At 60.2% G+C, this 57,671-nt stretch carries 46 protein-coding genes, 3 tRNA genes, 1 pseudogene and 1 riboswitch (1 of these 51 running past the window's edge); of the genes and pseudogenes, 25 read left to right on the top strand and 25 right to left on the bottom strand.

All coding sequences use genetic code 11. The features are described 5' to 3' along the window. The 4 genes from JKA62_RS15010 to JKA62_RS14995 all read left to right on the top strand — a co-directional run. Window positions 1–93, top strand: the 3' portion of a protein-coding gene (locus JKA62_RS15010; protein WP_201818448.1) for an ABC-F family ATP-binding cassette domain-containing protein. Its footprint begins 1,533 nt before the window's first position; the window shows 93 of its 1,626 coding nt (coding positions 1,534–1,626); its start codon lies off the left edge, out of view; the stop codon is at window positions 91–93. A 71-nt stretch (window positions 94–164) separates the two neighbouring features. Then, window positions 165–395, top strand: a complete 231-nt coding sequence (locus JKA62_RS15005; protein WP_011334349.1) for a hypothetical protein — start codon at window positions 165–167, stop codon at window positions 393–395. 120 nt (window positions 396–515) lie between these two features. Continuing rightward, window positions 516–746, top strand: a complete 231-nt coding sequence (locus JKA62_RS15000; RefSeq protein WP_007958902.1) for a hypothetical protein — start codon at window positions 516–518, stop codon at window positions 744–746. An 83-nt stretch (window positions 747–829) separates the two neighbouring features. Beyond that, the gene (locus JKA62_RS14995; protein WP_201818446.1) at window positions 830–1,114 is read left to right on the top strand and encodes a hypothetical protein; all 285 of its coding nucleotides are present in this window, start codon (window positions 830–832) and stop codon (window positions 1,112–1,114) included. Window positions 1,115–1,316: 202 nt separating this feature from the next. Here the strand turns inward: JKA62_RS14995 and JKA62_RS14990 are convergent, their stop codons facing one another. Next, complete coding sequence (locus JKA62_RS14990; RefSeq protein ID WP_201818444.1) at window positions 1,317–1,565, bottom strand: hypothetical protein; 249 nt, start codon at window positions 1,563–1,565, stop codon at window positions 1,317–1,319. Between the two features lie 123 nt (window positions 1,566–1,688). Between JKA62_RS14990 and JKA62_RS29030 the strand changes: the two genes are divergently transcribed. Then, window positions 1,689–1,817, top strand: coding sequence for a hypothetical protein (locus tag JKA62_RS29030; RefSeq protein WP_269117473.1), 129 nt, complete (start codon window positions 1,689–1,691; stop codon window positions 1,815–1,817). Further along, a pseudogene (locus JKA62_RS29240) lies at window positions 1,807–2,090 on the top strand (integrase); the annotation flags it as partial. The gene JKA62_RS29030 and the pseudogene JKA62_RS29240, both read left to right, overlap by 11 nt. Before the next feature lie 127 nt (window positions 2,091–2,217). On the opposite strand, the gene JKA62_RS14980 reads toward JKA62_RS29240, so the two are convergent. The 7 genes from JKA62_RS14980 to JKA62_RS14950 all read right to left on the bottom strand — a co-directional run bounded on the left by JKA62_RS14980 (window position 2,218) and on the right by JKA62_RS14950 (window position 6,387). Then, window positions 2,218–2,304, bottom strand: a tRNA-Leu gene (locus JKA62_RS14980). Between the two features lie 195 nt (window positions 2,305–2,499). Continuing rightward, a tRNA-Cys gene (locus JKA62_RS14975) sits at window positions 2,500–2,573 on the bottom strand. 46 nt (window positions 2,574–2,619) lie between these two features. Next, a tRNA-Gly gene (locus JKA62_RS14970) sits at window positions 2,620–2,695 on the bottom strand. 60 nt (window positions 2,696–2,755) lie between these two features. Beyond that, the gene (pgsA, locus tag JKA62_RS14965) at window positions 2,756–3,316 is read right to left on the bottom strand and encodes a CDP-diacylglycerol--glycerol-3-phosphate 3-phosphatidyltransferase (RefSeq protein ID WP_007958898.1); all 561 of its coding nucleotides are present in this window, start codon (window positions 3,314–3,316) and stop codon (window positions 2,756–2,758) included. A 32-nt stretch (window positions 3,317–3,348) separates the two neighbouring features. Further along, the gene (gene uvrC / locus JKA62_RS14960) at window positions 3,349–5,172 is read right to left on the bottom strand and encodes an excinuclease ABC subunit UvrC (protein ID WP_201818442.1); all 1,824 of its coding nucleotides are present in this window, start codon (window positions 5,170–5,172) and stop codon (window positions 3,349–3,351) included. A 2-nt stretch (window positions 5,173–5,174) separates the two neighbouring features. Continuing rightward, on the bottom strand, window positions 5,175–5,816 hold the full coding sequence (gacA, locus tag JKA62_RS14955; RefSeq protein WP_032829778.1) for a response regulator transcription factor GacA: 642 nt from the start codon (window positions 5,814–5,816) through the stop codon (window positions 5,175–5,177). A 127-nt stretch (window positions 5,817–5,943) separates the two neighbouring features. After that, window positions 5,944–6,387, bottom strand: coding sequence for a GNAT family N-acetyltransferase (locus JKA62_RS14950; protein WP_201818441.1), 444 nt, complete (start codon window positions 6,385–6,387; stop codon window positions 5,944–5,946). Between the two features lie 615 nt (window positions 6,388–7,002). On the opposite strand from JKA62_RS14950, the gene JKA62_RS14945 reads away from it, so the two are divergent. Continuing rightward, on the top strand, window positions 7,003–8,079 hold the full coding sequence (locus JKA62_RS14945) for a 3-deoxy-7-phosphoheptulonate synthase (RefSeq protein WP_201818439.1): 1,077 nt from the start codon (window positions 7,003–7,005) through the stop codon (window positions 8,077–8,079). Between the two features lie 63 nt (window positions 8,080–8,142). Here JKA62_RS14945 and JKA62_RS14940 read toward each other — a convergent pair whose 3' ends face one another. Next, the gene (locus tag JKA62_RS14940; RefSeq protein ID WP_236676554.1) at window positions 8,143–9,255 is read right to left on the bottom strand and encodes a hypothetical protein; all 1,113 of its coding nucleotides are present in this window, start codon (window positions 9,253–9,255) and stop codon (window positions 8,143–8,145) included. Window positions 9,256–9,595: 340 nt separating this feature from the next. Between JKA62_RS14940 and JKA62_RS14935 the strand changes: the two genes are divergently transcribed. From JKA62_RS14935 to JKA62_RS14890, 10 genes are all read left to right on the top strand, one after another. Continuing rightward, window positions 9,596–10,465 carry an esterase/lipase family protein gene (locus JKA62_RS14935; protein WP_201818438.1) on the top strand — a complete coding sequence of 290 codons (870 nt, stop codon included), beginning with the start codon at window positions 9,596–9,598 and terminating at the stop codon, window positions 10,463–10,465. A 97-nt stretch (window positions 10,466–10,562) separates the two neighbouring features. Then, a complete protein-coding gene (locus tag JKA62_RS14930; protein ID WP_007952068.1) occupies window positions 10,563–10,844 on the top strand; it encodes a peptidylprolyl isomerase in 282 nt (93 codons plus the stop codon). Between the two features lie 135 nt (window positions 10,845–10,979). Next, window positions 10,980–12,848: an extracellular solute-binding protein gene (locus tag JKA62_RS14925; RefSeq protein ID WP_201818437.1), complete on the top strand. Its 1,869-nt coding sequence runs from the start codon at window positions 10,980–10,982 to the stop codon at window positions 12,846–12,848. Further along, window positions 12,848–13,909 carry a microcin C ABC transporter permease YejB gene (locus JKA62_RS14920; protein WP_007952064.1) on the top strand — a complete coding sequence of 354 codons (1,062 nt, stop codon included), beginning with the start codon at window positions 12,848–12,850 and terminating at the stop codon, window positions 13,907–13,909. Before JKA62_RS14925 ends, JKA62_RS14920 begins: the two co-directional genes overlap by 1 nt. Then, complete coding sequence (locus JKA62_RS14915) at window positions 13,909–14,931, top strand: ABC transporter permease (protein WP_201818436.1); 1,023 nt, start codon at window positions 13,909–13,911, stop codon at window positions 14,929–14,931. Before JKA62_RS14920 ends, JKA62_RS14915 begins: the two co-directional genes overlap by 1 nt. Window positions 14,932–14,944: 13 nt before the next feature. Next, a complete protein-coding gene (locus JKA62_RS14910; RefSeq protein ID WP_201818435.1) occupies window positions 14,945–16,519 on the top strand; it encodes an ABC transporter ATP-binding protein in 1,575 nt (524 codons plus the stop codon). A gap of 40 nt (window positions 16,520–16,559) precedes the next feature. Continuing rightward, the gene (locus JKA62_RS14905) at window positions 16,560–17,975 is read left to right on the top strand and encodes a sigma-54 interaction domain-containing protein (RefSeq protein ID WP_201818434.1); all 1,416 of its coding nucleotides are present in this window, start codon (window positions 16,560–16,562) and stop codon (window positions 17,973–17,975) included. Between the two features lie 273 nt (window positions 17,976–18,248). Beyond that, window positions 18,249–19,640, top strand: coding sequence for a GntP family permease (locus JKA62_RS14900; protein WP_007952055.1), 1,392 nt, complete (start codon window positions 18,249–18,251; stop codon window positions 19,638–19,640). A gap of 7 nt (window positions 19,641–19,647) precedes the next feature. Beyond that, window positions 19,648–20,421 (top strand): 3-hydroxybutyrate dehydrogenase, encoded by a 774-nt coding sequence (hbdH, locus tag JKA62_RS14895; RefSeq protein WP_007952053.1) that lies wholly within the window; start codon window positions 19,648–19,650, stop codon window positions 20,419–20,421. 63 nt (window positions 20,422–20,484) lie between these two features. After that, a complete protein-coding gene (locus tag JKA62_RS14890) occupies window positions 20,485–22,440 on the top strand; it encodes an acetoacetate--CoA ligase (protein WP_201818433.1) in 1,956 nt (651 codons plus the stop codon). 46 nt (window positions 22,441–22,486) lie between these two features. Here JKA62_RS14890 and JKA62_RS14885 read toward each other — a convergent pair whose 3' ends face one another. Then, the gene (locus JKA62_RS14885) at window positions 22,487–26,290 is read right to left on the bottom strand and encodes a hypothetical protein (RefSeq protein ID WP_201818431.1); all 3,804 of its coding nucleotides are present in this window, start codon (window positions 26,288–26,290) and stop codon (window positions 22,487–22,489) included. Between the two features lie 128 nt (window positions 26,291–26,418). Next, window positions 26,419–27,531 carry a PilT/PilU family type 4a pilus ATPase gene (locus JKA62_RS14880; RefSeq protein ID WP_011334475.1) on the bottom strand — a complete coding sequence of 371 codons (1,113 nt, stop codon included), beginning with the start codon at window positions 27,529–27,531 and terminating at the stop codon, window positions 26,419–26,421. A 127-nt stretch (window positions 27,532–27,658) separates the two neighbouring features. Here JKA62_RS14880 and JKA62_RS14875 point away from each other — a divergent pair, with 127 nt between their 5' ends. Next, window positions 27,659–30,196: a PAS domain-containing hybrid sensor histidine kinase/response regulator gene (locus JKA62_RS14875; protein ID WP_201818429.1), complete on the top strand. Its 2,538-nt coding sequence runs from the start codon at window positions 27,659–27,661 to the stop codon at window positions 30,194–30,196. A 50-nt stretch (window positions 30,197–30,246) separates the two neighbouring features. Beyond that, the gene (locus tag JKA62_RS14870; RefSeq protein ID WP_007952044.1) at window positions 30,247–30,522 is read left to right on the top strand and encodes a peptidylprolyl isomerase; all 276 of its coding nucleotides are present in this window, start codon (window positions 30,247–30,249) and stop codon (window positions 30,520–30,522) included. Window positions 30,523–30,571: 49 nt separating this feature from the next. Here JKA62_RS14870 and JKA62_RS14865 read toward each other — a convergent pair whose 3' ends face one another. From JKA62_RS14865 to JKA62_RS14830, 8 genes are all read right to left on the bottom strand, one after another. Beyond that, the gene (locus tag JKA62_RS14865) at window positions 30,572–31,507 is read right to left on the bottom strand and encodes a sugar kinase (protein WP_201818427.1); all 936 of its coding nucleotides are present in this window, start codon (window positions 31,505–31,507) and stop codon (window positions 30,572–30,574) included. Beyond that, window positions 31,507–32,727, bottom strand: a complete 1,221-nt coding sequence (locus tag JKA62_RS14860) for an amino acid deaminase (RefSeq protein WP_201818425.1) — start codon at window positions 32,725–32,727, stop codon at window positions 31,507–31,509. Before JKA62_RS14860 ends, JKA62_RS14865 begins: the two co-directional genes overlap by 1 nt. Window positions 32,728–32,766: 39 nt before the next feature. Next, window positions 32,767–33,531, bottom strand: a complete 765-nt coding sequence (locus JKA62_RS14855; protein ID WP_011334479.1) for an IclR family transcriptional regulator — start codon at window positions 33,529–33,531, stop codon at window positions 32,767–32,769. 242 nt (window positions 33,532–33,773) lie between these two features. Continuing rightward, window positions 33,774–34,163 carry a RidA family protein gene (locus JKA62_RS14850; RefSeq protein WP_039768794.1) on the bottom strand — a complete coding sequence of 130 codons (390 nt, stop codon included), beginning with the start codon at window positions 34,161–34,163 and terminating at the stop codon, window positions 33,774–33,776. Between the two features lie 31 nt (window positions 34,164–34,194). Then, window positions 34,195–34,992 (bottom strand): amino acid ABC transporter ATP-binding protein, encoded by a 798-nt coding sequence (locus JKA62_RS14845; RefSeq protein ID WP_201818422.1) that lies wholly within the window; start codon window positions 34,990–34,992, stop codon window positions 34,195–34,197. Next, a complete protein-coding gene (locus JKA62_RS14840) occupies window positions 34,989–35,651 on the bottom strand; it encodes an amino acid ABC transporter permease (protein ID WP_201818420.1) in 663 nt (220 codons plus the stop codon). Before JKA62_RS14840 ends, JKA62_RS14845 begins: the two co-directional genes overlap by 4 nt. A 9-nt stretch (window positions 35,652–35,660) precedes the next feature. Then, a complete protein-coding gene (locus tag JKA62_RS14835; protein ID WP_059405928.1) occupies window positions 35,661–36,323 on the bottom strand; it encodes an amino acid ABC transporter permease in 663 nt (220 codons plus the stop codon). Between the two features lie 51 nt (window positions 36,324–36,374). Then, window positions 36,375–37,223, bottom strand: a complete 849-nt coding sequence (locus JKA62_RS14830; RefSeq protein WP_201818418.1) for a transporter substrate-binding domain-containing protein — start codon at window positions 37,221–37,223, stop codon at window positions 36,375–36,377. Between the two features lie 338 nt (window positions 37,224–37,561). Here JKA62_RS14830 and JKA62_RS14825 point away from each other — a divergent pair, with 338 nt between their 5' ends. The 6 genes from JKA62_RS14825 (at window position 37,562) to JKA62_RS14800 (ending at window position 46,587) form a co-directional block, all read left to right on the top strand. Then, the gene (locus JKA62_RS14825) at window positions 37,562–37,993 is read left to right on the top strand and encodes a thioredoxin family protein (RefSeq protein ID WP_201818416.1); all 432 of its coding nucleotides are present in this window, start codon (window positions 37,562–37,564) and stop codon (window positions 37,991–37,993) included. A 175-nt stretch (window positions 37,994–38,168) separates the two neighbouring features. Next, window positions 38,169–39,323, top strand: a complete 1,155-nt coding sequence (gene wecB / locus JKA62_RS14820) for a non-hydrolyzing UDP-N-acetylglucosamine 2-epimerase (protein ID WP_201818414.1) — start codon at window positions 38,169–38,171, stop codon at window positions 39,321–39,323. Beyond that, on the top strand, window positions 39,320–41,494 hold the full coding sequence (gene nfrB, locus JKA62_RS14815) for a cyclic di-3',5'-guanylate-activated glycosyltransferase NfrB (protein WP_201818412.1): 2,175 nt from the start codon (window positions 39,320–39,322) through the stop codon (window positions 41,492–41,494). Before wecB ends, nfrB begins: the two co-directional genes overlap by 4 nt. Then, window positions 41,491–44,649, top strand: coding sequence for an NfrA family protein (locus tag JKA62_RS14810; RefSeq protein ID WP_201818410.1), 3,159 nt, complete (start codon window positions 41,491–41,493; stop codon window positions 44,647–44,649). Before nfrB ends, JKA62_RS14810 begins: the two co-directional genes overlap by 4 nt. After that, window positions 44,649–45,527, top strand: coding sequence for a DUF4434 family protein (locus tag JKA62_RS14805; protein WP_201818408.1), 879 nt, complete (start codon window positions 44,649–44,651; stop codon window positions 45,525–45,527). The genes JKA62_RS14810 and JKA62_RS14805 overlap by 1 nt, the downstream gene beginning before the upstream one ends. Beyond that, window positions 45,511–46,587, top strand: a complete 1,077-nt coding sequence (locus JKA62_RS14800) for a GGDEF domain-containing protein (RefSeq protein ID WP_201818406.1) — start codon at window positions 45,511–45,513, stop codon at window positions 46,585–46,587. The genes JKA62_RS14805 and JKA62_RS14800 overlap by 17 nt, the downstream gene beginning before the upstream one ends. A gap of 5 nt (window positions 46,588–46,592) precedes the next feature. Here JKA62_RS14800 and JKA62_RS14795 read toward each other — a convergent pair whose 3' ends face one another. The 6 genes from JKA62_RS14795 to cobW form a co-directional block, all read right to left on the bottom strand. Next, window positions 46,593–48,149, bottom strand: coding sequence for a TerC family protein (locus JKA62_RS14795; protein ID WP_201818402.1), 1,557 nt, complete (start codon window positions 48,147–48,149; stop codon window positions 46,593–46,595). Between the two features lie 334 nt (window positions 48,150–48,483). After that, window positions 48,484–50,130: a phospholipase D-like domain-containing protein gene (locus JKA62_RS14790; RefSeq protein WP_201818401.1), complete on the bottom strand. Its 1,647-nt coding sequence runs from the start codon at window positions 50,128–50,130 to the stop codon at window positions 48,484–48,486. A 40-nt stretch (window positions 50,131–50,170) separates the two neighbouring features. Further along, a complete protein-coding gene (locus JKA62_RS14785) occupies window positions 50,171–50,833 on the bottom strand; it encodes a vWA domain-containing protein (protein WP_330932836.1) in 663 nt (220 codons plus the stop codon). Between the two features lie 2 nt (window positions 50,834–50,835). Then, a complete protein-coding gene (locus JKA62_RS14780; protein WP_201818400.1) occupies window positions 50,836–51,837 on the bottom strand; it encodes an ATP-binding protein in 1,002 nt (333 codons plus the stop codon). A gap of 8 nt (window positions 51,838–51,845) precedes the next feature. Continuing rightward, a complete protein-coding gene (gene cobN, locus JKA62_RS14775) occupies window positions 51,846–55,619 on the bottom strand; it encodes a cobaltochelatase subunit CobN (protein WP_201818399.1) in 3,774 nt (1,257 codons plus the stop codon). 3 nt (window positions 55,620–55,622) lie between these two features. Continuing rightward, the gene (cobW, locus tag JKA62_RS14770) at window positions 55,623–56,696 is read right to left on the bottom strand and encodes a cobalamin biosynthesis protein CobW (RefSeq protein WP_201818398.1); all 1,074 of its coding nucleotides are present in this window, start codon (window positions 56,694–56,696) and stop codon (window positions 55,623–55,625) included. Window positions 56,697–56,795: 99 nt separating this feature from the next. Then, window positions 56,796–57,005: riboswitch (cobalamin riboswitch) on the bottom strand. Window positions 57,006–57,671: the final 666 nt, after the last annotated feature.

Below are 57,671 nucleotides of genomic sequence, written 5' to 3'. Positions count from 1 at the left end.
GTTTCCCACGATCAGGACTTCCTTGAGGCATTGAATCCGACCCACCACCTGCGCCGGCCCCCATCAGGCTGGCAACTGCACCCGACGAACTGACTTGGCTATTTTTTGCACGATTGCTCAGGGCTTCTATAGTTGATCTGGTACGAATCAGCCGCGGTGACGCCATGGAAGACATATTCGTCGTGAAGCGCTGCAACAAGATCGTCATCCACGGCCGGCGCGCCGGAGAAACTCTCCATGAGCCCGCCGAAGCCCTGGGCTGGTATCGCATCTGCGACACACGAACCGGCGGTTTCATCGGCGACGGCTACGACCGGGAAGAAGACGCCCGCAAGGAATGTCATCGGCTCAACGTCGCCAGCTCGCGAGTGACCGCCCCTGAGTCATCGGGCTGATAGCTGTCATTTACGGGTCTATACTCAAACCAGCTGAAGGAGCAGCGCCCCAACGGCAGAAAGCTCGCCCATCGCGGGCTTTTTGCTGCCACCGAGCGGATTAATGAACGGAGGTGTTCCATGTCCGAAAGAGAGTCCATCACCACTCTCCTCACCTTGCTCGATGCCCGCGAAGCACGCCTCGCCGCGGCCTGCAAAGAGATCGCCGACTGGGTCGACCATCAAGGCGGGCACCCCACCGCCCTGCGCATCCGCGACCGGCTGAACGATATCGAAAAAGATACCCCGCTGATTCGCAGCACCCTGTCATCGCTCAAACCGATCGACCGGCCGTTGCCACGTTTCAGGTAGGTCATCGATCCACGGTGCACGAAAAAAGAACGCCCTTGGTCGTGAGAGGTCAATACCTTTACACGTCACCAAGGAGGCGTCTTATGGTCATTCATTTCAAAGTCGACGGGCACCTGGCCTGCGGGCACAAGGGCAACAACCTCTCCGCCAGCAGCGAACTCAATCGAGTGAAGTGCCGCAGTTGCCGCAATACTGACGCGTTCAAGGATGCGCGCAAAGACCAGCGCAACGCAGCGCGGCGCGCGGCTCGCCATTCAAAGGATGCGCACACGGCGTCCGACTGGCGTTCCGAGTGGATCGAGCGGTTGACCGCGATGGCCGGACTTCAGCGTTTGCCTAGAGGATTTACCGGGCAAGCCTTCGTCTGAACAAAAAAAGGGCCGATTGAATCGGCCTTTTTTTTGCTGTTCGCTGAATGCCGTTACGATTCAGGCCCCGACATGGAATAACCCGGCTTACTTGTTTTATTTCACCTGGCAAACCCCACAGGATGTACGGCATGGCAGAAGAGCTCGAAGACTTCGCCGGGGGCATCAGCAACAAATACCAGCAACCTCTTGCCTTTTAAGGTCAACCACCAAGAAAGCGAACCAGAGGTGCCAGGAAGCTCACCTTCGCTAGAGCACTTACAAGGCGCGCAAAGGCTTCTTCGCTGAGGATAAACGCGGGTATGAAGAAAACGCTCGAGACCAGAAGTATCAAAGATGCACTCATCCAGTCAGCCGTGAAAATAGCCACAACCGCTACTACCAGCATCAGAATCCACAGCGAAAAAAACAGCCTCCTACCCAGCTTTTGATTTGGATATTTGCTGAACATGATTCGTTGGCTCCGGCAGCTTTCAATCACGGTAGTTCCTGAATGGACGGCTGTCGATACAGATCCAACCAGGGCTTCTTCCTCCCTTGAATTTGATAGCCGCTATAGCGGTAAGGACCCCATATGCTCGATGCAAAAATTCACCATTCACTGAACACGCTCATGGCCAAGTTGCTGGTGATGCATCACGAAATCGATGCTTTCAGCTATAAGTACGAAAGCCTACGCACGCGCCAAATGGGTAATTGGTGAGCTGAAAGTTTTGTATGTTCGAATCATGGCCCGGAAGGCTGGGCACAAGGTCCGTTCGAAACGGCTGATCGTGTCGGAAGGTGGCACTCCGAGATGGAGGCGATGTTACGGAGGAGCTTTGATGTGGCCCGCGATGCCGCTGGAGTTGAAAAGGTCGAGTTCCAAATGCGTGACCTGCGCACCTAGGCTGGCACTGACAAGGCGGAATCGAGTGGCGATATCATGCAGACCAAAGATCAATTTGGACATACCACCGTTGTGGTGACCGAGTAGTACATCCGGAATCGCGAGGGCAAGAAAGTGATGCCAACGAAGCGAATTGCGGACCGCTGTCAAAATTGCGACCCGGAAACAAACAAGGGTTTGCATCAGCTTTCGCTCGCAAACCCTTGATTTTAGATGGTGCCCGAAGCCGGAATCGAACCGGCACGCCCTTACGAGCGGGGGATTTTAAGTCCCATGCGTCTACCAGTTTCGCCATTCGGGCGGTAGCGCGGTGTTGCTTGGCTCTGATGACGATTCGCAGTCCTGACAGGAACTGCATGTCGGCGGCAGAGGGGGAAATATATACATCACTTCCCGGTGAAGCAAGTTTGCAGTTGCCGTTTCAAAGACTAAATCTTTCCGTGCAACGCAAATAAAAAAGCTCCGTAAATCATGGATCTACGGAGCTTGTTTATAGTGGAGGCCGAGGTCGGAATCGAACCGGCGTAGGCGGATTTGCAATCCGCTGCATAACCATTTTGCTACTCGGCCTCAAAACATTTGCTGTCAGTAGCGCAACAACAAATGTTGTACAAATTGGAGCGGGAAACGAGACTCGAACTCGCGACCCCGACCTTGGCAAGGTCGTGCTCTACCAACTGAGCTATTCCCGCTTGGTGTGGCGCATTCTATAGATTCCAGATGCCCCGTCAACCCTTTGATTCAAAAAAGTTTTATTTCTTTTCAACATCAGTCTTCAGATGTGGCCAGGCAGCCCGAAGGTATTGAACCATCGACCACAAGGTCAGGCCTGCAGACACCATCAGTAACGCGTAACCGATGACAACCCAGAAACTGAAAACCTTGGGATTGGCCAGGAGGATCACCAGTGCAAGCATTTGCGCAGCAGTTTTCCACTTGCCCAGATTCGACACGGCCACATGGGCCCGTGCACCGAGTTCGGCCATCCACTCACGCAGCGCCGAGACAACAATCTCGCGACCGATGATGACAGCGGCCGGCAGTGTGAGCCAAAGGTTGCCATGTTCTTGCACCAGCAACACCAGGGCAACAGCCACCATCAGTTTGTCAGCGACGGGATCCAGAAACGCACCAAACGGCGTGCTTTGCTCCAGACGTCGCGCAAGATAGCCGTCAAGCCAGTCCGTTGCCGCCGCAAAGGCGAATACCGAACTTGAGGCCAGATAGCTCCATTGGTAAGGCAGATAGAACAACAGAATGAAGATCGGGATGAGCAGGACGCGGAGAACGGTAATCAGATTAGGGATATTCATCGGCACAACTGGCTACGAGGTGAATGGGCATTCTACTCACTATGCAGGTTTGCATAAATCGACTCTGCTAGCTTTTTGCTGATCCCCGGTGCTTTGGCGATCTCTTCGATGCTTGCACGAGACAGCTCCTGCAATCCACCAAAATGTTTCAACAAGTCCCGACGCCGGGTCGGCCCGACGCCTGCCACACCTTCCAGCGTTGACGTGCGGCGGGTCTTGCCGCGTCGTGCACGGTGGCCTGTAATTGCAAAGCGGTGGGCTTCGTCACGAATCTGCTGGATCAGGTGCAGCGCCGGCGAATCCCCCCGCAAGGTGAACTCGTTTGCCGCATCATTTAGATACAAAGTCTCGAATCCCGCCTTGCGCGTGGCGCCTTTCGCGACCCCCAGCAAGATCAGATCCGGAACCGCCAGTTCGTTGAGCACATCACGCGCCATCGACAGCTGCCCCTTGCCGCCGTCCACCAACAGGATGTCCGGCAGTTTGCCCTCGCCTTCTTTCAGCTTGCTGAAGCGTCGGGTCAGGGCCTGATGCATGGCGGCGTAATCGTCGCCGGCGGTCACACCTTCGATGTTGTAACGACGGTAATCCGACTTGATCGCCCCTTCCGGGCCGAACACCACACAGGACGCAACCGTGGCTTCACCGCTGGAGTGACTGATGTCATAGCACTCCAGCCGTTGTGGCGGCTCATCGAGGTTCAACACTTCAGCCAGCGCTTCGAAACGTGCGGCAACATGCTGACGATTGGCCAGCCGCGCACCCAGCGCCTGTTCGGCATTGGTCACGGCCAGTTGCTGCCAGCGCGCCCGTGTTCCGCGCACCCGATGACTGATGCTCAATTCACGCCCGCGCAGCGCCTGAATGGCCTCGATCAGTGCAGGGAAGTCTTCGTGCACGACGTTGACGATCAGTTCGCTCGGCAAATCGCGCTCCGGGCTACTGATGAAATATTGCCCGAGGAAAGCGGCCATGACCTCGGCCACTTCCTCTTCAATCCCGACTTGCGGGAAGAAATTCTTGCTGCCAAGCACCCGCCCTCCACGCACGCTGATCAGATGGACACAGGCGCCACCCGGATTGACGAACGCGGCGATCACATCGATATCGCCCGTTCCGCCTTCCATGCTCTGTTGATCCTGCACCCGCCGCAGCAAGGCAATCTGGTCGCGCAGTTCGGCGGCGCGTTCGAATTCCAGGTTGATTGCAGCCTCTTCCATCGCCGTCGACAGTTCATTGGTCAACGCATGGCTGCGTCCTTCGAGGAACATCACCGAGTGACGCACATCCTCGGCGTAAACCTCAGGCTCGACGAGTCCGACACAAGGCGCCTTGCAACGCTTGATCTGATATTGCAGGCACGGACGGGTCCGGTTCTTGTAGTAACTGTCCTCGCACTGACGCACGAAAAAAGTCTTCTGCAAAAGGCTGAGGCTTTCGCGAATAGCCCCGGCACTCGGATAGGGACCGAAATACTTGCCCTTGGCCTTCTTGGCCCCGCGATGAATGCTCAGGCGCGGAAATTGCCCGTCAGACAAAAAGACATAGGGATAGGATTTATCGTCGCGCAACAGGATGTTGTACGGCGGCCGCCACTCCTTGATGAGAGTTTGCTCGAGCAGCAACGCCTCTGTCTCGTTGGACGTGATGGTGGTTTCGACCTGGGCGATACGCCCGACCAGTGCTGCGGTTTTCGGCGCAAGGCCGGTCTTGCGGAAGTAGCTGGCCAGACGTTTTTTGAGGTTCTTCGCCTTGCCGACGTACAGCAGACGCGCATCGCTGTCGAACATGCGATACACGCCGGGACGCCCGCTGACGGTTGACAGAAAGGCGCCTGAATCGAAGGTTTCAGTCATGATCAGAGGCTGGCATCAACCATGCCGTGACGAACCGCAAGAAGCGTCAGTTCGACATCGCTGCTGATCGAGAGCTTCTCGAATATGCGGTAGCGGTAGGTGTTAACGGTTTTCGGCGACAGGCACAATTTGTCGGAAATGATCTGAACCTTCTGACAGCCGACAATCATCAACGCAATCTGGATCTCCCGCTCCGACAACGCATCGAACGGTGAGTCGTTGGTGGGCTGGAAGGATTTGATCGCCAATTGCTGGGCAATTTGCGGGCTGATGTAGCGCTGGCCGGCAAACACCAGGCGAATGGCCTGAACCATTTCCGGCAATCCGGCACCCTTCGTCAGATAACCCGCCGCGCCAGCCTGCAACAACCGTGTAGGAAACGGATCTTCCTCACACACGGTGACAGCGACCACTTTGATGTCGGGATGACTTCGCAACAGTTTGCGCGTGGCTTCGAGGCCGCCGATGCCCGGCATCTTGACGTCCATCAGCACCACGTCGGGCTTCAACTCACGAGCCTTGATGAGGGATTCTTCCCCGGACTCGGCCTGGCCCACTACCTGCAGGCCATCGATGTCGGCCAGCATACGTGTAATGCCTGTACGAACGAGATCATGGTCGTCGACCACTAGCACCCTAATCAAGCAGACACCTCGCGATATGGTCTTATTGGGATGCCGGACACCTTAGCAAAAAGTGCCGGGCAGACCTAGCGGCAAGCGACATATAAAAAGTTTCAATTCTTCATCGGGGGCTTGCCGGCCGTGGGTTTCAGAGCACAGGTGTACTCAAATCGAGCTGCATTCGCAGGAAACACTCGTCCTCGCCCTGCACCAACATTCCTTTTCTTCGATAAAGGTTTTGCGCCGGATTGTTTTTGAATACCGTCAGGCGCAGCGCCGGCCTGCGCTCCAGCCGGGCCATCGCACTAACCTGATCGATCGCCCAGGATCCCGCGCCCTGGCCTTGAGCGCTTTCGACGATCTGCAATTCGCGGATATACACGGCCCGAGCATCACGACTGAGACTGAAATACCCCGTCAATTCGCCTTCCTGAAGGATCAACCAGTTGTCGCGCCCGGCCCAGGCGACATCGAACGCCTCGTCCTGCCACAGCAAGTCATAGTGAATGTAGTAGCGGAGCATGTTTCGGCAAGTCAGCTCTCGCACAAACGACAGGTCGGCGGCCGTTGCCTGGCGCAATTCAAAACTCATTCCCGCCTCGATACGCGTCAAAAGCAGAGTGTGGCACAACCAGGCGAGCGCTCAACCCATAAAGTCCTTCTTACTACTCCGATAGCATTTTCTGATTGCTGATGCGCAGCAGCCTCTAGTAAGCTCGGCGCATTCATCGGAGACAGCTCATGTTCAACGCCCTTTCACAGCTCCATACCAGCAGCGCCTCGCGCTCGGTTGCGGCTGTCCGGGTGAACGGTGCCTCGGCTCCAGCAAGCTTTTATTTTGGGTATTGGTTTAGCCACTGGCGCGCCTGATACCCAACCGGCGCCCATTTGAACGGGTCGCCTACCAGAGATTTCTCAACCCCCGGTCGGCCTCCCGACCGGGGGTTTTGTTTTTTCAGGCCCGAACTTTTTTCAGCAACACACCAGACACTTTGAGGATTCAACCAATGAACTACGCCACTTATTACCGTTACGACAGTTTTACCGCCTGGCGATTTACCAGCCTCCGCTCGGGACAGCCTGCCGCCTCCGATCGGTCACCCACAGGTGGCAAGCCAACACACGTAGCCAATCCGGCCAATTGTCGAACACCCCAGTAGGGCCGATTGAGCGGGAAGACCCCGCCCTCCGCCCTGGAAGACCGAATATGAACTCGTCCGTTTCTGCTCTGCCACTGTCCACCCTGAACCCTGCCAACGAAGCATTGACCCTGCGTCTGCCGAGTTCGCTGCAACTCAAACAGCAATTGCCCCTGAGCAATGCGCTGAACCAGCAAGTCGTTGCACACCGCCAGGCGGTCCGCGCGATTCTCGATGGCCATGACCCGCGTTTGCTGGTGATCGTCGGCCCCTGCTCGATACACGACCCTGAGTCCGCGCTTGAATACGCCAGCAAACTTTCGCATCTGGCCGAAGAAGTCCGTGATGACATGCTGCTGGTGATACGTGCCTACGTCGAAAAACCTCGCACCACCGTCGGTTGGAAAGGCCTTGCCTATGACCCTCATCTGAATGGCAGCGACGACATGGCTGCAGGCCTCACCCTGTCGCGCGAACTGATGCTCGAAATGATCCGCGTCGGACTTCCGATTGCCACCGAACTGCTGCAGCCCATGGCCGCCGGGTACTTCGATGACTTGCTGAGCTGGGTCGCCATTGGCGCCCGTACTACCGAGTCCCAGATCCACCGGGAAATGGCCAGTGGACTGAGCATGCCGGTCGGCTTCAAGAACGGCACCGATGGCGGCGTGACCGTCGCCGTTGACGCGATGCGTTCGGCAGCACATCCCCATCGTCACTTCGGCGTCGACAGCCAGGGCCACCCGGCAATCATCCAGACCCCGGGCAACCAAGACACACATCTGGTGCTGCGCGGTGGCCACCAAGGGCCGAACTACGACCGCGAAAGCGTTTCCAGAATCAACGCCGAGTTGAACCGCCTGAAGATCCCGAAGCGGATGATGGTTGATTGCAGTCATGCCAACAGTGGCAAGGACCCACTCCGGCAGCCAGGCGTGTTCAACGATGTGCTGGAGCAACGCTTGAAGGGCGACCGCTCGCTGGTCGGCATGATGCTTGAGTCACACCTGTTTGAAGGATGCCAGCCGTTGAGCGAGTCGCTTCGGTACGGAGTTTCGATTACCGATGCCTGCCTCGGGTTCGATTCCACCAGGCAGTTGCTGCTGGACGCAGCGCATCGCATGCGAAAACAGGCCTCAGCCTGACAGTGAACACCGCCCTCCGCTGCGCGTTCTCACGGAGGGCGGTGCAGTGTTCACAACAGATGATCACGCCTGCACTTGCAGCAACATCACCTCGGACTGCTGACTGACGTCGTCCAGCCGCTCGACCGAGTAGGATAGCCGCACGACGGTATTGACGTGCTCGCGCCAGAACCGATAAGGCACGATGAACACCAAAGACTGCATGGCCATCCCGCTGATGATTTCTCGGTCGTCACGGTGAAAAAACGACTCGCCATCGCACTTGAGATAAACCAGCTCGCCCTCCTCGACTCGCGCATCACTTATCAGCACGCTGACACCATCGATGGCATCCGTCACATTGAGCACTCCATCATCCGCTTCAAGCACCTGAGGAGCCGGCAGCTCACCTCGTAACAATGGAGCAATGCTGACTCGCGTAACACCTGACTCGTGTACGGCTCCGCTCTTCTGCTCGATACGGTAGCGAATCACCACCTCGCCCCCAAAATGCGGGGCGATGAATTCAGGAGCGATCCCGAACACCAGAGGCTGACCAACAGCAAAGAACTCAACGATAAGCGCGTCTCGAAACGATGCCTCCGGTGAAGGCCCCTGCCAGATCAACTGCACCCGATCGCCTGCACTCATGCCTGCATAAGGTTGAAGAATGGCAGTCGTTCCGTAGGGTACGCGAGCCGGATCGAGACTGCCTCCGACGGCATCCTCGACGATGGCTGGCAACAGACTGTAACGGATGTCCCCAACGTCCAGCTGTGTACGCAATGAAGTGACAGGCTCCGATCTCGTGACGCTGGTCAACGTCCAGAAGACTTCCAGAGTCCCCCCGTCCAGCGCAGCGATGTGAGCGTCCCGTACGATCAGAACGATATCCTTGCCCAATTGCCCTTCACTGACGGATCGCGAAATGTCGTGCCGATATGGCAAACCTTGTATATCGAGACCATGCCAACTCAAAACCACCCGGTCCCCGCACGCCATTCCAGGCCAGGGCGCAATCCTGACGACAACCCTGCTCAATGACGGATCAATGACCGCCCCTGTAATGGAATCCAGTGCGGGAGCCGGCAACGGCAGAGCCCGACCACCCTCCCGACACAACCCGAGCGACCGAATACCCTCACCGTCCATCCCTGTGTCCTTTTCTTGCAAAACCGTAGTTTCCGCATCTTTCATCAGTTGCCTCTCCACTCCCTGGAAATGACACGTCGCCTGAGCGCTGTGTCGAAGAGTCTCTATTTAAAGCGTTTCATCATTGACCCGATGTCAGCTCATCACGCTTCAAGCCAGAGCCGAATGCACCAAAGGAAGTAGGCAAAGAAAGGAAAAATACTTTCAACGAGGCGAAAGCTTTCTAAATGTTCCGAAGTGGATTTCATACAGAAGTGAAAATTCACACACACATTGATCGAGTTTCCGATGCATGACGGCGAATCTTCAGGCATCCCAAGCCTCACGACTGTTTTAGAGTGGCACGCAGAAAACATCGACGATCTTCTGCGATCAAGGACGAAAAATGCTACTAAATGCGACAACCAATCATCCCGTTCTACTGGTGCATGGCCTGTTCGGATTCGAGCGCATTGGCCCTTTCGAGCTGTTCCATGACGTCAGGCAGGCGCTCAAGGCGGTCGGCGTCCAGGTATTTGTGCCTCATCTGTCAGCAATCCATGACAATGAAGTTCGCGGGGAACAGCTGCTTTCGCAAATCGGCTCCGTGCTCAGGGGCACAGGCGCGAGCAAAGTCAACCTGATTGGTCACAGTCAGGGCGCACTCACAGCACGCTACGCTGCAGCGCTTGCCCCAGGCAGGGTTGCCTCTGTGACGTCGGTCAGCGGGCCCAACCACGGTTCGGAACTGGCCGACTTCCTGATCAAGGCGCTGAAACCAGGAAGACTGCCGGAAATCGTGGCCCAGAACGTGGCGACACGGTTTGCAGACTTCCTGTCCTTGCTCAGCGGGCGCACGCCGTTGCCACACAGCGCATTGGCGGCGCTGGGTGCGCTGACGACGGAAGGAGTCTGCAACTTTAATGACAGGTACCCGCAAGGCCTGCCACACGTCTGGGGCGGTCAAGGTGCCGAGTGTGTCAATGGCGTTCGCTATTACTCGTGGAGCGGGGTCGTGCCGGAGTTTGACGGGCCGACACTCGACCCCGTACAGGATATCTGCAGCGCCCTGTCCGAATACTTCATTACAGAACCCGCGCAGAACGACGGTTTTGTCGGTCGCTTCAGCTCTCACCTGGGTACGGTGATCCGTTCAGATTACCCACTCGACCATTTGCGCACTCTGCGACGAGCAGCCGGACAGCGCGCCGTGGCGAACGACTCGATCGAACTTTACGTGGAGCATGCTCTGCGTTTGCAAGCCGCTAATCTCTAGCGACCGGCATCAGACGAGCGAATGGAACTTTGCCGAGAAATCGGCCACTGAATCCGGTAGGCTCACCCCTTTACTGATTTGATTGGAGAGTTTCACCATGGCTAAAGCCACTGCCCGCCACATCCTGGTTTCCAGCGAAGCCAAGTGCAACGAACTCAAGGCCCAGATCGAAGGTGGCGCCGATTTCGCCGAAGTGGCCAAGGCCAACTCCACCTGCCCGTCCAGCCGTCAGGGTGGCGACCTGGGTTCGTTCGGTCCTGGCCAGATGGTCAAGGAATTCGACACCGTAGTGTTCAGCGCGCCGATCAACGTCGTACAAGGCCCGGTGAAGACCCAGTTCGGCTACCACCTGCTGGAAGTCACCAGCCGTCAGGACTGATTTTCAGCCCGACCTGCTGTGCAACGGCCCGCCTGATGGCGGGCCGTTTTGTTTTGGTTACACCACACCGCTGGCGAACGGCGCGCCGCTCGCGTACAAATTGCGCTTATCGATTACCCGGCTTTAAGGCTGACAATGCGACTGGCTTTCCCGACATTGATGTTCACTGCCGTAACCCTGCTGCTGGGGATCACCGGTGTGGACGCCGCACCGCAGCATGCAATGACCGTCTATGGCGAACCGGCAAAGTACCCGCCCGGGTTCAGTCACTTCGATTACACCAACGCCCGGGCGCCCAAGGGTGGGACGATGCGCCGCTCGGCCATCGAGATCGGCCACTTCGACCACGTCCTGCCGTATATCGACAAAGGTATCGGCGTCAGCCAGATCGACGGCCTGCTGTATTCCCCGCTGGCCCAGCGTTCGCTCGACGAGCCCTACACCGTATACGGCCTCGTGGCGCAGAAAATGGAACGCTCGGATGACGGCCTGTCGTTGCGTTTCTTTATCAATCCCAAGGCCCGCTTCGCCGATGGCAAGCCGATCACCGCCGAAGACGTGCGCTACACCTATGATTTGCTGATGACCCAGGGCAGCCTGCGTTATCGCACCCAGTTCGCCGACGTCAAAGGCGTCGAAGTCGAAGCCCCGCTCACCGTACGTTTCGATTTCAAGAGCAACGAAAACCGCACCCTGCCGCTGGACATCGCGACCCTGCCGGTATTTCCCGAGCATTGGTGGAAGACCCGTGATTTCGCCGGCGGTGGCGGCTATGAACCGCCGCTGGGCAGCGGCCCGTATCGGGTCGGCAAGGTCGACTCCGGGCGTAGCATCACCTTTGAACGCAATCCCGACTGGTGGGGCAAGGACCTGCCGGTCAGCCGTGGCCTGTACAACTTCGATCACTTCAGCATCGAGTACTTCGGCGACACCGACGTCGCCCGCCAGGTCCTGCGCGGCGGCGCCTACGACTACAACCGTGAGTTCTCCGCCACCGGCTACTCCATCGGCTACGAGAGCCCGGCCCTGAGCGACGGTCGTCTGCAAAAGGCTCATCTGGCCACCGAAGCGCCGCAGTCGGCACAGGGCTTCGTGTTCAACCTGCAAAAGCCGATGTTCCAGGATCGTCGGGTACGCCAGGCGCTGGCCATGCTCTGGGATTTCGAATGGAGCAACCGGCAGATGATGCGCAATATGTACATCCGCCAGCAGAGTTACTTTTCCAACACAGATCTGGCCGCCCGGCAGTTGCCGGATGCCGCCGAGCTGAAGATTCTCGAACCCTTGCGCGGCCAGATTCCCGACGAGGTGTTTACCCGGGTCTTCGAAGCACCGAAGACCGATGGCAGCGGCATTATCCGCGACAAACAACTGCAAGCGCTGGAGCTGCTGGAACAGGCCGGCTGGAAACCCGATGGCGACCAGTTGGTCAACGAACGCGGCGAGCCGCTGAGTTTCACCTTTCTGGTCAGCCAGAACGGCATGGATCGCCTGCTGCTGCCCTACAAGCGCACGCTGAAACAGATCGGCATCAACCTCGACATCCGTCGCATCGATTCCTCGCAGTACGTCAACCGCCTGATGAGCCGCGACTACGACATGATCGTCACCGGCTACCCGGTCACCACCTCCCCCGGCGGCGAACTGTTGAACTACTTCGGTTCGGCATCGGCCAACGATCCCGGCGCCAACAACTACATGGTGCTGAAGAACCCGGCGGTCGACACCTTGATCAACGGCCTGATCCGCGCCTCGACCCAGCCTGAAATGCTGCGCTATGCCCATGCGCTGGATCGGGTGCTGCAATGGAACTACTACTGGATTCCCAACTATTACCCGCCGGGCACGTCCACCGTGTGGTGGAACCGTTTCGGCATTCCCACCGTGCAGGCGAGCAATAACGAAGCGATCGAGAGCTGGTGGGAAATCAGCAGCACGCCGCTGACCAATCAGCAGATGACGGCCGAGAAGATCAGCCGTGGCAGACCCGGAGGGCCGCACTGATGTGGGCTTACATACTGCGGCGCCTGCTGCTGATCATCCCGACGCTGGTGATCATTCTGCTGGTCAACTTCGTGATCATTCAGGCCGCGCCGGGTGGTCCGGTGGAACAGGCCATCGCCCACCTGCAAGGCATCGGCGGCGCCAGCGTCGGCGGCGGTGCGAGCGAGACCATGAGCGGCACCTCCCGCGCCAGCCGCGGCCTCGATCCGCAGCTGATCAAGGACATCGAAAAACAGTACGGCTTCGACAAACCCGCCCATGAACGCCTGTGGCTGATGCTCAAGAATTACGCGCAACTGGATTTCGGCAAAAGCTTTTTCCGCGGCGCCACGGTCACCGACCTGATCCTGCAGAAAATGCCGGTGACCATTTCCCTTGGCCTGTGGGCGACGCTGATCACTTATCTGGTGTCGATCCCGCTGGGCATCCGCAAAGCCGTGCACCACGGCAGCCATTTCGATATCTGGAGCAGCACGGCGATCATCATCGGCTACGCCATGCCGGCATTCCTGTTCGCGATGTTCCTGATCGTGGTGTTCGCCGGCGGCACCTCGCTGAACTGGTTCCCGGTGCGCGGGCTGGTGTCCGACAACTTCGAATCCCTGTCGACGCTGGGCAAGATCACCGACTACTTCTGGCACTTGGTGTTGCCGGTCACGGCCTTGGTGATCGGCGGTTTCGCCACCCTGACCATCCTCACCAAGAACTCGTTCCTCAATGAAATCACCCGTCAATACGTGGTCACCGCGCGCGCCAAAGGCCTGAGCGAAAACCGGGTGCTCTATGGGCATGTCTTCCGCAACGCGATGCTGCTGGTGGTGTCGGGCATTCCCCAGGCGTTCATCAGTGTGTTCTTCGCCGGTTCGTTGCTGATCGAAGTGATCTTCTCTCTCGACGGTCTGGGGCGCATGAGTTACGAAGCGGCCGTGTCCCGTGATTATCCGGTGGTGTTCGGCTCGCTGTTCATCTTCACCCTGTTCGGCCTGCTGATAAAACTGATCGGCGACCTGTGCTACACGCTGGTCGACCCGCGCATCGACTTCGCCGCGAGGAACGCCTGATGTTCAAGCTCTCGCCTCTGGGCCGTCGCCGCTTCGAACGCTTCAAGAAAAACCGCCGGGGCTGGTGGTCGCTATGGCTGTTTATCGGTCTGTTCCTGCTCAGCCTTGGCGGCGAACTGATTGCCAACGACAAGCCATTGGTCGTCAGTTATCACGGCCAATGGTATTTCCCGGTATTCAAGCGCCACACCGAACAGGAGTTTGGCGGGCAACTTCCATTCCAGGCCGACTACCGCAGCGATTACGTACAGAAGCTGATCCGCAAGGACGGTGGCTGGCTGCTGTTCCCGCCGATTCCGTTCAGTGACGACACCCCGAATTACGACCTCAACAAACCGGCGCCGAGCCCGCCGACTTCGGTCAACTGGCTGGGCACCGACGATCAGGCGCGCGACGTACTGGCCCGGGTGATCTTCGGCGCGCGGGTGTCGATCCTGTTCGCCCTGATGCTGACCTTCGTCAGCGCTCTGATCGGCATAGCGGCCGGCGCCCTGCAGGGCTATTACGGGGGCTGGGTCGATCTGCTCGGCCAGCGTTTGCTGGAGGTCTGGTCGGGGTTGCCTGTGCTTTACCTGCTGATCATCCTTTCGGGATTCGTCGAGCCGAACTTCTGGTGGCTGCTGGGGATCATGGCGCTGTTTTCCTGGCTGGCGTTGGTGGACGTGGTACGCGCCGAGTTCCTGCGCGGGCGCAATCTCGAGTACGTCAAGGCTGCCCGAGCCTTGGGCTTGAGCGATCGTAAAGTGATTGTCCGGCACATCCTGCCCAACGCAATGAACGCGACCCTGAGCTACCTGCCCTTCATTCTGACCGGGGCGATTTCGACCCTGACCGCGCTGGATTTCCTGGGTTTCGGCATGCCCGCCGGCAGCGCGTCACTGGGTGAGTTGATCGGTCAGGGCAAACAGAACCTGCAAGCGCCGTGGCTCGGCTTGACCGCTTTTTTCACCCTGGCGTTGATTCTTTCCCTGTTGGTATTCATCGGCGAAGCGTTGCGCGATGCCTTTGACCCGCGCTCATGAACGGCCCCTTGATATGACTGACAATCTGATCGAAATCCGTGACCTCAGCGTCGCCTTCCATGGCCAGACCGTGGTGCGCAACCTGTGCCTGGACATCCGCCCCGGCGAGTGCCTGGCGCTGGTCGGCGAGTCTGGTTCGGGCAAGTCGGTGACGGCCCACTCGATCCTGCAACTGCTCCCCGAATCCGATGCCAGAACGACCGGCAGTATTCGTTATCGCGGACAGGAACTGGTCGGCGCCGATCCCAAGACCCTTCGCGATCTGCGAGGCAACCGCATCGCCATGATTTTCCAGGAGCCGATGACCTCGCTCAATCCGTTACACACGATTGAAAAGCAGATCGGCGAAACCCTGTTGCTGCACCGTGGCCTCGGTGGCAAAGAGGCTCAGGCACGGATCCTCGAACTGCTGGAACTGGTGGGCATCCAGAAACCGAAAGAACGGCTGAAGGCTTATCCGCATCAGCTGTCCGGCGGGCAGCGCCAGCGGGTGATGATTGCGATGGCCCTGGCCTGCGAGCCGGAATTGCTGATCGCCGACGAACCAACCACCGCACTCGATGTGACCGTACAGCGCAAGATTCTGTTGCTGCTCAAATCCTTGCAACGGCGCCTGGGCATGTCGCTTCTGCTGATCAGTCACGACCTCAATCTGGTGCGCAGCATCGCCCAACGGGTGTGCGTGATGAAGGCCGGCGAGATCGTCGAGCAGGCGCCGTGCGAAACCCTGTTCACCGAGCCGAAACACCCTTACAGCTGCGTGTTGCTCAACGCTGAACCGGAAGGCGAAGCGCTCCCGCGGGACGAACGCGAAAACGTGCTCGAAGTCGATGACCTGCGGGTTGATTTCACGGTCGGCGGCGGGCTGTTCCAGCGCAAGCAATACCTGCGCGCGGTGGACGGCATCAGCCTGAACATCCAGCGCGGCAAGACGCTGGGCATCGTCGGCGAGTCCGGTTCGGGCAAGTCTACCCTCGGTCAGGCGATCCTGCGGCTGCTCGAATCCAAGGGCAGCATTCGCTTCCAGGGCACGGCACTCGACGGTCTCGACCAGAAACAGATGCGGCCGTGGCGCCGGCAGATGCAGGTGGTGTTCCAGGACCCGTTCGGCAGTCTCAGCCCGCGCATGTCGGTGGCGCAGATCATCAGCGAAGGGCTGGAGGTGCATTGCCAGTCCACTGCCGACGAGTGCGACGACCAGGTGATCCGCGTGCTCAAGGAAGTGGGCCTCGACCCTGAAAGCCGTCACCGCTACCCCCATGAGTTTTCCGGCGGGCAGCGTCAGCGCATTGCCATTGCCCGGGCACTGGTGCTCAAACCGGCGCTGATCTTGCTCGATGAGCCGACTTCGGCGCTGGATCGCACCGTGCAGAAACAGGTGGTCGCCCTGCTCCGCCAGCTACAGGAAAAACACGGCCTGACGTATCTGTTCATCAGTCATGACCTGGCCGTAGTGCGGGCGCTGGCCCACGACATGATCGTGATCAAGGATGGCAAGGTGGTCGAAAGCGGCGCCAGCCATGACGTGTTCGATTCACCGCAGCATCCCTATACCAAAGAGCTGTTGGCCGCGGCGCATCCGGGATAGGCATAATCGCGCCACCTGACTTACGCCAATGGACGCCGCCATGAACACCACCGAAAGCCTCAAGGATTACCAACGGGTTCGCGCCCTGGCGATCCGTTCGTTGTTCGAGATCATCGAGCAATCCAGTGAGGGCACGGTGATTGTCGACCGCGACGCGAACATCGTCTGGATGAACGAGCGCTACGCTCGGCGCTTCGGGCTCGACTCCGCCGCCGGGGCCATCGGCAAGCCTTGCGAAAGCGTGATCCCCGGCAGCCTGCTGCGCGAAGTGGTGCGCACCGGGCGGCCGATTCTGCTGGACATGCAGGACACCCCGAAAGAACCGCTGGTGGTGATGCGCCTGCCGATCCATGACGACGCCGGCGCGGTGATCGGTGCTATCGGTTTTGCCCTGTTCGACGAACTGCGCACGCTGTCGCCGATGCTCAAGCGCTACCTGAGCATGCAGGAAGAACTGGCCTCGACCCGTTCGCTGCTGCGTGCAAGGCAGACCAAATACAACTTCGCCCACTTCATCGGCACCAGTGCTGCGAGCCTGGAAGTCAAACGCCGTGCCCGTCGCAGCGCCAGTGCCGAGTCGCCGGTGCTGTTGCTGGGCGAAACCGGCAGCGGCAAGGAGTTGCTGGCTCAAGCGATCCACGGCGCTTCGCCTCGGGCGCACAAGGCGTTCGTCAGCATCAACAGCGCAGCGATTCCCGAGACGCTGCTCGAGGCCGAGTTCTTCGGCACCGCGCCCGGCGCCTTCACCGGCGCCGACCGCAAGGGCCGCACCGGCAAGTTGCAGATTGCTCAGGGCGGGACGCTGTTTCTCGACGAGATCGGCGACATGCCGTTGCCGCTGCAAAGCAAATTGCTGCGGGTGCTGCAGGAAAAGGAATTCGAGCCTGTAGGCTCCAACGATGTGATCCAGAGCGATGTGCGGGTGATTGCGGCGACCTCGACGGATCTGGAGGCGGCGATCAAGCGTGGCGAATTCCGCGCCGACTTGTATTACCGCCTCAACGTATTGCCAATTCAGGTGCCGCCACTGCGTGAACGACTGGACGATCTGCCGGCCCTCAGTGAGGCGATTCTTGAAGAACTGCGCAGTCAACATGAACTGAACCGCGAAGCGCTGGAGCTGCTGGGTCAGCATGCCTGGCCAGGCAATATCCGCGAGCTGCGCAATGTACTGGAGCGGGCAGCGTTGCTCAGCGATGACTTGATGCTGACGGCGGATGACATTCGCTCTGCAATTGGAACGTTTACACCGGTTGAGCGAACGCTGGCACCCTTGCCTGAACCGGCAATCAACGAGACCTTCAGTCAAGCCCGGGAGCGTTTTGACCGGCAGTTGATTCAATCCACCCTCGCGCAATGCGGGGGCAAGGTGATTGAGGCGGCTGAGCGGTTGGGACTGGGCCGTTCGACGCTTTACAAGAAAATGATTGCGCTGGGGATCGCAGAGTCTCAATAAGGAGACACAGTTCTCCAAATCAAGACAACATCAAAAGCATCGCGGGCAAGCCCGCTCCCACAGGGGAATGCGTTCAATTGTCGGAGCGGGCTTGCCCGCGAAAGCGTCCTCTCAGTCATAGAAGTCTCAATAAAGAGACAAAACCTCGAAAGCCATCACCAAAAATCAAACTAATTCCTTTTATTTCAACAAGTTAACCATCTGGCACAGATCTCGCTATAGCCCTCCCCACACCCGTTCCACCCACAAAAATAACAATCGAAGGAGCACACCATGAGTGTGATCATCGCCTTGGCAGCCCTCGCGCTGCTGATGCTCGCGGCCTATCGTGGCTACAGCGTTATCCTTTTTGCCCCGATCGCCGCCCTCGGCGCCGTCCTGCTCACCGACCCGTCTGCCGTCGCCCCTGCTTTCACCGGGGTGTTCATGGAGAAAATGGTCGGCTTCATCAAACTCTACTTTCCCGTGTTCCTGCTCGGCGCCGTGTTCGGCAAGCTGATCGAGTTGTCGGGTTTCTCCCGCTCGATCGTCGCGGCAGCGATTCGCTTGCTCGGCACCCGCCAGGCGATGCTGGTGATCGTGCTGGTCTGCGCCCTGCTCACCTACGGCGGCGTTTCGCTGTTCGTCGTGGTGTTCGCGGTCTACCCGTTCGCAGCGGAAATGTTCCGCCAGAGCAACATCCCCAAGCGCCTGATCCCGGCGACCATCGCCCTCGGCGCGTTCTCGTTCACCATGGACGCCCTGCCCGGCACGCCGCAGATCCAGAACATCATCCCCAGCACCTTCTTCAACACCACCGCCTGGGCGGCGCCATGGCTGGGTGTGATCGGCACGATTTTCGTGTTCTGCGCCGGCATGCTGTTCCTGCAGCGCCAGCGCAACAAGGCGCAGCGTGCCGGTGAAGGCTACGGCACCGAACTGCGCAACGAACCGGAAACCGCCGAAGACCTGAAACTGCCGAACCCATGGATCGCCCTGTCGCCGCTGCTGGCGGTGGGCATCATGAACCTGTTGTTCACCCAGTGGATTCCGCAGTGGTATGGCAAGACCCACAGCCTCGCGCTGCCGGGCATGGCCGCACCGGTCACCACCGAGATCGCCAAACTCACGGCGATCTGGGCGGTGCAGGCGGCCCTGTTGGTCGGCATCCTGATGGTGCTGGCATTCGGCTTTAAAGCGATCAAAAGCAAGCTTGCCGAGGGCAGCAAAAGCGCAGTCAGCGGTGCACTGCTGGCGGCGATGAATACCGCGTCGGAATACGGTTTCGGTGCGGTTATCGCCTCGCTGCCAGGTTTCCTGGTGCTGGCCGACTGGCTCAAGAGCATTCCCAATCCGCTGGTCAACGAAGCGATCACCGTGACCCTTCTGGCCGGTATCACCGGTTCCGCTTCGGGCGGCATGAGTATCGCGCTGGCAGCGATGTCCGAACAATTCATCAGCGCCGCCCACGCCGCCAACATTCCGCTGGAAGTGCTGCATCGGGTGGCCGCGATGGCCAGCGGCGGCATGGACACCCTGCCGCACAACGGCGCGGTGATCACCCTGCTCGCCGTCACTGGCCTGACTCACCGTGAGGCCTACAAGGACATTTTCTGTATTACGCTGATCAAGACCCTGGCGGTTTTCGTGGTGATCGGCACTTTCTACGCTACTGGCATTGTGTGAGGTATTGATGACGACTCTTTCTGGCAAGACCGCACTGGTTACCGGCTCCACCAGCGGAATCGGGCTGGGCATCGCCCTGACGCTGGCCAAGGCTGGCGCCAACCTGATCCTAAACGGCTTTGGCGACGCCTCCAAGGTGATCGCCGAAGTCGAGCAGTTCGGCGGCAAGGTCGGCCATCACCCGGCGGACGTCAGCGATCCCGCCCAGATCGCCGACATGATTGCCTACGCCGAACGCGAGTTCGGCGGCGTGGACATTCTGGTCAACAACGCCGGCATCCAGCACGTCGCGGCGGTGGAAGAATTTCCGGTGGAGCGCTGGGATTCGATCATCGCGATCAACCTGTCGTCGGTGTTTCACAGCACTCGCCTGAGTTTGCCGGGCATGCGCGCCAAGGGCTGGGGGCGAATCGTCAACATCGCCTCGGTGCATGGTCTGGTCGGTTCCACCGGCAAAGCCGCGTACGTGGCAGCCAAGCATGGGGTGATCGGCCTGACCAAGGTGGTCGGCCTGGAAACCGCCGCCAGCAACGTCACCTGCAACGCCATCTGCCCGGGCTGGGTGCTGACGCCGCTGGTGCAGAAGCAGATCGATGATCGCGCAGCCAAGGGCGTGGACCCGCAGCAGGCGCAACACGATTTGCTGGCCGAAAAACAGCCATCGCTGGAGTTCGTCACGCCTGCACACCTGGGTGAACTGGTGTTGTTCCTGTGCAGCGAGGCCGGCAGCCAGGTGCGTGGCGCCGCGTGGAATATCGATGGCGGGTGGCTCGCGCAGTAAGCGTGCAAATGATCGCTCCCACGCTGTCGTGGGAGCCTTCTGACCAACAATAAGAGGCAAACCATGTCCGACATTCTCTGGCAGCCCGATGCCAAACGCATTGCCCGATCCCGCATGGACGGCTTTCGGCGCTTCATCAATCAGCGCCACCACCTGAAGCTCGACGACTACCCGGCCCTGCATCAATGGTCCATCGACCAGCGCGAAGCGTTCTGGCAAGCGATCGTGGATTTCTTCGACATCAGTTTTCACACCCAACCGGACGCCGTTCTGCGCGGAGGTCTGAAAATGCCGGGTGCCGAGTGGTTTCCCGGCGCCACCCTGAACTTCGCCGAGCATCTGTTGAGCCGACGCGACGATGCCATCGCTGTCATCGCTATCGGGGAAAACGGCCAGCGTGAACTGCTGACCTGGGCCGAACTGGCCCAGCAGGTCGCCGGGTTCCAGGCCAGCCTGCAAGCGGCCGGCGTGGTGGTTGGCGACCGGGTTGCGGCCTGCATGCCCAATACCTGGCAAACCCTGGTGGCGATGCTCGCGACCACCAGTCTCGGCGCAATCTGGTCATGCTCCTCGCCGGACTTCGGCACCCACGGCGTGATCGACCGCTTCGGCCAGATCGAACCGAAGGTGCTGATCACCTGCGCCGGCTACCGTTACGCTGGCAAGGAGATCGACCAGACCGTCAAGGTCAATGAAATCCTCGAACAGCTGCCGTCACTGCAACAGCTGATCATCGTGCCCTACGCGCGACCTCAAGCCCATGCCACGGATTACCGGACACCCGCCAACGTCACGCTGTGGGACGACTTCTACGAACCGGGCGATGAACCGCACTTCGTCCCGGTGCCGTTCGATCATCCGCTGTACGTGCTGTATTCCAGCGGTACCACCGGCGTGCCGAAGTGCATCGTGCACAGCACCGGCGGCGTGTTGCTGCAACACGCCAAGGAACACGGGCTGCATGTCGATCTGGGTCCCGGCGACCGGTTGTTCTACTACACCACGTGTGGCTGGATGATGTGGAACTGGCTGGTCTCGGCACTGGCGGTCGGCAGCACAGTGGTGCTGTATGACGGTTCACCGTTTTATCCGGACAACGAGCGGTTGCTGGAGTTGCTGGACGACGAGCAGGTCAGCGTGTTCGGTACCAGTCCGAAATTTCTCGCGACCTTGGAAAGCAGCGGCATCAAACCGCGTGAAAGCTACGACCTGAGCCACCTGAAAACCCTGCTTTGCACCGGCTCCGCACTGTCACCGCGGAGTTATGACTTCGTCTATCGCGACTTCAAACCGGATGTGTGCTTGTCCTCGATGTCCGGCGGTACGGACATCGTGTCCTGCTTCGTCAACGGCAACCCGATGTCAGCAGTCCGCCGGGGCGAAATCATGGGCAAGAGCCTGGCCATGGCGGTGGAAGTGTGGAACGACGCCGGGCAACCGGTCGTTGGCGAAAAAGGCGAACTGGTGTGTACCCGGTCATTTCCGGCGGTGCCTATCGGACTCTGGAACGATCCCGATGGCGAGAAACTCAGCAAATCCTATTTCAGCCAGTTCCCCGGCGTCTGGGCCCAGGGTGACTACGCCGAACAACTGCCCCACGGCGGGATGCTGATTCACGGCCGCTCCGACGCCGTGCTCAACCCCGGCGGCGTGCGCATCGGCACGGCGGAAATCTACCGTCAGGTGGAAAAAGTCCCGGAGGTGCTGGACAGCGTCGCCATCGGCCAACAGTGGCAGGACGATGTGCGCGTGGTGCTGTTCGTGCACCTCAAGGACGGCGTAACGCTGGATGACACGCTACAACAGCAGATCCGCCAGGTGATCCGTGCCAACACCACACCGCGCCATGTGCCGGCGAAGATCGTCGCGGTCACCGACATTCCGCGCACCATCAGCGGCAAAGTGGTGGAGCTGGCCGTGCGCAATGTGGTGCACGGTGAACCAGTGAAAAACACCGATGCGCTGGCCAATCCGCAAGCGCTCGAGCAGTTTCGCGATCGACCGGAATTGAACAGCTGACAACAGCGCTCCTGTGCCAGGAGCGCTGTTCTGTAATGCAGACGGATTATTCAGGTCGGTTCAGGGTCAACACCACCGGTTCGGCAATCGCACCGGTGCGACGGGTCGCGAGACAGGCTTCAAGCGTGTAGAAGTTGCGCTCGAATTCCGGTTTGTCGGTGTAGTACTGTCCGAGCAACGAGATGACCAAGGCCAGTGAGTCAGCGTTTTCAACGGCCTTGGTTGCCGAGTGGTATTGCGTCGTGGCGCAGTCCTCATCCGTCGCAAGGTTGCCGCTGGCAAGATTGAGCAGCGACGCAACGTTCAGCATCTGGTCAGTGCCGCCACTCTTAGCGGTATCGCTGGCGTAGCTGACATCTTCAGTCTGCGCTGCACCGTGCAGCATCTCGTGAATCAGGTCATCCGCCACTACAGCGTGGTTGTAAGCGTGCCCGATGAAATGAGCGTTCAGATTGCGCGTATAGATTTCCATGAACATCACCTTGGGTCGCTCGTTGGCGCTGGCGGCGATCCATTGCCGGTACAACTGCGGATTGAAGGAGGCGATATTGCCGTTGTCCTTGTACGGGTCAAGGATCAGATTGCTCAGGGAAAAACCGGCGAAGTCCGTGCGGATCAGCTTCAGGTATTTCAACAACCGGTCCTTGGCATCCGACGTATTGCTGCCTAGAAAGGCCTTGATGATGAAATCCCGTTCCTTGGTGAAATCATGATCGCCAAGGGCCTTGATCGCCTGTTCGATCTTCGCCTTGGCCTTCGGCAAGCTGTTCTCGATGACGGCCCGGGTGTAACTGATCGGCAGTGTTTTATGGAATTGGCTCACCCTGAAAGGCGAATCGATCGCGAAATGGCTCAGCTTTGGCCCCCAGGCCTTGCCCGTGCGATCAAGTGCGTACCAATGGAAGTCTTCGCGTGCAGCCAGGACGGTCAGGGTGTCGGCACTGACCGCTTTCGGGCGCCAGGTGCCTTGTCCGACGATCGCGTTGTGACGGGTACCGAGCAGTCGCCCGGATTTGTGAGTGCCTTTGATATGACTCATCTGTGATTTGGCCAGGGCAATGATTTCCTGAGTCTGCCGACTCAAACGCATCCCGCCCTTATAGACCAGCTTGCCCGTGCCGCGCACGACTGAAGGCAGGTCATCCAGCGGGTTGAAAATGGCAATCCCGGTGGCAATTGCCAGCTTGGCGAGGTGCCCCAGTCTGGTGGTCAGCGAGGATGCCTTTGACACGATCGAAGCTGTTTTGCTGGCAACACCCGCAACGGTGCCCACTAGTGCAATGGCATCCATGGCGCAACCGTAGAGGCCGTCGACCACCAGATTGTGTTCGCCGGAACTGAGGTCCTGAATGCAGCGTTTGAATGGCACGGCGAGATCCACGATGTAGGTCGCCACCACTTCACCCTTTGCCCGCTCACGTTCGAGTTCCGTGGGCACAGTAGCGGCCGCCCGCAGTTGCTCAAAGGTCATCAACGGATGCCGCGACACGACAAGAGCCGAAATCTGCTCGATCCGCGGGTCAGAGAAATTCTGGTACTCGCTGTTTTTCGGTTTCGAAGGCGTTGTCGGTGCAGACAACACAATCAACTTGTCGATAATCGCTTCGCTGCGCGTGACTTTGAAATCATTCGCCACGCCTTCGATGTAGCACTTGATATTGATCGGCAACCGCTGTTTGGGAGTCGGTGCTACATGGGTCTTCAGATCGCCCTTGAAATCCACCCGGGCCGGGGCCTGGAGCTTGCCACTGCTGACGATCAGCCTGGCCAGTTCATCGTTACGGTGGATTTCACCCCGCAAGGTGAACACTTCATAGCAACTCGTTTTGCCGCCATGGGTGGCACACATGACAACACCGAACCGTCCCGTCGCGGCATCCTTTCCGGCCTGGCTCTCGACGGGCTCTTCTCGGGTCAACGGCCCGCCTATTGGAGTGGTACGAGTGATGACGGCAGAGTCACGTACGGTCAGAAACGTCAATTCACCGCGCAGCACATCCTGCAGGTCGAAATAGGACATCCGCGACAGCGCCAGCTTGAGGGTTGTGGCCAGGGCTTCGTTCAACTGGTCCAGATGACTGCGCAGCTGACGGATGAATTCGACATTGTTATCTACCAACCTCAACAGTTGTGGATAGCGGCGGTAAATGCTCACGACCGATGGATCGTGAAGTGCAGGTCTGCTGCCGGTTATCTGGGATAGCAGATCAGGTGCCTTGCTGTCTGGAAAGACAGGGCGAAAGTTCCACTGCTGTGTTGTGAGGTCGCCGGACATGTGCAGGTCGATCATCGACATGGTGGTCGGAGACGCCCCAAGTCCAGGACGCTGATTGAGCCGCGGCTTTTCCAGAAAGTCGCACCCCGGGGTGGCAGGCTCCAGCGCTGCCCTGGCGATGGCCCTGCGGTCAGGCAGTGGCGTGGAATAGGCAATGCTGACCTGAGAGAAATTCGCCACGTATTGCTGATAGGCGACGATGGCCCGCTGCGTTGTCGCCTGCTCGTCCTGCTTCAGCTCGGTTTCAGTGACGACTGCGTTGATCAACGCCCAGTCCACGATCGGATCGATCAATGCCAGCGTATGCACATCGGCCAGCGCCTGACTGACTGGCTCCAGCTGCGCATACGCCATGATCTGCGCATAAGTCATCACGCGCGCAGCGCCTTGAACGACTGCTTCGACCAAAGCGACACCCCGACAGAAAGCCACCCACTCGAGCGATCCGATCGTGATGGAGGTCGGAACCTGCCTGACAATGAATTCAGGGGCAACCTGTGCCAGACACAAATGAATCGCCAGCGGTGCCGAATCGTGCCTGACCCATTGATTGTTCACCATATGATCACGCAATCCCTCCAGGACAACCGATGCCGGCCTGCCGAGATAACGTGACGAGTACATCTCGTAACTGCCAATAGACTTTCTGTTCTGCGGCTTGCCGATAAATGGATTGATATCCAGCAACAGCGCGGTCACCAACAGCTGGTCAAGTTGCGACTCGGACATCGTCTGCCCCGCCTGCGAGCCATACCAGCCCAACCGCTGCAGGCATGAGCGCGCCCAGTCCTGCGATATCGAATGGCCAATGACTTGTTTTAACAACACCGCGGCATTGTCATGCACTGCGACCCCGATCCGGGAACCCGACATCAAACTGTCCAGCAACCTGGATTGACTGGGTAATTGCTGAGACGTGACGTTTTTGATCGCCAGGCATTGTTCGGAAGACAACGTAATGAATGATTTATCGTCCACGACGAGTTGTCCGCTATAGTTCCCAAGTTCATCAACTTCCGGAAAATCGAACTCGAAGTAAGCAATCAGATTATTCAGCTGAGCGGCCGTAGTGGGCACATCATAGCCATGAAACCCCAGCCATTGTTCCACGGTAATTTCGTTGTCTGTCCATACATACCCACCCGATTCCTTGGCGATATCCGTTATCAGCGACAACACCGAGTGATCGAATCCCAACCCTTCGCGATTCTTGTGATCCTTGAAATCAATCCAGCCATCTGGAGCGAATACTTCCATTTTTCCCGACTGAGCAACGCAAATCGGCGGCCGGTCCTGCTGCGTCAGGCCCAGCAACAGACTTTGCATGGCAACTGTTTGGGTCAAGCTACTCAAGAGCGCCTTGCCAGGCGCATGAATCAAATCCAGAGAAGAGTTCTTTTGCAATTCGATCTGGTAGTCCCATCCCAGAATTTTCTGGTCTGTCGCACTGTTCGCCAGACTCAACTTAAGTTCCGCCAATACCAGATTGCGCTCTGATGCATCAGCATCGAGGCGCTGTTGCGTGTCTATACCGGCTGCATACTTGAAAAATTTCTCGTTCGCTTTATAGCTCATAGTTCCCTCATGAATAACAATGTATGCCTGCTTGGCGGAGGCGATCCTACTTCCACCCAACAAACTTTCCAGTCGTTATTCATGAGACAACATTTCAATCAAACAAACCGAGGCTGAAATCAACCCCTTCAATCAGCCAGCCCCCATTCACCCGAACTTGAAGTGGGCGTCTCGCCTTGGCGCTCCAACTTCAACTTCAACTTCAACTTCAAATTATTGATTGAGTCCGCATGTTTAAGTGCCTCCTGCACACTTAAAACACCTTCAGCCACCAACTTGTAAAGTGCGTCATCGAAAGTCTGCATGCCCAGCTCTGTGGATTTTTCCATGATGACTTTCAACTCGCCCAGTTCATTGCGACGAATGAGGTCGGCAATGGTGGGCGACCCCAACATGACTTCCACTGCCGCCCGTCGCTGGCCATCAAGCGTGCGTACCAGACGTTGGGAAACGAAGGCCTTCAAATGATTGCCTAAACTGTGCAGCAATTGCGGGCGACGCTCTTCGGGAAAGAAATTGATGATCCGGTCCAGCGCCTGATTGGCGTTGTTGGCGTGCAAAGTCGACAGGACCAGATGCCCGGTTTCGGCGAAAGCCAGCGCATGCTCCATGGTCTCGCGGTCACGGATCTCGCCGATCAGCACCACGTCCGGGGCCTGGCGCAGGGTGTTTTTCAGTGCAGCGTGAAAGCTGCGGGTATCGACCCCGACTTCGCGCTGGTTGATGATCGATTTCTTGTGGCGATGGATATATTCCACCGGGTCTTCAATGGTGATGATGTGCCCGCTGCTATGGCGATTGCGATGATCGATCAATGCCGCCAGCGAGGTCGACTTGCCCGAGTCCGTAGCACCGACAAACAGGATCAGCCCCTGTTTGAGCATCACCGTTTCCAGCAATACCGCTGGCAATTTGAGGTCTTCGAATCGCGGAATGTCGAGTTTGACGTTACGGATCACGATTGACACATCGTTGCGCTGTTTGAATATATTGACCCGGAAGCGGCCGATGCCGGTACGGGAAATCGCCAGGTTCATTTCCAGATCCCGGTCGAACTCCCGGCGCTGCTCGGCGTCCATCAGGGAGGTGGCGACAGTCGCCACTTCGCCGGGCTTGAAGGGCTGATCGTTCAAGGGCGTCAGCACCCCGTCGAACCGCGCACTCGGCGGTGCGCCCGTGGACAGGAACAGATCCGAACCGTGGCGGCTCGCCAGTTGTTTGAGCAATGCGTCGATTTCCATGGCCAAAAGCACCTGCGAAGCTTTCAATGGACTTAAGACCGTGCGTCGTGACGCGACGGGCCTTACAGCGTCTACCGCTCTAGCATAATAGACGCCGCCTCACCGACCGACGCCCAGGATTGATGTGATGAACGCTGTACCGAACACCAACGCCGCCCAGACATTGATCGCCCGAACCGACTGGAGCCGCAGCCCGCTGGGCGCCGCCGGCACCTGGCCTCAGAGCCTGCGCACCGCGGTGGACATCGTGCTTCACTCGCCGATGCCGATGCTGCTGTTGTGGGGCCCGCAATTGACCCAGATCTACAACGACGGCTTCGCGCTGCTGGCCGGCAACAAGCATCCGCACGCTTTCGGACAACCAGCGCACCAGATATGGCCGGAACTTCGAGACTTTACCGACCCTATTTACAGCGCCGTCCTACAGGGCCAGGTGCGAACCTACAGCGAACGACGCTTCACCCTGCAACGGGACGGCCAGGAGTCCGACTTCTGGCTTGACCTGACCTACAGTCCAATCCGCGACGAAAGCGCGCAGGTGGCCGGAATTCTGGTCACCGCCATCGAAACCAACGAACGCCGACGCATTGCCCTAGAACTGCAGCAGCGCTCCGAAGACAGCCTCAAGGCCCAGCGCGAAAGCGAAGAACGCCTGCAACTGGCGTTGGCAGCCACCGATGCGGTCGGCACCTGGGATTGGGACATCGGCGAAGACCGCTTCATTGCCGACGCGCATTTCGCCCAGTTGCACGGTGTCGATCCGGCGCTGGCCGGTCAGTTGCCGATCAGCGAGTATCTGCACGGCGTGCACCCCGAAGACCGCGCAATGATCGCCCGCAGTATCAAGCATTGCATTACCCACGGCACCGAATACGCCGAGGAATACCGCCTGCTGCAGGCCAACGGCGAACTGCGCTGGGTGTTCGCCCGCGGGCGTTGCTACAAGGATCATCATGGTCGGCCGACGCGCTTTCTCGGCGCTGCGCTGGATCTGACCGAACGCAAGCACACCGAACAGGCATTGCGGCAAAGTCAGACCGAGCTGCAACTGATCATCAACGCCATGCCGATCCTGATCAGTTATGTCGACCACGAGGAACGCTTTCGCCTGAACAACGCCGCGTACCTCGACTGGTACGGGCTCACGCCGCAGGAGCTGTACGGTCGCACGATCCGCGAGGTGATCGGCGAAGAGGCCTATTTCCTGCGGGCACCTTACATCGCCGAAGCACTCGCCGGTCGCCCCTGCTCGTTCAGCCTGTACACGCCGCACCGCGACGGCAGCCAGCGGCATGCCTTGATGAATTACCTGCCGCGCCACGGTGCGGACGGTGCAGTGAACGGTTTCTACATCTTCGTGATCGACGAAACCGAACGCAAAAAGACCGAAGAAGCCCTGCGCAACCTCAATGAAACCCTTGAGGAGCGTGTGAGTGCGCGCACCGAACAACTGGCCCAGGCCAACCAGCGTTTGCAGAACGAAATGTTCGAACGCGAGCGCGCCGAAGACGCTCTGCGTCACGCACAGAAAATGGAAGCGGTCGGCCAGCTCACCGGCGGCATCGCCCACGACTTCAACAACATGCTGACCGGCATCATCGGCAGCCTCGACCTGATGCAACGCTACATCGCCAGTGGCCGCGCCGATGAGATCGGCCGTTTCACCGACGCGGCGGTGTCTTCGGCCAACCGCGCGGCGGCATTGACCCACCGTCTGCTGGCGTTCTCCCGGCGTCAGTCGCTGGATCGCAAGACTATCGACGTCAATGAACTGATCCACTCGCTGGAAGACCTGATCCGCCGCACTAAAGGTGATCCGATCGAGCTCAAGTTGCGCCTGGCCGACAATGTATGGCCGGTCAGCACCGATGTCAGCCAACTGGAAAACGCCCTGCTCAACCTGGTGATCAACGCCCGCGATGCCATGCCGGACGGCGGTGAACTACTGATCGAAACGGCCAACGTCTACCTCGACGGCAACGACATCACTACCCTCGAACCGGTCAAGGCCGGTGATTACCTGATGCTGGCGGTGAGCGACAACGGCACCGGCATGACGCCTTCAGTACGTTCCAAAGCGTTCGATCCGTTCTTTACGACCAAACCCATCGGGCAAGGCACCGGGCTCGGCTTGTCGATGATTTATGGCTTTGCCCAGCAATCGGGAGGGCACGTCAGCCTCGACAGCCTGCCGGGCCAGGGCACCTGCGTGCGCCTGTACTTGCCGCGTTTGTATGCACTGGAAGCGGAGCAGCCGGCAATCGAAGCGGTTGCCGAGGCTCCGGCTGTCGCCACTGGCGAAACCGTGGTGGTGGTCGAGGACGATCCGGCAGTGCGCATGCTGGTCATGGACCTGCTCAAGGAGCTGGGTTATCGCGCCCATGAGGCCGAAGACGCCAAGGGTGCCTTGCCGCTACTGGAATCCGACCTGCGGGTGGACCTGCTGGTGACCGACGTCGGCCTGCCGGGCATGAACGGTCGGCAAATGGCAGAGATCGCCCGTCAACATCGTCCGAGGCTCAAAGTGTTGTTCATGACCGGTTACGCGCAGAAAGCCGCCGAGCGTCAGGGCTTCCTCGAAGACGGCATGGACATGGTCGCCAAGCCGTTTTCCATCGAACAGCTGGCCGGCAAGATCCGCACGATGATCAGCCAAAACCCGTGACTTGAGGCATAATCCGCGCCCCGCCGTCACCCCGCTACAGGTATTGCACGATGAAAGCCCAAGCCCGCCACATTCTGGTGAAAACCGCCGAAGAGGCTGAAAAACTCAAACAACGCATCGCCAACGGTGAAGCGTTCGATGTGCTGGCGAAGAAATTTTCGACCTGCCCGTCCGGCAAGCGCGGCGGCGATCTGGGTGAAGTGCGGCCGGGGCAGATGGTCGGTGCGATCGATGCGGTGATCTTCAAGAAACCGCTGCGCACCGTGCACGGGCCGATCAAGAGTAAATTTGGGTATCACCTGGTGCAGGTGTTTTACCGCGACTGATCCAGTGCCCTGAAGGCGCGGCTTTCGGCAGCGCCTTCAGGGATCGGAATCAAGCTTTAGGGATCAACGCCCCGGGCACTTGAATGACCTGACTGGCCAAGCGGTGTCCCGCCTCCGCCGCTTGCGCAGGGCTTGCGCCCGACAAGCGACTCGCCAGATACGCCGCACTGAACGAATCCCCCGCAGCCGTGGTGTCCACCACTGTCTCGACCTTCTGCGCCGGGACTTCAAACGCTTCCCCGTCACAACGGATCAAGCACGCTTCAGCGCCACGCTTGAGCACCACTTCCGGCGTGCCGATCTGCGCGTACGCTTCAAACACCGCGTCACAGTCTTCGAAATGGAACAGCGCCTGTTCGTCGTCCACCGTCAGCAACGCCAGATCGACATGGGGCAACACGCTGCGATACGCCGCCCGCGCCTCTTCCACCGAAGCCCACAGGCGTGGGCGGTAGTTGTTGTCGAAGACGATTCGCGCGTCACGCTGGCGGGCCTCGATCAAGGTCTCGATCAGTTTTTCCCGACCCAGGGCTCCGAGTACCGCCAGCGTGATACCGCTGAAATACAGCACGTCGTAATCCGCCAGCGCCGCCAGAATCGGCGCGGACGCCGGCGTGGTGAAGCAGTCGCGCACAGCGGCTTCGTTGCGCCAGTAAAGGAAACGACGTTCGCCGGCAGCGTCCGTTTGAATGCAATACAGGCCCGGCAAACGACCGGGCAAGCGCTGGACCAGATCCAGACCAATGCCTTCGTCGGCCCATATGCGGCACATCGCGTCACTGAAACTGTCGTCGCCCAGCGCCGTGACGTAATCGACCTGCGCCTTGTCGCCCATGGCGCGGGACAGATAGACCGCCGTGTTCAGTGTGTCGCCGCCAAAGCTCTGTTGCAGGCTGCCGTCGGCACGTTGCTGGAGTTCGATCATGCATTCGCCGATCAGGGCGATGCGCGGGGGGTTCGGACCCAAAGGACTGAGCGCGCTCATCAGAAACAGGTTTCCATGGTTTCGATCACCGACAGTTGCTCGTCCACCAGCAGCCCCACGCGCCACTTGTCGAAGGTCAGGCATGGGTGCGAAGTGCCGAAGGAAATGATGTCGCCCACGCGCAACTCCACGCCCGGCGCCACGGTCATGAACGCGTGCTGGTCCATTACCGCCGTCACCTTGCAGGCGCCGACATCGTCGCCCACCGCCGGCAGCACGCCGGCCTTGTAACGCAGCAGCGGCACCGGCATCCCGGCATCGAACGCCACGTCACGCTTGCCCAGGGCAATCACCGCGAAGCCCGGTTCCGGCATTGACTGCACGTGGGCCCAGACTTCCAGCGCCGGACGCAGGCCTTCGTGCAGGTCGCTGCGACGGTCGAGCACGCAGCACTGCGCCTCTTTATAGATGCCATGGTCGTGGGCCACGTAACTGCCGGGACGCAGCACGCTGAGGAAACGCCCGCCAGCGTTCTGCGCTTCGAACGATTCGGCAATCAGGTCGTACCACGCCGAACCCGACGCAGTGATGATCGGCTTGGCAATGGCGAATGCGCCGCTGTCCTGCAACTGCACGGCCAGGCGTACCAGCGAAGCCGCGAATTCACGGATGCCGCTGACGGCGTGATCGCCATGGATCACGCCTTCGTAACCTTCGATACCGGTCAAGGCCAGCGCCGGTTGCGTACCGATAGCCTTGGCCAGTTCAATGACTTCCTGCTCGCTGCGGCAACCGCAACGGCCGCCGACCACGCCGTATTCGATCATCACGTTCAGACGCACACCGCGCGATGCGAAATAAGCGCCCAGATCGGCGACGTTGTCCGGGTGATCGACCATGCAATAGAAATCGAAGCCGGAATCGGCCGCCAGCAGATCGGCAATCAGCGCCATGTTCGGCGTACCGACCAGTTGGTTGGCCATCAACACCCGGCGCACGCCGTGGGCGTAAGCAGCTCGGGTCTGGGTCGCGCTGGCCAGGGTGATGCCCCACGCGCCGGCTTCGAGCTGACGACGAAACAGCGCCGGGGTCATGCTGGTCTTGCCGTGGGGCGCGAGTTCGGCGCCGCTGTCGCTGACGAACTTCTGCATCCAGCGGATGTTGTGCTCCAGCGCTTCGCGGTGCAGCACCAGCGCGGGCAGGCTGATGTCACGCACCAGTTGCGCGCCGAGGGCGGCGTCGCCCTTTTCCACGGCAGCAGTGTTGTTGGCAGTCGTCATGGTCGAACTCCTCACAGTCGCGCCCGCAGGCAGGCGCGGTTATTCGTTGATTCGCCGGGCGAGGCTGTTGGCGCTCTCGATCAAGACCCGGCGATAGTCGTTGTAATTGTTCTTGGCATCGGCACGCGGGGCGACGATGCACAGGGTGCAGATGGCAACGCCTTGAGGGTCTTTGACCGGGGCGGCGAAGCAGTGGGTAAAGGTGTCGGCGACACTGTCGAAGGAGAAGAAACCGTCGATGCCGGCCTGACGGATTTCCGCCAGAAACGTCTCCATCGGCAGACGTTCGCCATCCGGCAGGATGAAGTCGTCGGGGTCGATCAAGTCGCTGATCTGCTGGTCACTCAAGTGCGCCAGCAGCAGGCGTCCCGAGGCGGTCCACGGGATTGGCGCGTTTTCGCCGATATCGGAAGAAATGCGGAAATGCCGCTCGCCCTCCTTCATCAGCGCCACCGTGTATTTGCGCCCGTTGAGCAGGCACATCTGCGCGGTTTCCCGGGTCTGGCTGACGATCTCCTGCAAGGCGTGATCGGCCTCGCGACTGAGGTCGAAATGCCGCAAGTGCGCCTGGCCGAGGAAGTACAGCTGACGACCGAGATAGACGTGACCGTCCTTGCCCACCGGCTCCAGAATCCGACGTTCGAGCAATGACGCCACCAGTTCGTAGACCGTGGATTTCGGGCTGCCGATACCGTTGGCGATATCGTTCGGGCGCAGTGGCTGGCCGATTTCCTTGAGGAAATCGAGGATATCGAACGCCCGGTCCAGACCGCGTGCCCGGCGCTTGATGGTGTCTTCGGTCATTTCTGTGGTTCCCTTAAAAGATGCCGGGATGGTAACTGGCCCTTGGCGTTGTGTCAGTTGGATCGCAGCCCTCACCCCCCGCCCTTCCGAAACGTCGGACCGCCCGGAGGGAGAGGGAGCCTGATCGCATCGATGCAAATGCCATCGTCTGACACAACAATCTGCATCGATGGAAATCAGTCCCCTCTCCTGGGGGAGAGGGCCAGGGTGAGGGAGCTATGGACTCAGCAACGCCACACCTCTCAAGCCTTCTTCTTGTAAGCAATGCAGTCGATCTCGACCTTGCAGTCGACCATCATGCTCGCCTGTACGCAGGCTCGGGCCGGTGCGTGTTCAGGCTTGAAGTACTCGCCGAAGACCTTGTTGAAACTGGTGAAATCCCGCGGATCGTCCAGCCACACGCCGGCGCGCACTACATCTTCCAGGCCATAACCGGCCTCTTCGAGAATCGCGATCAGGTTCTTCATGGTCTGGTGCGTCTGCTCGACGATGCCGCCCACAATGATCTCGCCATCCACCGCCGGCACCTGCCCGGAAACGTGCAGCCAGCCATCGGCTTCAACGGCGCGGGCGAATGGGCGCGGCTGGCCGCCAGCGGCGGTGCTGCCGGTGCCGTAACGAGTAATGCTCATGGGTGTTTCTCCTGATTGAAAAAGTGAAAAGTCAGAACCGCGTGCTTTTGAGAAATTCCGCCAGCCGCGGCGATTGAGGGCGCTCGAACAGTTCCTTGGGAGGCCCCTGCTCTTCGATGCGCCCCTGATTCATGAAAACGATCTTGTCCGAGACCTCGAAGGCAAAACGCATTTCGTGGGTCACCAGCAACATGGTCATGCCGTCCTCGGCCAGGCCTTTGATCACGTTCAGCACTTCGCCGACCAGTTCCGGATCGAGGGCCGAAGTGACTTCGTCGAACAGCATCAGGCTCGGGTTCATCGCAATCGCCCGGGCAATCGCCACGCGCTGCTGCTGACCCCCGGACAACTGACCGGGAAAGTGATTGCGCCGCTCCAGCAGGCCGACCCGATCCAGCCATTTCTCGGCCAGGACCACGGCTTCGTCCTTGTGCATCTTTTTGACTTTGAGCAGGCCGAGCGTGACGTTTTGCAACGCGGTGAGATGCGGGAACAGGTTGAATTGCTGAAACGCCATGCCGGTCATCGCCCGATGGCGAGCAATGACTTTTTCCGGGTGGCGCACGCGTTTGCCGTTGAGTTCGTCATAGCCGATGGATTCGCCGTCGAGCAGGATCTGCCCGCCCTGGAATTCCTCGAGCATGTTCACGCAGCGCAGCAGCGTGGTCTTGCCCGAACCGCTGGAGCCGATCAGCGTCACCACGTTGCCACGCTGCATGCTCAGGTCGACGCCCTTGAGCACTTCGACCGCGCCGTATTGCTTGTGCAGGCCACGGATGTCCAGCAAGGGCTGACCGTTCTGGACGTTGGAAACTTGAGCTTGAGTCATGGCAGGGCCACCCGCTTTTCAATGTGCCGGCCGAGTAATTCGATGCCGTAGTTGATGACGAAGAACAGAAAACCGGCGAACAGGTAAAACTCCAGGGTCATGAACGTCCGGGCGATGATTTGCTGGGTGCTGAGCAACAGCTCGGCCACGCCGATCACCGACAGCAAGGTCGAGGCCTTGACGATTTCCGTGGACGAGTTGACCCAGGTCGGCAGGATCTGCCGCAGCGCCTGAGGCAACAGCACGTAGCCGAGGGACTGATAGAACGTCAGACCGATGGCCTTGCCGGCTTCCATCTGCCAGCGTGGCAACGCCTGCAACGCGCCGCGCACGATTTCGGCCACGTGGGAGCCGCAAAACAGCGTCAGACCCAATGCGCCGGCCTGAAATGCGCTGATCTGCCAACCAAGCGCCGGAGCCATGTAGAAGCACGCCAACACCAGCACGAACACCGGCGTACCGCGAATCAGGTCGACATAAAAGCGGAACGGCGCGCGCATCCAGAACTTGCCGTAGGTCAGCACCAGACCGGCGAAAACGCCGATGACCGTGCCGAACAGAATGGCCAGCGCCGACACCTGCACGCTGGTCAGAAAGCCTTGCCACAAGGCTTCGCGGGCAATCCACAACTCATGCAACCAACTGGGGGATTGGTACATCGCAGCCTCCTATCGGCGGATCGCCAGACGCTGCTCGAGGTAACGCAGCAGCATGGCAATGAGGTAACAGGCCGCGACATACAACGCCGTGGTTACCAGCCAGGTTTCGATCACCCGGTAGCTTTCGACGTTGATCTTGCGCGCGTAATAGGTCAGCTCCGGCACCGCGATTGCGGCGGCCAGCGAGGTGTCCTTGAACAGCGAAATGAAGTTGTTCGACAGCGCCGGCAGCACGTTGCGCAACATCACCGGCACGGTGACGTAGGCTTTCACCTGCCACTCGCCCAGACCAATGGCCAGCCCCGCTTCGCGCTGGCCCTTGGGAATGCTCAACAAACCACCGCGGAACACTTCGGTCAGGTACGCCCCGGCATACAGCGACAGGGTGATGATGAACGACGGGATCTTGTCCAGCCGGATCCCCAGGCTCGGCAGCGCAAAGTAGATCAACAGAATCAACACCAGAATCGGCGTGTTACGGATCACCGTCACATACACCGATGCCAGCACCCGCAAGGCGCGATGCTTCGACAGCAAGGCAAACGCCATCAGCAGGCCGATCACGCAGCCGATGGCGATCGACACCAGTGCCAGTTCGAGGCCCAGACCGAGCCCCGCCAGCAAGGTGTCGAAATCGCGCCACACGGCGGCAAAGTTCAACTGATAGTTCATGGTCGGCAGTACCTTGAGCGGGGCGCATCAGGGCGCCCCACTCTCACGGGATCATTTGAATTCGACAGGGAAACCGATGGCAGGCGATGGCAGATCCACGCCGAACCATTGCTTGAACGACGCGGCATAAGTCGGGAACTCGACGCCGGTCATGGCTTCATGCAGGGCGGTGTTGACGAAGTTCAGCCAGTCCTGATCGCCGCGTTTGACGGCGCAGGCGTAGGTCTGCGGGCTCCAGGCATACGTCGGGCTACGGTAGCGGCCAGGGTTCTGCACCATCAGGTATTTGACCGAAGACTGATCGGTCGCAGCGGCATCGGCGCGACCGGAGTTAACGGCCTGGTACATCAGATCGACGCTGTCGTACTGATCGACCTTGGCCTTGGGCAGCGCCTGATGCACCAGCTCTTCGGCGTACACGTTCTGCAGCACGGCTACGGTCACGCCGTCACCACCGGCCTGCAGGTCTTCGATTTCCTTGTACTTGCTGTTGTTCGGCAGCAACAGGCCGACGCCTTCGCGGTAGTACGGCAGGGTGAACGCCACTTGCTGCGCACGGCTGGCGGTGACGGTGATGAACTGGCAGCTCATGTCGACCTTGTCGGTCAGCAGGTTGGGAATCCGCGCATCGGACGACTGCACTACGAACTCGACTTTGCTCGGGTCATTGAACAGACCTTTGGCCACCATCCGGGCGATGTCGATATCAAAGCCCTGCAACTTGCCGTCCGCGCCCTGGAAGTGCCACGGCGCATTGGTGCTGCCGGTCCCCACAATCAGTTTTCCACGGGCCAGGACGCTGTCGAGCTTGCTGTCAGCCGCCTGGGCGATACCCATGACAGCGGACGAAGCCGCGAGAACAAAAACACACGTTTTGAACAAGGAAGGTCGGCGATGCATGGCAAGCACTCCTGGAAGTTGTTTATTCCGCTATACCGGAATACGGTTTGTTACTACGGAATAGACAGCAGAAAGTGTGCCACAGGATTCATGGGGAATCTGCAAAGGATTGAATTTTGTTTTGAATCAAAGGGATGGAAGAAACCTGCGAAACGCTGCAACCAACATTGATTAATCACTTCGCTACTTTGCGCCACACGTGGCGGGTATCCAGGCCACATCCTGGTGCGCGATGCACGATTGGGCGCGGGCTGCACCTGTCAACTCTGACAGTTGCGGCAACGGCCGCGCGCGCCCTAACGTCGTACCACCCAGCACATCGAATAAAGGAGGCTCCGATGACGACGCCGACTCGATATTCAGCGTTGCCCCCCACATATCGGAAGGTCTTGAAAGCCAGGCGCCTTGTCGTCCTGTATTTTTTCAACAGGCGCTGCGGGGCCTGCGAATTTTCCGGCCCGGTCTTTCTTGAGATCGCCAAGCCCTTTCGGCCCTGGATGGATATCTTCATGCTCGATACCGCACAGTCGATTCGCCATCCGGATGTCAAGGGCACACCGACCGTGTTGTTCTACAAGGAAGGCGTTCTGGTCAAAAAACTGAAAGGCATTGGTTCGGAAGAATCCCTCCTGCAAGACTTCACCCAACTCCTCGGCAAAACCCGTCACCCCGCTGTGCCGCACAAATCGGCCCATGACCTGAACTGGCTGCGTGACACCCTCCGCACCCTTTGCACCGTCCACCGCGCAAAACGGTGGAACCTTTCCTGAAAGTGCCATCCAAGCGCCATCAGGCAGTTGCACCTTCGCTCCTATTGATCTGTAACAACTAGCCTCGAAACCAGATTGGACAAGCTCCAATCCGGCTGCTTTTCTTTATTTCTCAGAAAGAGAAGAGTGCTGCCGGCCCTCGGGTCGCAGCCTTGCTACGTCCCAGGAGGGGTCAATGTCCTTTAAAGTCATGATGGTTTTCGGCACTCGCCCGGAGGCCATCAAAATGGCTCCGCTGGCCCGGATTCTGCGTCAGTGGCCCGACATCAAACTCAATATCTGCTCCACCGGCCAGCATCGCGAGATGCTCACTCAGGTGCTGGATGCGTTCGAACTGACGGTCGATGAAGACCTGCAAGTCATGACCCAGGGCCAGACCCTGAATGGTCTGTCGCAGCATCTGCTCACCCAGCTCGATCAGGCCTACGAGCGGGTCAAACCGGACATCGTGCTGGTCCACGGCGATACCACCACCAGCTTCATCGCCGCCCTCGCCGCCTTCAACCGCCAGTTGCCCATCGGTCACGTCGAGGCAGGCCTGCGTACCGGCAATCTGCGCGCGCCCTGGCCCGAGGAAGCGAATCGACGCCTGACCGGCGTGATTACCGACCTGCATTTCCCGCCGACCTCCAAGTCCGCCGCCAATCTGCTGCGCGAAGGCGTACCCGAAGACAACATTGAAATCACCGGCAACACCGTGATCGATGCCTTGCTGTGGATGCGCAAGCACCAGCAGGATATCGAATGGCATCCGCCTGCCGATTCACCTCTGGCGGCGCTGGATGACCAGCGCCGGATGATTCTGGTCACCAGCCATCGACGGGAAAATCTCGGCGACGGTTTCCGCAATATCTGCCAGGCGCTGGCCGAACTGGCAGAACAATACCCGGACGTGCAATTCGTCTATCCGGTGCACCTCAACCCGCTGGTGCAGGAGGTGGTGTACGGCATGCTGGCCGACAAACCGAACATCTATCTGGTGCCACCGCAGGACTATCCGAACTTCGTCTGGCTGATGGGCCGCGCGCACTTCATCCTGACCGACTCCGGCGGCGTCCAGGAGGAAGCCCCGGCAATTGGCAAACCGCTGTTGGTGCTGCGCGACGTCACCGAACGGCCTTCAGTGCTCGAGAGCGGCACCATGCTGCTGGTCGGCACCGACAAGGCGCGCATCGTCAAGGAAGCCCGCCAACTGCTGGACGACCCGTACACCTACGCCCGCATGAGCCGCGTGCACTTCCCCTATGGCGACGGTCACGCCAGCGAACTGATCGCCACCCGCCTCCACGCCTGGCTGAGCGCACGCTCGGCGGCGGGTAAAGGGGTATGAGTCTGGGTTGGGTCGATTTCTTCGCGTATGTGCTGTTCGGTCTCAAATATGTGGCGATTGCCCTCGCTCTGTTGATGTTCATCCTCGGCCTCGATGACCTGTTCATCGACCTCGTCTACTGGAGCCGCAAGTTCATCCGGCGCTGGCGGATCTACGAGAAATTCAAGCGTGCCGACGAGGAACGCCTGTATTCGATTCCCGAAAAGCCGTTGGCAATCATGGTGCCGGCGTGGAACGAGGTCGGCGTGGTCGGTGAAATGGCACGTCTGGCCGCCTCGACCATCGACTACGAGAACTATCAGATTTTCGTCGGCACCTACCCCAACGACGCCGAAACCCAGGCCGATGTCGATGCGGTCTGCCAGCACTACCCCAACGTGCACAAAGTGGTCTGCGCGCGACCCGGCCCGACCAGCAAGGCCGACTGCCTGAACAACATCATCGACGCCATCCTGCGCTTCGAGAGCGAGGCGAAAATCCAGTTCGCCGGGTTCATCCTGCACGACGCCGAAGACGTGATTTCGCCGATGGAATTGCGCCTCTACAACTATTTGTTGCCGAACAAGGATCTGATCCAGATTCCGGTCTACCCCTACGCGCCGGAGTGGAAAGGCTTCACCGCCGGTCATTACGTCGATGAATTCGCCGAGAACCACGGCAAGGACGTCATCGTCCGCGAAGCGCTCACCGGTCAGGTGCCCAGCGCCGGCGTCGGCACCTGCTTCAGCCGCAAGGCCATCAGCGCCCTGCTGGAAGACGGCGACGGTATTGCCTTCGATGTGCAGAGTCTTACCGAGGACTACGACATCGGTTTCCGACTCAAGCAGAAAGGCATGAAATGCATCTTCGCCCGTTATTCGGTCAGCGATCCGAAACTGGCGCTGGAGCAACCCTGGGTGTTCGGGATGAACCGCGAGTTCTCCCAGGTGATCTGCGTGCGCGAGCACTTTCCCCGCGACATGCAACACGCGATCCGGCAGAAATCGCGATGGATTGTCGGCATCGTGTTCCAGGGCACCAAGAACCTCGGCTGGAGCCGCAAGGGTCTGCTCAACTACTTCCTGTGGCGCGACCGTCGCGGGCTGATCGCCTATTTGCTGAGCTTTCTGGTGAACCTGCTGTTTCTGGTGCTGCTGGCGATGTGGGCGGTGACGATCATCTCCCCGGACTCGTGGCGCTACCCCTCGATCCTCGCCGACAGTTCGCTGCTCTCGGTGCTGCTGTGGCTCAACGGCCTGATGCTGCTCAATCGCCTGTTCCAGCGCGGCTGGTTTGTCACTCGTTATTACGGTTTGGTTGAGGGTCTGCTGTCTGCGCCGCGCATGATGTGGAGCAACTTCGTCAACTTTTTCGCCAACCTGCGCGCCCTGCGTCAGGTCATGGAAATGGGCGATTCACGTCGCGTGGCCTGGGACAAGACCACCCACGAATTCCCGGCGCTGACCAAGGCGCAGCGCACGCCGCTCGGCCATCGCCTGGTGGAAAAAGGCCTGCTTACCGAGGAACAACTGGAGGCCGCGATCACCAGCCCCGTACGCCGTCGACTAGGCCGCGAACTGTTGCTGCGGGAGTACATCGACAGCACTCAACTGGTTCAAACACTCTCCGAGCAGCTGGATCTGGAATGGGCGCCACTCAATCCGTTCAAGCTCGACAAACACCTGATCGATGCCGTACCGCGCCGGGTCGCCTCTCACTACGGCATTTTGCCAGTGGCCGAAGAAGGCGACACGCTGATTCTGGCCTCTGAAGGCCCGGTCAGCCAAGTCTCGCTGGGCGCTATCAGCCGTCAATTGAAACGCCCGGTGCGCAGCCGTCTCGCACCTCAGGGCCGCGTCACATTGGGAATTCGTTACTGGTACGCCAGCCCCCGCCAGAGTGAGGAAGTGCGTCATATGCTCGACGTGCTTGAGCGCCATCAGGACGATGAAGCCCTGCTTGAACGGGTCAGCCGCCATCAGGTGCTGCTCGGCAATCTGTTGCAGGTGCGCGGGATGGTGCCACCCACCCTGTTCAATCAGGCGCTGATCGACTTCGATGCCGAGAAGATGTCACTCGGCGAACATCTGATTTCCCGGGGCATGATTACCCAGGAAGTACTGGAACAGGCCCTGGCCGATCAGGCCAGCGAACAGCAAGCCGCCTACCGCATTGTCCGGGAGGTCGCATGAAGCCTGTGCATCGTCAAACCTTGCTGATGGGCAGCCTGTTGCTGGGCCTGAGCACCGCATATCCGTTACAGGCCGCGCCACTGAGCGATTTCGAACAGTTCCGCAGCTATCCCTACATGGACCGCAGCTATCGCGAGGCGAAAAAGGCCAACTGGAAAGAAGTCGAACGACTGATGCGCCACTTGCTGGAAAAGGTCCCGAAAAACGACGAGGCCCGGGCACTGTTGGTGGAATCCCTGGCCAAGCAACGCCGTTACAAGGAAGCGCTGCAAGCCTTGCCGGACGACAGCGATGCCCTGCTCGACCTGCGCCTGACCTGGATCGAACAGGACCCGCCGACCAGCACACAAGTTGAACGCTGGATGGCCACCAGCAATCTGAATGATCGCGTACGCCTCTGGCAGGCCTACAGCCTCAGCCTGGCCAAGTTCGGCGGCGCGGCCAAGGCCCATGACTGGCTGGCACAACTGGCGCCCAAGGGTGACGACAACATCTTGCGCCTGGCCCGCGCCAACTGGTCGGAGCAATTGCGCGACTGGAGCGGCACCATTGACCAACTGGCGCCACTGGCCGCGCGCAGACAACTGGACGCCGAAGGCTGGCAACGGCTGGCCAACGCCTACGTGCAGCGCCTTGATGAAAAGCCGCTGCAGCAACTGTTGCAACAGGCGCCAAGTCCCGAGGCCGCACGCAACATTCGCCTGGCAATGGTCGACCGCGCCATCGCCATGGGTCACGAGCAGCAGGCCCAACGCTGGATGCAGTCGCTGCCGGCCAGCGACCTCGCCGATCCGGCGCAACGTCAGCGGCTGTGGGAACTGGCGCGCAAGACCGAAGACGTGCCCACCGTCCAGCGCCTGAGCAACGATCTGCAACGGCCTTGCCTCGAAACCGCCGAATGGCTGTCGCGTCAGGATCCGGAAGCGGCGCTCCAACAACTGCGCAGCTGTACGCCGACGGACGACCCACAGACCTGGCTGGTACTCGCCCAGCGCCTGCAAGCCACTGACCTTTTGCAAAGCACCCGTCTGCCGGAGCCTTGGGACAGTCGGCGGCAAACGCAGGTGCTCGACATCTGGCAGGAGCAAGGTCGCAGCGCCGAAGTCAATGCCTGGCTGGCCGGGCAGAAACAGACGCCCGATATCGTCAAGCGCCGAGCCGAACTGACGCAGCGCATGGGACGAATGATCGAAGCGGAGACGCTGTGGGAACTGCATTACCGGCAGACCGACAACCTGTCCTCGCTGAATCAGGCCACCTATCTGGCAGTGAATGCGGGTGATCGCGCGCATGCCCAACAGTTGCTGGAATCCGCGTTCGATCGTCATGGCGGGCGTCTGCCGGCGACGGCGTTGCAGCGTCTGGCCGGTTTGTATGCCGCAGCGCCATCCACGACACTCGAACAACAGCGGCGTATGGCGCTGCTGCTTAACCGGGTGGACGGCGCCACGCGCGGCCAACTGCTCGCGCAACTCGCGGAGACCGGCCAGTGCGACGCCGTGCAGCAAGCCATCGGCAGCCACCCGCAAGCGACTGGCGATTACCGCGCGCTCGGTCGCTGCGCCATGCCCGATCGCCCGGGCGAAGCCGTCGTTTATTACCAGCAGGCTGAAAAGCTCGGCAATCGAGACAGTCGCCTGCCGCTGGCCTATGCCCTGGAAGCGGCCGGTGATTCTGCCGGCGCGCTGGCCATCTGGCGCAGCTTCTCGACCGCCGAACTCAGCGACAACGCGCGTCTGACAGCCAGCCGCAGCGCACTGAATGTCGGCGACAGCCAGACCGCAGAAACCTACTGGCAACAAAGCACCACTCGCGGCGCCAATGAATGGGCCCTCGGCGCAGCCATCGCCGACGCACGGGGTGACCACGCTCAGGCACTGCAACGTCAGCGCCAGGCCCTGCAACAGGCACCGGATGCCGGGCACTTCTACGCCGCATCGGTCTCTGCGCAAAAGGCAGGCGATTTGCCGCAAAGCACCGCGTGGCTGGCCGAAGCGGTACACCGCGAGCCGAACAACCCGCGTTATCGCGCCGACTACGGCATGCGCTTGGCCGGTGCCGAAACCCGCGAAGAGCGCGCCACGGCGATTCCGTATCTGCAACAGGCCACCCGCGATTTCCCCGAGGATTACCGCCTCGGCGAAACCCTGGCTTGGCGCTACGACGAAGTCGAAGACAGCGCCTCCGCGCGCAAGGAACTGCACCGGGTGATCGATCTGGAGCAGAACCCGGTGGCGGCCGATGACGAAGACGGCAGCATGGAAGCCCGGCGTTACCGCCAGCGCCGTGCCCATGAAACCCTGTCTCGTCGCGACAGCCGAACGATTGCCAGCACCTGGTCGCCGGCCGGAATCTCGACTAACGACTTCGTGCGCCCGGACGACAGTAAAGGCTCGCGCCGTCGCTCGAATTCGCAAAATGTGCAACTGGCGATGTGGGACCACGCCCTGGGCGAAGAACCAAGCCGCGCCGGCAGCACGCTGTCGGTGTACGGACGCGTCTTGCTGGGCGGACAAGGTCGCTCAAGTTACGCCGAGTCCCTCGCCGCCGGGGTCGGCCTGCGCTACAAACCGTGGGGCACACAGAACATCAACTTCTATGGCGAGATCTACAAGCAAAGCCAGTTCGACGATAACGACAGCCACAGCCTGAGCCTCGGCCAGATGCTGGTGCCGGAAAAACTGTTCGATCAGGTCAACGATCACCGCAAGGACGGCCACACCACCACCGACTACCTGCTGCGCGCCACCGCCTCATTCCTCGATCAGGGCAAGTACCGCAACGACTGGCGGGTCGACGAAAACGACTGGGACGAGCGTTTCCTGTACCTCGACGCCGCGTGGTGGACGAAGACCGGCGATCACCAGTGGCTGTCGCGCTTCCAGCAAGGTCATGCATGGAAACTGCCGTTCAGCGGAGCCCAGACGATCATGCCTTACGGCTTCCTCGAATTTGCCAGCCAGGACCCAAGCAACGACTGGCGCCAAGACCTGCGCACCGGTGTCGGCTTGCGTTGGCAATGGTGGTATGACGAGGATCGCTACAACGCCTACCGTTCGAAACTGACGGTTCGCACCGAATACCAACAATCGCTGGGCGGCAATCTGTATGAAGGCGGCAATGGTGTGCTGCTGGGCGTGGAGTGGAATTTCTGATGGCTCGATGGATGTTGTATTTGTGCCTGCTGATGAGCACCACTGTCGCCAAGGCCGATGAGCGGGTGTTCTATCAGCCGCTGAATGTCGATGCCGGGCTGACCCAGGCGCAGTGGCAGAAAGTCTGGCAAGACACCGCGAAGCAAGGCACGCGAACCGTGATCGTGCAGTGGACGGCTTATGGCGACTCGGACTTCGGCGGCGCCAATGGCTGGCTCGCCAACAGCCTGAAACTCGCTCAGCGACAAGGTCTGCAACTGGTGCTCGGCCTGGCGATGGACCCGGCTTACTACAAACGGATCGATGAACTGGATAGCGCCGGTCTCGGTGCCTACTGGCAGGCACAACTGGGCCAGTCGCTGGCCCAGCAGCAGAAACTGCGCCAGGACTGGAAACTGCCGGTCAGTGGCTGGTATCTGCCGCTGGAACTGGACGACTTGCACTTTCTGCCGGCAGATCGACGGGCCACGCTTGCGCGTCAGTTGAAGGACTTCGCTGCGAAGCTGGATGCCCCGCTGCATGTCGCCGCCTTCAGTGCCGGCAAACTGGCTCCAGCAGTAAACGGTCAATGGCTGGGCGAATTGACGGCGACCGGGGCGCAGGTCTGGTGGCAGGACGGCGCGGGAACCGGTCGTTTGTCACCACTGGTGCGCAACAGTTACGCCAGTGCACTGCCCTGCTCCGTGGGTATCGTGCGCGAAGCCTTCCGGCAGGTCAGCCGCGAAGGCGAGCAATTCCGTGCCGAACCGGCCAGCCCGGATGCGACCTCGACCGGCTGTCATCAGAACGCGGTGTTTTCCCTGCGCTATCGACCGTGGGGCTCGGTAATCCTCGACAACCAACGCAAGCATCCGGGCAGCAATGTACAAAACCATTGAAGACGAAGTCCTGAAGAAGAGCGCGCCCGCCGAACTGTGGAGCGAGTTTATACAGCATGAGTTCGAGCGGCTGCATTCGTTCTGCCTGTTGATCTACTTGGCGAGCATCGGCATCTGGCTGGCCTTCGACCTGATCGTCAGCTTCATCGGCAATCAGGGATTCACCTGGCGTTCGATGGTGTTCATTGCAGCCTTTGCGATTCTTGCTGTGGTGTTGATGTTCACCCGCAAGGCCCGACACTTCGACTGGCTGAACCTGACATTCGTGGTGATCATCACACTCGGCATCCGAATGGTGATCGACGGCCTGCCGCCAACCTTTCATGGCATCTGGCTGGTGCTCGCCGCAGCCACTACGTTGTACAGCGCCTCAGTACTGCCGCTCAGCCGCTGGTCGTTCTTCGGTGCCCAGGTCATCACCTGGCTGGTGCTCAATCCGTTCATGAACACCGGCATCGACCTGCTGGAACTCAAAGGCGTGATGACCATCGCCTACAGTGTTTTTCTCTGTGCATTGACGATCTATACGTTTCTGAAGCTGCGCGAGGCCAAGCTCTACAACTACATCATGTCCAAGCTGTTGCTGGACCAGGCCTACAACGACACGCTTACCGAAATCCCCAACCGCCGCTCGTTCATGACCCGCGCCGGAAAAACCCTGCAAGCCGTGCCGCGCGAGCATGACCATTACCTGGCGATGATCGACATCGACAACTTCAAGAAAGTGAATGATGTGTACGGCCACGACATCGGCGATGAGGTGCTCAAGCGCATCGCGGCGGACATCAAAACCGTGATGTCACGCTTCGAATATGCCCGACTGGGCGGTGAGGAGTTTGCGATCTATCTGGCCGGTGTGCGCCGCGAAGATGTCGAGGCGCTGGCCGGGGAATTGTGCCGGGTGGTGCGTGAGCAACCGACCCGGCACCCGGTGACCATCAGCATCGGTCTGGCCCGGGTCGAGGACAGCGACACCCTCAACCAGGCCCTGATCAAGGCTGACGAAGCGTTGTACGAGTCAAAGCATACCGGCAAGGACCGGTACACTTTTCATCAGTGAGGCCGTCAGGCCTCACGCACCAGCAACACCCGCGTCACGCGACGTTCTTCGACTGCCATTACGGTCATGCCCCAGCCTTCATGCTGCAGACGATCGCCCTTCATCGGCAGGCGATCCAGCAGGCTCATCACCAGCCCGGCCAGGGTCTGGTAATCCTCGGTCGGCTCGGCGCGAAAACCGGTATGTTCGCGGATGCGGGTCAGGTTCAGCGCACCGTTGACGATAAACCCGCCCTGCTCCTCGACCACGTCGGGGCCAGCGATTTCGCTGGCGTCCGGCAGTTCGCCGGCAATCGACTCGAGAATGTCGGTCATGGTCAACACACCCACAAAGTCACCGAACTCGTTCACCACAAAGGCAATGTGGGTCGAGGCCGCACGCATTTGTTCCAGTGCGTTGAGGATCGAATAACTGTCCAGCAGATTGACGGTCTTGCGCGCCAAGTGTTCAAGGTTCGGCTCGTTGCCGGCCAGGTATTCCTTGAGCAGTTCCTTCTTGTGCACGAAGCCCAGCGGCTCATCCACTGCGCCGTTACGAATCAACGGCAAGCGCGAATAGGACGAATGCATCAACCGTGTACGAATAGCCTCGGCGTCGTCGGCCAGATCAATGTGATCGACATCGGCGCGCACCGTCATCAAGGCACGAATCGGTCGCTCGGCCAATTGCAGCACACCGCTGATCATCACCCGCTCGCGACGGTCGAACAACTCCGTGCTCGGCGCTTCACCGTTGTCCAGCAAGTCGGAGATTTCCTCGCCGACTTCTTCCACCGCCAGTTTGCGACCACCCAACAGACGCATCACCGCGTGAGCCGTGCGCTCACGCATCGGTCGCAAGCCCTGCATCGAGCGCTTGCGACGAGCGCGGGCGATCTGGTTGAAGATCTCGATCAGGATCGAGAAACCAATGGCCGCGTACAGATAACCTTTCGGAATGTGGAAGCCCAGGCCTTCGGCCGTCAGGGCAAAACCGATCATCATCAGGAAGCCCAGACACAGCATGATCACCGTCGGGTGGGCATTGACGAAGCGGGTCAGCGGCTTGCTGGCAACGATCATCACACCGATGGACACGATCACCGCAATCATCATCACCGCCAGTTCATCGACCATGCCCACAGCCGTAATCACCGCGTCCAGGGAGAACACGGCGTCGAGCACGACGATCTGCGCCACGATCGGCCAGAACAGCGCATAAGCGGTGTTGGTCGAGCGCTCGCCGATATGGCCCTCCAGCCGTTCGTGCAGTTCCATGGTCGCCTTGAACAACAGGAACACACCACCGAACAGCATGATCAGGTCACGGCCGGAGAAGCTCTTGCCGAACACCTCGAACAACGGTGCCGTGAGGGTGACCAGCCAGGAAATACTCGCCAGCAGGCCAAGACGCATGATCAGCGCCAGGCTCAAACCGATGATGCGTGCGCGGTCGCGCTGATGCGGCGGCAGTTTGTCCGCCAGGATCGCGATGAACACCAGGTTGTCGATACCCAGTACCAGTTCCAGCACGATCAGTGTCAACAAGCCCAGCCATGCCGTGGGATCCGCTAACCATTCCATAATCTGTCTCTATCTCTCGTCAGTGAATTCAGGCTGCCGGACACGGCAAAGTGCGGCGCGAAAGCTCGAAGGCTGCGCCTACAACGATAGTCGGTAGTCGGAAGACCGGATGTTGCGAGTGCGTCAAGACCGCGCCATGGCGCGAGGGGAACGGGGTTCCTGGAATAGAACTGGGAGGCTCCGAGAGGGTGTTCATGCAAATCCTGAATGAAAAAAGGCCTTGAAGCGTACAGGCTCAGATGACTTTTCCTACAGCTGGAAATCATTTCAAAATCTGTACGCCGCCAGCTTATCGCCGTCCCCGTCAGCATCGGCAACCAACGGATGTTAAGGGCTAACGCCCGGCAAACCTGAGGCGAGACAACCGGCGCAGGTCGCCCTCGACGTAGTAATCGTTGGTCCAGCTGTCATCCGCCGCCAACGGCTGAACCTGCTTCAACGCCAGTTTTTTCGCGAAGTAGCGAAAACGGTAATGCTCGTAGAACCGCAGCAGCTCCAGGCCATAGCGGTCCGCCAGATCGGTGTCGCCGCGAATGATCAGGTAGTTCTCGTCATTGCCGTTGCTGGCGGAAGTGCTGAGGTTGTGGCTGCCGCTGATGATGGTCGGGCTGTCGCTGGTGAAGTCCGTGACCACGGCTTTGGTGTGCACCAGCAGGTTGCCTTTCTGGCCTTTCATGCTTTCCCGCAGCCAGCCTTCCAGCCCGGTGTTGAGCAACGCGGTGGCGGCAAACTCGGCGGTTCGGTCGGCGTGAAACCCGGTGATGCGGCTGACGGTGTTTTGCAGGCCGTAACGCAGGATGTCGTCGTGGGGCTGGCCGAGCAACGCGTTGAGAATCGCGTCGGGCAAGGCGAATGCGGTGACGAACAGCAGGTCTTTCTTCGCCCCCTCGATGATCTCGACGAACTCCCGCAAGTCGGCGCCGCCGGTGCGCGGGGAAAATCCGGCGAACAAAGACTGCGCCGGATTCATAGGGTTGTGTTGGCTGATCCAGTCACGGGTGGCGCCAACATCCGCCGGCTCGGCCCAGATCTGCTCGAAGGTTTTCAGGTAACTCGCGCTGACCGGCGAATCGTCCAGCACATGCACCACGTTGGCCTGCCGGTATATGCCGTTGGCGGTGAAGTTGGTACTGCCGCACAGCACCGCTTGCGGCTGACGTTCGCCGCCTGCGTCGAGGCGGCTGAGGACGATGAATTTGTTATGGAAAATATTGTGGGTGACCCGCCCGCGCTTGCTGCTCGCCGGCAGTCTCGCAAGGCTCGCTTCATTGATCGTGGTGTCTTCGTCATCGGGCCGGGCGTGATACAGCACGCGCACCTGAACACCTCGATCAAACGCAGCGTTCACCGTGTCGATGATGGCTTGCAACTGGTATTCGTAGATCGCGATGTCCAGCGCCCACTGGCCGTCCACCGCACGCTCGATAAAACCTTGCAGACGCCCGAGCAGACCGTTCTCCAGCCATTGCCGTGCAGCGTCGGGCCAGGCTTCGATGGGCATGTTCTTGTTGGCGCTGATCTGTGCGTCGAGATCGGGAAACTTGCGCTGAAACGCCTGACTGGCGGCCACGGCGCGGTTGAAGATCACGCCCTGATTGGCGGGATGACCGTCGTCGGAGCAGATTGTCAGTTCCAGCGCCTCACCGAGTTGCGGCGCATCCGGCGAGCCATACGCCAAGTGCACGCGATAGTGAATCGTCATCCCCGGATTGACCGCGTAATCGGCCCAGCGAAATTTCTGTAGCGGTGCCTTGTCGCTCGGCGTGGCGTGGAACTGCGCGAAGGTGTGAACCTTGCCGGGAAAGGTCAGGCTGTTGAACAGGAACAGCCACGGTTTGTCGCCCTGCTGCTTTTCGATGGCAAACCCCAGCAAGCCTTTGCGGCGGGGTTCGGCGAGGTCCATCGCCAACAGCACGCCGTTGGTGCCGGCGTACGCCTTGACGCGAAAATCGTCCTGCGGATTGGCGACCAGTACGCGCATGATTCACTCCCTGTGATTTGGCCTTACTGCAGCATAGCTCTCAGACCGACAACAACTCGTCGATATGCCGGTAATCGGCGTCCAGTGCTGTCGCCAATTGTTTCGCGCGGCCCAGGCGAATCGGCCCGCGCTCGATATCGATCAGCAGGCTGGGACACGCGAGCGCGGGCAGTTCCGGACAGTTTTTCAAACGGCCATCGGTGATCACCAGCAACCGCTGTTGTTCCGCGGCAAAACGCTTGCGCCGCACCGCCAGCCAATGCCCGGCCTCCGTCAGCGCTGCCAACAGAGGCGTGCCGCCTCCCGCGCCCAATCCATCGAGCCACGCGCGCAACCCGTTGGAGGCCTTCAGCCCTTGCACCTGCCATTTCGGCGCCGCGCCGCTCGCGGTCAACAACGCAAGACGCGCGCGCTGCCGATAAGCGTCGTCGAACAGTTGCGCGAGAACGCCCTTGGCATCGCTCAAGGCTTGATGGCGACGGGTCGAGGCCGAGGCGTCGACGATCACCAGCCACAGTTCATGGGGCGTGCGGGTGCGCAGTTGAAACAGCAAATCCGCTCTGGTTTTCGGGCGACCGTTGAGCAAGGTTCCCGGCCAGTTCACCGAGCCGCTGCGAGCCGCATGACGCTTGCCCTGGCGACCGTTATCGAGGCGTCCGGCGCGGGGTCTGGCATTCGCCCCCGCGTCGGACCGGGGGCGAATGCCTAAAGCTTTTTTGGCCAGGTCGGAACTTCACGGCGTGCGCCGGTAACCAATGCCGGTGCCGGCATTTCACCCCATTGCCCCTGCCCTTCGCTCGGTTCGGCGTGAGTACCGGACGGCGATTGCGCCGGTGGCTGTGCAGGGGATGAAGACTGTTCGCGGCGACGATGGCGCAATGCAAACTCAGCCACGGCATCAATGTCTTGCTCGGCGATGGTTTCAGCCCCGCGCCACGCCGCATGAGCCCGCGCCGCACGCAGCCAGACCAGATCGGCGCGCAAACCGTCGACGCCTGCCGCAAAGCAGCGCTCGGTGATCTGTGCCAGCGCTTCATCGTCGAGGGGAATATTCGCCAAGGCATGGCGGGCGCTTTCACAACGCTCACGCAGAGCTTGCTGATCAGCCTCCCACTGCGCACAAAACACCTGCGGGTCGCTGTCGAAATCCAGCCGACGACGAATGATCTGCCCCCGCTCGGCCGGCGCCGTATGACCGCTCAGCGCGACGTTAAGGCCGAAACGATCCAGCAATTGCGGACGCAATTCCCCCTCTTCCGGGTTCATCGTGCCGATCAATACGAACTTCGCCGAATGTCGATGGGAAATCCCGTCGCGCTCGATCAGGTTGGTGCCGCTGGCAGCCACATCAAGCAGCAGATCCACCAGATGATCCGGCAACAGATTCACCTCATCGACATACAACACGCCGCCGTCCGCCTTCGCCAGCACCCCCGGAGAAAACTGCGCACGACCGTCGCTCAACGCCGCGTCCAGATCCAGCGTGCCGACCAATCGCTCTTCAGTAGCACCCAACGGCAAGGTAACGAACTGACCACTGGCCAACAGATCCGCCAGCCCCCGGGCGAGCGTCGACTTGGCCATGCCACGCGGGCCTTCGATCAGCACGCCGCCAATCTTCGGATCGATGGCCGTCAGGTACAGCGCCAGTTTCAGATCATCGGCGCCGACCACGGCGGAGAGCGGGAAATGCGGGGTGTCGGTCATGTTCAGTCTCAGCTCTCTTCTTCTATGTCCAGCAGCAGGTTTTCCAGGGCTTCTTTGTAGGCGCCCGGCTCCTGCCACATCCCGCGCTGCTGCGCTTCGAGCATGCGTTCGGTCATGTCGCGCAGTGCGTGGGGATTATGCTCGCGCACGAACTCGCGGGTCGCCGGGTCCAGCAGATAGGCATCCGCCAGCAATGCGTATTGGTGATCGTCGATCAGTTGCGTGGTGGCATCGAAGGCAAACAGGTTGTCGACCGTCGCCGCCAGTTCGAACGCGCCTTTATAGCCGTGGCGCTTGACCCCGTCGATCCATTTCGGATTCGCCGCCCTTGAGCGGATAACCCGGTTCAGTTCTTCCTTCAAGGTGCGGATTTTCGGCAGGTCCGGCTGACTGTGATCGCCGTGATAACTGGCCGCCGCCTCGCCACGCAGGCTTTCCACGGCAGCAAGCATGCCGCCCTGGAACTGGTAATAGTCGTTGGAATCGAGCAGGTCATGCTCGCGGTTGTCCTGGTTTTGCAGCACCGCCTGCACCTGGCTCAGGCGCTGGACGAATTGCTCGCGGGCGGCGGTGCCCTCGTCGGAACCGCCGTAAGCGTAGGCGCCCCAGTTCAGGTAGACCTCGGCCAGATCCTCGCGGGTTTGCCAGAGGCGTCCGTCGATGGCGCCCTGCACGCCCGCGCCGTATGCGCCGGGTTTGGCACCAAAGATTCGCCAGCCGGCCTGACGCCGGGCAGCCTCGTCATCCAGCCCCGACTGACGTAACGCCTCACGTTCGGCACGCACCTTGGCGGCCAGCGGGTTGAGGTCGTCCGGCTCGTCCAGTTCGGCCACGGCTTGCACGGCAGCGTCGAACAGGCGGATCAGGTTGGCGAACGCATCGCGGAAAAATCCGGAGACCCGCAGCGTTACATCGACCCGAGGCCGGTCGAGCAGGCTCAGCGGCAGAATCTCGAAATCATCGACCCGCTGACTGCCGGTGGCCCACACCGGACGCACGCCCATCAGCGCCATGGCCTGGGCAATGTCGTCACCGCCGGTGCGCATGGTCGCGGTGCCCCAGACCGACAGGCCGAGTTGGCGCAGGTGATCGCCGTGGTCCTGCAAGTGTCGTTCGAGAATCAGGGTCGCGGACTGGAAACCGATCCGCCATGCCGTGGTGGTCGGCAGATTGCGCACGTCCACCGAATAGAAATTGCGCCCGGTGGGTAGCACGTCGAGGCGACCGCGACTTGGCGCACCACTTGGGCCAGCGGGGACGAATCGGCCGCTCAACGCGTCGAGCAAGCCGCGCATTTCGGCCGGGCCGCAGGCGTCGAGGCGTGGGGCGATCACTTCGCGCAGGGCGTGGATGATCGCCTGCACATCTGACCAGCCTGAAGCATCCAGTTGCGCCACATCACCCACCAGCGACTGCTCGATCAAATGCGCCGCGAACAGCTCAAGGCGTTCACGGGTATCCCCCGCCGTACGCCAGACTTCATCGCTCAACGATTGCAGTTCCATTGGGCGCAGGCCAGTCCAGGGTTCGGCAAGTGCACAATCCAGCGGATCGAACCCCAACTGAAACGCCTTGGCCAGCGCCCGCAACAGACTCGACTGCGCCCCTTTGCCATCGCCGCGCGGAATCCGCAGCAACGCCAGCAAGGTGTCGATGCGCAAACGCCCGGTCGGCGACTCACCGAAAATATGCAGCCCATCGCGGATCTGCGATTCCTTCAAGTCACACAAATAAGTGTCCAGACGCGGCAGCCAGATCGCCGCATCGGCGTCGCTGTCGAGGGCGGCATCCAGCTGCAATTCGCGATCAATCTGCGTGTCACGCACTAACTGGAGGATGTCGCGCTGCAACTCGCGGGCGCGGCGCGGATCGAGCAACTGAGCTTCGTAATACTCGTCCGCCAACAATTCCAGATTGCGCAGCGGACCGTAGGTCTCGGCGCGGGTCAGCGGCGGCATCAAGTGGTCGATGATCACTGCCTGAGTGCGACGTTTGGCCTGAGCACCCTCGCCCGGATCGTTGACGATAAACGGGTAGATATTCGGCAGCGGCCCGAGCAATGCGTCCGGCCAGCAGTTCTCCGACAGGCCCACGCCTTTGCCGGGCAGCCATTCAAGATTGCCGTGCTTGCCGACGTGAATCAAGCCGTGAGCGCCGTAGGTCTGACGCAGCCAGAAATAGAACGCGAGGTACGCGTGCGGCGGCACCAGATCCGGATCGTGATACACCGCGCTCGGATCGACCTGATAACCCCGCGCCGGCTGAATGCCGACGAAGGTCAGGCCGAAACGCAGGCCGGCAATCATCATTCGCCCGTCACGGCACATCGGATCGTTTTGCGGCGAACCCCAACGTTCCAGCACCGCCGCGCGATTGGCTTCTGGCAGCGCGTTGAACATCGTCAGGTAGTCGTTCATCGCCAGGCTTTGCTGGCACGGGCGCTGATCGAGCGTATCGAGATCGTTGCTGACACCGCCGAGCAATTGTCGGATCAGCTCGGTGCCGCTATCGGGCAGTTCGCTCGGCAGCGGATAACCTTCGGCCTGCAACGCCCGCAGGATATTCAACGCGGCGGCGGGCGTGTCGAGGCCGACGCCATTGCCGATGCGTCCGTCCCGGGTCGGGTAATTGGCGAGAATCAGCGCGATGCGCTTTTCAGCGTTCGGCACCCGCGCCAGATCGACCCAGCGGCGCGCCAGTTCGGCCACGAAATCCATGCGCTCTGGCTGCGCCCGATAACACACCACGTCGGACTGACTGCGCTCGCTGCGCCAGGCCAGGTCCTTGAAGCTGATCGGTCGGCTGATGATCCGCCCGTCCAGCTCCGGCAACGCGATGTGCATCGCCAGATCCCGCGGGCCGAGGCCCTGCTCGCTCTCGCGCCAGCCGGGCTCGTTGTCCTGGGCGCAGATCGCCTGAATCACCGGAATGTTGCGACGGAATGGCCGCAGATGCGGCGCTTCCGGGCTGGACTGAGCGAAACCGGTGGTGTTCAGAATCACCGAGGCCTCGACTTCATCCAGCCAGTCCTCGACCACCGACAGGCAGCCGGGCTCTTTCAAACTGGCCACGGCGATCGGCAACGGATTGAGTCCGGCCGCCTGAAGCCGTTGGCAGAACACGTCGATAAATGCCGTGTTCGCCGCTTGCAAATGCGAGCGATAAAACAACACCGCCGCGACCGGTTGACCGGGCCGCCAATCGGCTTGCCAGTCACTCAGTGCGGCGGTGTTTTTATTCGGGTGATAAATCGCCGTGCGCGGCAGCGCTTGCGGCTCGCCCCACACGTAATCCCGCGCCAGCCAGCGATTGGCCAGGCAGTGGAAAAAGTCCAGCGCATTGCCAAGGCCACCCTGGCGCAGGAACTGCCAGAGACGGTCGCGATCCTCGGCGCCCACGGTGCTCAGGTCACTGAGCTCCGGGTCGGGACGGTCATCGCCCGGCACCAGAATCACCTGCACGCCACGCTCGGACAATTCGACCAGCCGCTCGACGCCATAACGCCAATAAGCGATGCCGCCGTGCAGCGAAATCAGAATCACCTTGGCGTGGCGCAGCACTTCATCGACGTACAGGTCGACCGACGCATGGTTCTGCACCTGCATTGGGTTGGCCAGCCGCACGCTCGGGTAATCCTCGGGCAGTTGCTGCGCCGCTTCGGCGAGCAGCGCGAGGCTGGAATCGCCGCTGCACAGGATCACCAGCTCGGCGGGGGTTTGTCCAAGGTCGGCAATGTTGTCGTCCGACACGAAACCGCCGGGCTGGGTCCTGAGCAGGTGCATGGCTTAAACGCTGAGCGCGGCGCGCAGTTGCGCTTCGAGCTGGGCAGCGTCCAGTGCCTGACCGATCAACACCAGACGCGTCACGCGCGCCTCATCGGCACCCCACTGACGGTCGAAGTGCTTGTCGAAACGCGTACCGACGCCCTGAATCAGCAGGCGCATCGGCTTGTTCGGGATCGCCGCGAAGCCTTTGACCCGCAGGATGTCGTGCTGAACCACCAGTTGCGTCAGCGCGTCGAGCAGCAGGCTTTCGTCAGCTTGCGGCAGTTCGATGGAGATCGAATCGAAGGCGTCGTGATCGTGGTCGTCGTGATCGTCATCGCCTTCACCGTGGTGGTGATCGTGATGGCTGTGGCGGCTGTCGATGTGTTCTTCGGAACCGGCACCGAGGCCGATCAGCACGTCCAGCGGCAGGCGACCGTTGCTGGCTTCGATGATTTTCACCGCAGGCGGCAGCTCTTCGGCGACTTCCAGACGGACCCGCGCGAGGTCTTCAGGGCTGGTCTGGTCGGCCTTGTTGAGGATCACCAGATCGGCGCTGGCCAGTTGGTCAGCGAACAGTTCGTGCAGCGGAGATTCGTGATCCAGGTTCGGATCGAGCTTGCGCTGGGCATCGACCTGATCCGGGAACGCGGCGAAGGTGCCGGCGGCCACGGCCGGGCTGTCGACCACAGTGATCACCGCGTCGACGGTGCAGGCACTGCGGATTTCCGGCCACTGGAAGGCTTGCACCAGTGGCTTTGGCAGGGCCAGGCCCGAGGTTTCGATCAGGATGTGGTCGAGGTCGCCGCGACGGGCCACCAGTTCGCGCATCACCGGGAAGAACTCTTCCTGAACCGTGCAGCACAGGCAGCCGTTGGCCAGTTCGTAGACGCGGCCGGTGGCTTCTTCTTCGGTGCAGCCGATGGTGCATTGCTTGAGGATTTCACCGTCGATACCCAGCTCGCCAAACTCGTTGACGATCACCGCGATACGGCGGCCCTGGGCATTGTCGAGCATATGCCGCAGCAAGGTGGTTTTGCCCGAGCCGAGGAAGCCGGTGACGATGGTGACGGGGAGTTTGGCCAGTGTTTTCATCGGATGCCCTTTGGCAAGGTGGCGGGCATACGGGACGAGACCGGCAACGCGGGTGCGTGCCTGGAGAGTTCGCCACCGGATCACCCCGCCCGGTTGAAAGTGAGAATCTGTGACGAGGCAGGTCTCCTGGCTGACGGTGTTCGGGCCTTGGCCCGGTATTCGCTGCGCCTTCCCGCTGGCTCTGGATTGAGTTGGCAGTGGCGTGGCAGCGAACAGCACCGTTCACAGTTGCGGGGGCAGCCGCGGCTTGGACCGCGTTCCCTTCTTAGCTTCGGCGTGGGCCGAAGAACCTCGAAAGCGCAAGGCTACGCAGGGTGTGGGGATGGGTCAATGGTTGGTGGATTTTGGGATTTGGGGCATATCCGTTGCTTCGGGTGCTGCCGCTGGCGGTTTCGCTCTTACAGCGAGTCCCTTTTTCAAACGCCAAAAAGGAACCAAAAGGCTTTTGCCCCGGCGTACGGCACTTCGCTTAGGCTCAGTGTTCCCTCGCTACGGTGTCCATCAGGGGGCATCGCCTACGGTTTGCTTCGCTGCACCTCCTCTCGATGTATGCGGCTTCGCCGCACGGCGCTGCGCGCCTACCCCCTGATGGACACCTCCGCTCGGCCTGCCGAAGGGGCTAAAGATCAAAAGCAGATCAAGAGCCCCTCACCCTAGCCCTCCCGAAACGTCGGACCGCCCGTAGGGAGAGGGAACCGACCGAGTTGATTGGGAGAGTTGCGCCGACATGAAATACCGAGTCGAACTCAGACTTTGAAAAGCCCACAAATCGGCTCCCTCTCCTCGGGGAGAGGGGTAAACCCACCAAAAAACCAAAGCCGAACACCCGCCCCTCACCACTCAACACGATGAGCGTTAGCTCGAGTACCGCTTTTGATCGCAGGGCCCGTCGGCAGGCTGAGTGGAGGGATTGATCCGGGGGTGGGAGCGCAGCGACCGTTTGGCGAAGCCAAACACATCGAGAGGAGGTGCAGC

This window comes from Pseudomonas sp. B7, from assembly GCF_016735645.1.
Classification (GTDB): Bacteria; Pseudomonadota; Gammaproteobacteria; order Pseudomonadales; family Pseudomonadaceae; genus Aquipseudomonas; species Aquipseudomonas glycinae.
The sequence above is the reverse complement of the archived record's forward strand: the minus strand, read 5'-3'. Positions and strand labels throughout refer to the sequence as shown.

Bases quoted from the DNA above. Each gene is read 5' to 3' on its own strand.
- JKA62_RS14930 (WP_007952068.1), top strand. From the start codon at position 10,563: ATGGCTAAAGCCACTGCCCGCCACATCCTGGTTTCCAGCGAAGCCAAG.
- pgsA (WP_007958898.1), bottom strand. From the start codon at position 3,316: ATGAATATCCCTAATCTGATTACCGTTCTCCGCGTCCTGCTCATCCCG.
- JKA62_RS14800 (WP_201818406.1), top strand. From the start codon at position 45,511: ATGTACAAAACCATTGAAGACGAAGTCCTGAAGAAGAGCGCGCCCGCC.
- cobN (WP_201818399.1), bottom strand. From the start codon at position 55,619: ATGCACCTGCTCAGGACCCAGCCCGGCGGTTTCGTGTCGGACGACAAC.
- JKA62_RS14915 (WP_201818436.1), top strand. From the start codon at position 13,909: ATGTTCAAGCTCTCGCCTCTGGGCCGTCGCCGCTTCGAACGCTTCAAG.
- cobW (WP_201818398.1), bottom strand. From the start codon at position 56,696: ATGAAAACACTGGCCAAACTCCCCGTCACCATCGTCACCGGCTTCCTC.
- JKA62_RS14865 (WP_201818427.1), bottom strand. From the start codon at position 31,507: ATGAGCGCGCTCAGTCCTTTGGGTCCGAACCCCCCGCGCATCGCCCTG.
- JKA62_RS14860 (WP_201818425.1), bottom strand. From the start codon at position 32,727: ATGACGACTGCCAACAACACTGCTGCCGTGGAAAAGGGCGACGCCGCC.
- JKA62_RS14940 (WP_236676554.1), bottom strand. From the start codon at position 9,255: ATGAAAGATGCGGAAACTACGGTTTTGCAAGAAAAGGACACAGGGATG.
- JKA62_RS14855 (WP_011334479.1), bottom strand. From the start codon at position 33,531: ATGACCGAAGACACCATCAAGCGCCGGGCACGCGGTCTGGACCGGGCG.
- JKA62_RS14950 (WP_201818441.1), bottom strand. From the start codon at position 6,387: ATGAGTTTTGAATTGCGCCAGGCAACGGCCGCCGACCTGTCGTTTGTG.
- uvrC (WP_201818442.1), bottom strand. From the start codon at position 5,172: ATGACTGAAACCTTCGATTCAGGCGCCTTTCTGTCAACCGTCAGCGGG.
- JKA62_RS14910 (WP_201818435.1), top strand. From the start codon at position 14,945: ATGACTGACAATCTGATCGAAATCCGTGACCTCAGCGTCGCCTTCCAT.
- JKA62_RS14995 (WP_201818446.1), top strand. From the start codon at position 830: ATGGTCATTCATTTCAAAGTCGACGGGCACCTGGCCTGCGGGCACAAG.
- JKA62_RS14810 (WP_201818410.1), top strand. From the start codon at position 41,491: ATGAAGCCTGTGCATCGTCAAACCTTGCTGATGGGCAGCCTGTTGCTG.
- wecB (WP_201818414.1), top strand. From the start codon at position 38,169: ATGTCCTTTAAAGTCATGATGGTTTTCGGCACTCGCCCGGAGGCCATC.
- JKA62_RS14885 (WP_201818431.1), bottom strand. From the start codon at position 26,290: ATGAGCTATAAAGCGAACGAGAAATTTTTCAAGTATGCAGCCGGTATA.
- JKA62_RS14840 (WP_201818420.1), bottom strand. From the start codon at position 35,651: ATGTACCAATCCCCCAGTTGGTTGCATGAGTTGTGGATTGCCCGCGAA.
- JKA62_RS14835 (WP_059405928.1), bottom strand. From the start codon at position 36,323: ATGAACTATCAGTTGAACTTTGCCGCCGTGTGGCGCGATTTCGACACC.
- JKA62_RS14825 (WP_201818416.1), top strand. From the start codon at position 37,562: ATGACGACGCCGACTCGATATTCAGCGTTGCCCCCCACATATCGGAAG.
- JKA62_RS14880 (WP_011334475.1), bottom strand. From the start codon at position 27,531: ATGGAAATCGACGCATTGCTCAAACAACTGGCGAGCCGCCACGGTTCG.
- JKA62_RS14925 (WP_201818437.1), top strand. From the start codon at position 10,980: ATGCGACTGGCTTTCCCGACATTGATGTTCACTGCCGTAACCCTGCTG.
- JKA62_RS14805 (WP_201818408.1), top strand. From the start codon at position 44,649: ATGGCTCGATGGATGTTGTATTTGTGCCTGCTGATGAGCACCACTGTC.
- JKA62_RS14945 (WP_201818439.1), top strand. From the start codon at position 7,003: ATGAACTCGTCCGTTTCTGCTCTGCCACTGTCCACCCTGAACCCTGCC.
- JKA62_RS14790 (WP_201818401.1), bottom strand. From the start codon at position 50,130: ATGCGCGTACTGGTCGCCAATCCGCAGGACGATTTTCGCGTCAAGGCG.
- JKA62_RS14890 (WP_201818433.1), top strand. From the start codon at position 20,485: ATGTCCGACATTCTCTGGCAGCCCGATGCCAAACGCATTGCCCGATCC.
- JKA62_RS14870 (WP_007952044.1), top strand. From the start codon at position 30,247: ATGAAAGCCCAAGCCCGCCACATTCTGGTGAAAACCGCCGAAGAGGCT.
- nfrB (WP_201818412.1), top strand. From the start codon at position 39,320: ATGAGTCTGGGTTGGGTCGATTTCTTCGCGTATGTGCTGTTCGGTCTC.
- hbdH (WP_007952053.1), top strand. From the start codon at position 19,648: ATGACGACTCTTTCTGGCAAGACCGCACTGGTTACCGGCTCCACCAGC.
- JKA62_RS14875 (WP_201818429.1), top strand. From the start codon at position 27,659: ATGAACGCTGTACCGAACACCAACGCCGCCCAGACATTGATCGCCCGA.
- JKA62_RS15000 (WP_007958902.1), top strand. From the start codon at position 516: ATGTCCGAAAGAGAGTCCATCACCACTCTCCTCACCTTGCTCGATGCC.
- JKA62_RS14990 (WP_201818444.1), bottom strand. From the start codon at position 1,565: ATGTTCAGCAAATATCCAAATCAAAAGCTGGGTAGGAGGCTGTTTTTT.
- JKA62_RS14900 (WP_007952055.1), top strand. From the start codon at position 18,249: ATGAGTGTGATCATCGCCTTGGCAGCCCTCGCGCTGCTGATGCTCGCG.
- JKA62_RS14830 (WP_201818418.1), bottom strand. From the start codon at position 37,223: ATGCATCGCCGACCTTCCTTGTTCAAAACGTGTGTTTTTGTTCTCGCG.
- JKA62_RS14795 (WP_201818402.1), bottom strand. From the start codon at position 48,149: ATGGAATGGTTAGCGGATCCCACGGCATGGCTGGGCTTGTTGACACTG.
- JKA62_RS14780 (WP_201818400.1), bottom strand. From the start codon at position 51,837: ATGACCGACACCCCGCATTTCCCGCTCTCCGCCGTGGTCGGCGCCGAT.
- JKA62_RS14935 (WP_201818438.1), top strand. From the start codon at position 9,596: ATGCTACTAAATGCGACAACCAATCATCCCGTTCTACTGGTGCATGGC.
- JKA62_RS14845 (WP_201818422.1), bottom strand. From the start codon at position 34,992: ATGACTCAAGCTCAAGTTTCCAACGTCCAGAACGGTCAGCCCTTGCTG.
- JKA62_RS14905 (WP_201818434.1), top strand. From the start codon at position 16,560: ATGAACACCACCGAAAGCCTCAAGGATTACCAACGGGTTCGCGCCCTG.
- JKA62_RS14850 (WP_039768794.1), bottom strand. From the start codon at position 34,163: ATGAGCATTACTCGTTACGGCACCGGCAGCACCGCCGCTGGCGGCCAG.
- JKA62_RS29030 (WP_269117473.1), top strand. From the start codon at position 1,689: ATGCTCGATGCAAAAATTCACCATTCACTGAACACGCTCATGGCCAAG.
- JKA62_RS14920 (WP_007952064.1), top strand. From the start codon at position 12,848: ATGTGGGCTTACATACTGCGGCGCCTGCTGCTGATCATCCCGACGCTG.
- JKA62_RS15005 (WP_011334349.1), top strand. From the start codon at position 165: ATGGAAGACATATTCGTCGTGAAGCGCTGCAACAAGATCGTCATCCAC.